Genomic DNA, 57,671 nt, shown 5'->3' on the forward strand with positions numbered 1-57,671 from the left:
GCCGCATTACCGAATTGCAAAATGGATGTCGAGGAGAAAGTTGTATTTTTTATTATAGCATCATAAAATGCAGGATATTGTTCTCTTTCCGGTCTTGCAGGTTTTGGCATGACTAAAATAGCAATGGGCCACACATTCATGTCCCAATCAACCATACTTTTCATGAATGCATTGAACTTGGTATTCTTAGTTGCTATTTGTTTTTTAAATGTTTCTGCCTGAGGCATCAACTTTTGATAGGATGCAAAAAAAGTTGGATACTGGGTAGTATCACGTGCGGCTTTTGCTACCGGGGCAGCCAATTCGTTCCACTTTGCCAACACTGTCATTTCGGGAGAACCGGAAATAACTTCGTATGCTTCTTTATCTTTAAACTTGATTGTCACATTATCGCCCGGTTTCAAATAAAATCTTGAACTGTACCAGGTATACACGGTATCGCATATATAATAAAGACCTTCTTCGCAATTGGGAATGGCGAATGCAAAATTTCCATCTTTGTTTAGGTAGGATACGGCAATTTTTTCCTTAGCACCTTCTTTTACAGCAAATAACTCCAACGGCGTCTTTATATCGCGGGCGTTCTCCCCTTGAATAATTGCTGTTGTATTTTTTTGTGCCAATGCACCGGACATTAGTCCGATAACAAAGCAGATAACAATCGTGATCTTTTTCATACTCTTTTAAAATTTGTATTTTTTGTTGAAAATTTTAAATGCGCCTGCTTCTCAATAAAAGGTGTTGCTATTGTTTCGGCTGACACTTAATTTTTTAATGGTTTATTTCTTGTCAGATATTTTTTTCAATTCCGCAAATGGCCCATGCTTCTGCCCCATCAGGTTGCGTTACAACTGGCACCGCCTTTTAAATCAGATCCATTCCAACATTCTGATAATTTATATTAGGCACTGTAGTTGTAAGCGGCTGGCACGATGGGTTTGTGGTTGCCAGATTAGAATTGTGGATCAAAAAACATGGTTGTCTATTATCCATTATTGTATCGCATTCATCACGAATACCTCTACTACTTTCGCAGGAATAGTCAAGCTGGTAGTACGGCTATATCGGGCAATATTAACGCCATAAAACACGCCGTCAGTGCCATACAAAGGACCGCCACAATCTGCAGGAGCTAAATTCCCATCATGAAGTAATACTTTTTGAAAATTATCTATCCTTTGGCTTCTACCTTCCGGGAAAAGGTCCTTAACACTATTTTGCGGCACATAATAACGTTTCAGAGGAAGCTCTTTTGTATAAATATTCCCTGTGCTTTTTTTATACTGAACGGATACTGTCTGGTTGTAATCATATTTAGATAACTCACTGGTGATGTCTTTCAGTTTCAGTATTGGTTTGTTATTGATGCTCATCAATTGGTCATGGGAAGCAATACCATCCCTTGCTCTTGTTGTGTCTCTTGTCTTTTCCTTCGCTACTTCAGCATATACCTCAGCTGCTACCATCAGATGATCATCGGTACGAGCCAATGCTTTAAACCCTAAATAATAGTCAGGCAATTTAGGGATTGACAGAAATCCATTACTAATAACACTAACGATACCATCGCTTTGTGGCTTTGGAGAAATTAAAAAGTTACCATAATCTTTGAATGTAACTGTATCTGCTCTCTTTTGAAGATTAACACCATCTGATATTTCCTGAGAAATTTCCAATAAAGCCAGATCCGTATTTTCATCGCGACGAACCACTTTGGCACGCAAGAATTGCCCTGAAGGCAATTCAACCATTGGGTATTGACCAATCATAGAGTTCTTGGTAACAAGAAAACTCTTGCCGGTTATTCTTGATACAGGAGCTATTCCCTTCAGGTTAATCAATGTCCCATTGATAACAAGCGTAGGAGAAACTGAATCCTTTACTGCAAATACCGTTTTTTGAAATGCTGCATCTTGTGTTTTAAAACCAGCAATCATATTGTTCAGTCCTGGAACTGGGTTCAATGCTGCACTTTTTTTACCTGACGCAAATGTATCTTCATCCAGAAATGCCAAATGCTTTTGAGGTACTTGCAATGTCGTCCAGTACTTCCTAAAAACATCTATGGGCGCATCAAAATTCTCGCCAATTGCGTTTGTAATTTTGCTATGAATACCAATCACACGCCCCTCCAAATCGAACGTAGGTCCACCGGAGTCTCCGGGTTCCATCTTACAGGTTGTTTGAAGGTCTTGTGTTCCTCTGTCCTTTGGATCAACCACATATCCAAACCTGATAGAAGGTTGACTATGCTCTAAAGACCCGGGATAGGCGATACTGATACAAGGAACTCCTTTTTCGAGTAAAGAAGACCACCCCATTTTCGCAACAGGCCACTTCCCTTTATCGGTAATTAAAATCATCGCTGCATCCGCAAAAGGAATAGAACCTAAGCCCTTCCCCTTAACCTGACGCCCATCCGGAAAAGTTATCAAAAAAATTTCGTCCGGATTAACAGCATGCTCAGCGCTAAGAATAATCCCTTTGGCATCCACCACTACTCCGGTAAAATTGCCTCCTATTACCTGCATATCAGCATTACAATTATTAATACGCACCGTTGCAGCATAGGCATCTTTAATAGCTTGCTTCACTTCTTTCTGCAATACATCATTGGTTTGAGCATGCAGCACTCCCAAAACAGGCACAAAAGCTAATAATAAAAATATCTTTTTCATAAAACTTAATACATCTTAATCAATACGTTTTTCTAACTTATAACGCATGCTGCTTACTTCTTCAACTCATCAAGTAATAAAGTTTTTAAGGCTTCAGCGTGTGAAGGACGAGGCGCGTCAGTTGTCACTACGTTCCCATTTTTATCAAAAACCATAAAACGCGGAATAGCCTCAACAGCGTAATCAGTTGCTATTTTGGATTTCATTCCTCCTGCTATTAGCTGAACGCCCTCCAAACCTTTCTCTTTAATCTTATCTAACCATTTTTGTTTATCGCTAAACTCGTCCATTGATACACCAATGAAGGCAATATTTTCCCCTTCAAGTTCTTTTTCAAGTCTTTTCAGAGAGGGAATTTCCATCAGACACGGACCGCACCAGCTAGCCCACATATCCAACAATACAACCTTACCTCTAAAATCTTTTAGAGATACCATTTTACCTGTTTGATCAGCACAAGTAAAGTTAAATGCCGGCTTTAAAGGTGATTTATCAGTGCTATATATTTTAATGCCTAAATTATTAGTTACTGACTGATGGTACGGCGATTGAAAATATTGTCCATATTTATCCATTAATGCAACAAACTCTGCATAAGTTTTCATACTCCGTAGCGCACGTGCATCAGACAAAATATAAGCACCTTTTACATCCTTGTCATTAAAAACTGTAATATTTTCATCCAGCGTTGCGCGACCGGATACGGCATAGTCTGCATATAATCTGATGTACCTTCCTCCCGTTATCATTTTTAGTACATGATTATTGTTGAATTTATTTTGGTCAACAATGGTCCTGTAATATGGAGGCTGTTGTTCCTTCGTAGGAAATACACCTGCTCTTGGTAAACGAAGAAAAGTCAATGCACAAAAGTCCAGATCGTAAGTAACTACATCCTTCATCAACGCATTGAATGCAGCATTAGGCGTATTAATTGTTTTCTTAAATGCAGCTATTTGACCGGCCACTTTGGTCAGTGCGGGAAAGAAAACTTCGTGACTCTCTACAGAATGGATTGCCAGATGGTGTATGGAATCTGTTATCCCCAACCATTTGGACACCGCCGCATTTTCAGCAGTTTGTTTTCCTATAAATGTCATTACTCTACCTTCTATCTCAACTGTAGCCTTGTCACCTTTTTTAATGTACACAGGATTGCAATCTCTTGTAACATCTTTCCAACCCACCGCGTAAAATCCTTCCTGTGAAGGAGTAAACAAAAAGCCGAAAGAACCATCTCCTGCAAGAACGGCATTAGCTATTGCTTCCAATGCTCCATCATGTACTGTAAAAAGACTAATATCTTTATCTGCAAATCGTGTTGGTTTTACAATGCCTCTGATCTCTGCCATTTGAGCCATGCTACAAAGGCATAGCAATAGCCCTACGAAAAAACACAATAACTTGCTCATCTCTCTCTTTGTATTAATCGTTTTATAAAAACCAGTGGCAATCTTTTATTGGATTGCCACTGGTTTTTTACTAATTATTTGATACTGGCTTTTGCGCATCCGTTGATACTGGTTTTTGCGCACCCATTGATGCTGGCATTTTAAAACCTGGAGGTAATCCTGGTTTTTGCACAACTGTTGATCCTGTTTTTCCTTCAACAGTCTGGAGTAATAATGCTTTTAAAGCAGGATCACTCGGACGTGGTGCTTTAAGGTTTACAATTTTTCCATCGCGGTCAAAAACCATAAAACGTGGTATTGTCGGCATAGTATACACCTGATCAAGCGATTTTCCTCCGGCGCTACCTGCAAATAGTTGAACACCGCCCATCTTCATATTATTTACAAACGCCGCCCATTTGTCTTTATCCGTATCCTTATCTATAGAGATACTCACAAATGTGATATCCTTGTCATGTAGTTCATCTTCCAGTTTTTGCATGAACGGTATTTCTTGCTTACATGGACCACACCAGGTTGCCCATACATCTATCAAAACAACTTTGCCTTTTAAATCCTTCATTGTAACCATTTTGCCGTCTTTATCAACAAAATTGAAATCCCATGCCGTTCCACCTGGCGAGCCATGGTACATTTTTTTACCTACCGCATCAATTTTTTCCTGAAGGCTTGGCGTCTGGAAGTACTGATTATACTCTTTTACGAAATTCGTATAATCCCTATAGTCTCTGAAAGAAGATGCTCCTACTTCAATCAGATACGCACCCTTTTGCACATCTGTGGTAAAGTATTCCGATCTTTCCTTTAGAGTGCTTTTAGGCTTACCGGTAAAACTAGCATACGATCTCATGAACTTCATACCGTTGGGCATTGATAATATGTCATCATCAGGAAATTTATTTTTTTGCTCTATCGTGCTGTAATAAGGCATCCTTTCTGCCTCTGTTGGGTGCGCTTTACGTGGTGTAAGAAGAAAATTCAGGGCCAAATAGTCCATGTCGTAACGTGCTATAGAGTTCATCAAATGATTAAAAGTAGCATTCTTTGTCTTGATGGTTTTTTTAAATGCATCAACTTGAGAAAGTACTTTTTCAAACTCAGGGAAGAAATCTTTATATGTACTTAGTGGAGGGTCTATGAAGTAGATTGCTTTGTACTTTATATCCTGGGTCAAGTTTACCCAAGAGGAATATACCGTATTTTCAGGAGTTTGAGGTCCCACAAATTTCATCCATTTACCATCGGTAGCTATTGAAGCTTTATCTCCTTTCTTCAAATATAATGGCCATTGTGCTAAGCCCAACTTGTCATAGCCTACTACAAAAAAACCTTCGTTTTCCGGTTCAAACAGAAAACCGAAAGCACCGGTACTTGAGATTGAGGAAGTAGCCATTAGCTCTATCTCACCATCAACAATTTTGAATAAAGAAATCTCTTTTAGGGTTGTATTTTTTGCCACCCCTCGAATTTCGCTCATTTGTGCAAAGGCTGTCGTGGACAAGAACAGCGCTGCCATCATCAGAATTTTTTTCATTGCTAGCTGTGTTAACTTTTATTAATTTTTATTGATTAATTCTGTCTTCAATAACGGGTTAGATGGACGCATGCCACATTTGGCGTTTATCATTTTACCGTCTTTATCTATCACCACAAAACGAGGGATACCACCCACTACTATTTGTCTGTGAAAACCATTTCCGGCTGTTTCGTGTTACTATCTTTCTCTATAGTCCATGCTCACTACTCTTCCAAAGCCGGAATAAGTGGTAGCCAATGTAAGATTACCTGTAATCAACGCAGGCTCAGTAAAGCATTCAATTTTACCGTTTACTCCTTCCGGCTTAGCCGGGTCATAGCTACATACCATTAAGTATTTATCTGTATATTTAGGAGCATTGGCATATTGATGAACCATCAGATTAGTTATCACTTCCCCAGTGCTGCTTTTATCCACTACCAATTTGACAGCAGGAGTTCCTGATACACCTGCAGAACCACCACTCCAGGTAATTTGATATACTTTGCTTCCTGCAGCATAATAAAAGGCCCCATTCACTATGCTTGCAGTAAAACAAGAAGCTTTATCAATGTCTGTAGCTATTGATGTAATGTCTTTATATACCTTTTGGGTAGTAGCATAATTGAGCCCATCAATCACCGCATAATAATAAGTTGGAGATGTAGGATTTTTTAGAATAATATTTATATACTTAGCAGCCGGGGTTGCAACGGCACCATATGCCATAGAAATCATATCCATCCCTGTATTTGTATAACTAAACAGCCTATTCGCTACAGTTGTAACATCTTTCAATGGAACAAGAATAGAACTGGCAGTGTTACCAAGTTTCCCTTCTACAAATCTCCTGTTATCGGTATCGTAAAACAAAAAACCATTAGTGCCGGTACCTTCAGCAAAACCGGTTATCGGTGCTACTGCATAGCGTTTTTTGGCCCCTGCGGCTGTATCGAAATTCATTATTTCGCCAAATCTTATTTGACCGGTGTAGTCAAAATAACGAACGTCCATATTGTTGGAAATTGAGATGGCATTATTAGTCACGCTGGAAGCCTTTTTAACCGCCAGTAAATAAAGGTCAGATGGAACAGAAGATCCGAATATCTCCTTTTTTGCATTATAACTAGGATCCCATCCATAGGTTTCAGGATTCACCCTTTCTGTACTTTGATCCGTTCCTACATAAATTTCATAAGCAAATGGGATCCCATATACCGGTGTTTTCACTGTTTGCGGATATGCCTGATAACAGTAAACTAACTTAGGCTTACCTGCTAAATGAAGATCAGAATGAACAGAATCAAGCAGGTTATTTACTACGGCAAATGTTCCATCTGATTGCTTGTAAAGCATATCTAACCGGGCACTTCCATTAACGCTGGTCATCAACATCCAGCCCTCGCGGTAGGGAGTAGCCTGTATGACTAAGCCAAAGGTGACATAAGACATAATCCCTGTATGCTTATCGGTTACTTTGTAATAACAGCTGTATGTAGCAGGAGGCAAAGAGAACGCTTTATTCAAATTTTTAGTAGTATCCAATACAGTATGACCATTCGCTCCCGATGCACTAGTATAATAGGACCATTCATAGCTATAACGGCTCTCATCACCTGATGTATCTTGAGTAAAACTAACAACCGGATTAATTTTCAACACACCACCTAAATAAGCAGCAACAGTATCAATTTTAGCAATTTTTATCTGATTCACATCGTGATATGTATAATTCCCTATATCTTTTTTGCAAGAAATGATAGAGAGTAGCAAGATTGCGACTACCCCAGATATATATATTTTGTACATGTTTTCCTTTTTTTAATAATAGAGAGTGATCAGTTTACTGAATAGAGGTGCCCATTTTCATTGGCATTGCCACCGTTGCCGGTGGTATAATTTCATCATACACAGTGTCTTTAGCTAGTGCCTTTTGGTCTAAAAAACGTTTTACAGCAGTCGCATAAGCTATTGCATCTCCAAGAGTTATCCCTGTCGGATCTGTACCCCACCATACCGGACTTAGCCCCACATAGTCACATATAAAGAACATTTTTGTTGGTGTAAATGTGCCAAAGTAAGGTGAAGGCACTGTTGCTGTCCCCCCCCAGGATTGAGGTTTAGAAACTGCTGCACTGATCGTGATTTTCAGTTTAACAGTATTAGCAGTGTAGTACGGAGATCTACTAGAAGTATGGGAGTTCAATAAGGTATCGAAATTTTCATTAGGCATCAAGTCAAGATAAAGTTTATACACCTTAGTACCACTTCTGTCCATGTCCGGTGTACGATGCAATACAAGTTTGACGGTATCGTAAATAGCATTTTTCTTGATTGTAAGTATCGATGGAAGATCATAGTGGCTACCGGCAATAGCGGTTGAAGCAGCATCAGCTATCATTTTGTATTCCCTGTCATGGTCCATAGGGATTCCGGTAATTGCAATAGGAATTTTGATTATCGTGTCGTTTGATTCCGAGTAACCGAAAGTTACAAGCGCTGTGTCCGTCAGAGCCAATTTAATTCCTGCATTATAAAAATAAACATCTGCATTTTTATTATCAAATGTCATCAAGCCTTTTTCGCATGATGTCATCAATAGTATTGATGACAAGACAAGCAATTTGTATAATATTTTTTTCACGTATATTTTAATTTATTAGGCGATTAGTAATTTCACTTTGAGGAAGCGGAACAACATAATTAGCGGGGAGGATTGTAATATTCCCGGCTCCAGTACCACTAGGTATAGATGTCAGGTTATTTCTTTTGTAGTAGTAGAATAATTGTCCCTCGCCAAAAAATTCTTTTTGATATTCCTTCTGTATTTCCGTTTTTAATGTTGTGGCTGTCAATGTACCGGAGTAAGGTAGATTTCTTTGTACACGAACAGAATCCAGATAACCTATCGCTTGTGTTAAGTTGGGTTCACACTCAGCTGCGATATAAAACATCTCACTCTTTTTCAGTAGAGCAATAGTATTTGGATACAGTCCGGTAAATCCCGATTTGTAATTACAAAAAGTAAGATATGGATGGGTACCGGTTTGCCAAGACTGAGAGTTCACCCCCCTGAAGTCATTGGTACCAATGGTAGAATTCTCATATACGGCCTTCAAACTGATATCGCTTGGAGCCAGAATATTGTTGTCATCAAGATCCGTTATAAAGACCGCTTGAAAACTTTTTGTCAAATTGACTGCACTTACACCCATAATCATTTCAGCAGAGAAATTATTTTTGCTACTGACATACCATGGGAACTTAGCACTATTACCTATAATAACCTTAGCTGCAGCTAAGGCCGCAGGTTTATTGCCTCTATACATGTTTACTCTGGCTTGTAAAGCTTTTACGGCAAAGTAGTTAAACCTATAGTTGCGATTCTGCATAAAATCGCTGGTATTGGTATTATACATCACGCCTTGGGTGATGACAGGGTCTTGAGACAACAATCCTTCAGCATTATTCAAGTCAGTTAGAATACTGTCCATCACCTGATTGGCCGGAAGTAAAGGGTTTATCTGCACATTGGGCTGCGTATAATAAGGGATAGACAGGGCTACGGAGTCATCATAATTATACCTTGGTCCAAAGAGACGCAGCATGTCGAAATGCAGCATTGCACGCATTGCTATAGCTTCACCTCTGCAAATAGAATCCATTTGAGGCGTCAGGACTCCCGGATAGGCCTCAAGATTAGTAAGAAAAGTATTAGCACCAAAAATGGTTCTATAGGCTGCAGCCCAAATAGCACCCATGGTTCCGCTCACCGCTGCATCAGCATAGGTATAATTAGCAAACGGGTAAGAAGTGTGCATACTATTACCATAGATATTATAGCGCTGTGCCAAAATATCCGGAACTTTCAGTGTAAGCGTTTCTCCATACAATGCTCCATCCTTGTCGCCTAGAACCATGTACAATCCATTCAATGCCGTATAGGCCTTTTTGGGTGTGCTATATATCTGCGTTTCCAGTAATTTATCTTCCGGCTGTACATCTAAGAACTTATTACAGGAAGATATAGAAGTGAGAATCGACAAACCCAAAAATATTTTATTATAATGTTTTTTCATTGTTATTATAATTTAGAATGATGCCCTTAGGCTAAAGGAGATGGCACGGGCAAATGGATAATCTGTTCCTCTTTCGAATTTGATGGTTGATATGCGAAAAATATCATTGCCATAAGCTGAAAATACCAAGCTACTCATACCTAATTTTTTCATCCATGGCTTTTGTCGGAATGTATAGTTCACATTAATAGATTCACAGGTTAATGTATTTTCTTCCTGAATAAAACGAGAAGACATCTGAGTGACATCTGTCAGAGAAATCGCTTTAAATTGAACAACATCTCCCGGCTTTTGCCAACGATCATATAAGGAACGCTTGTCCTGATTCGACGCAGTTGCCTGATAAGAAATATTTTCAACTTTATTAAACAATGCACTATTAAATACGTCTGCCTTTATGCGATAGCGCATGATTATAGACAATGAAAGATTTTTATATACAGCAGTATTGCTAATTACACCTTCTGCAAAAGGATTTGTATTTCCCATTACACCAAGGTATCCCTGGTTGTATTCAAACGTATGCGTTCCATCAGCTTTTTCAAACACTTCGTGTCCTGTTGCCGGATCAATACCTAACGATTTAACTGTCCATATAGCATCCGGACTATATCCATCCTTAAAGCGCGTCAAAGTATTAGCATATTTACTATTTAAGCCATCTAACGAGTGGTTGAAGCCGAAATATTTATTGCGAACATTACTACCCATTATTGAGAGCGTCCATGATTTGCGATTTTTTCGATCACTTATGATCTCATAAGCCACCCTCCATTCAAAGCCAATACCATTCATTCCTCCCAAATTTTGTTGATAATTGCTAACACCTGTGGAAGGAGGGCGACTAGTAGAAACTAATAGATTATTTGTCTTCTTGGTATAGGCCTGTAAATATCCTGACAATCGGTTATTAAATAATACGAAATCAAGACCGCTACTCCATTGAGCTGTTGATTGAGGTTGCAAACCGGGGTTGGCAAGTTGATTAATGGTTGATCCGAGCCCAAACTGATTACTGTAACCATAATATTTATATACCGACGTGGAAAGTGCTGATCCAAAATTCTGATTACCGGTTATTCCGAGATTGGAAAAAAGTTTTAACCTATTGAGCCATTTGACATTTGACAAGAATTTCTCTCTATTGACATTCCAACCGATACCTACAGCCCAAAATCCTGAAAATCGATTTTTCTTACCAAAAACAGTTGAGCCATCTGTTCGATAAGTAGCATCAATAAAGTAACGTCCATCATATACATAGTTCAATGACGAAAGCGCATTAACAGTTCTGTATGTAGCAGTAGAACCGGAAGGTTGAGATAGATCATAACTGCTTGCAAATGTCAAAACGGGATTTGATCCTGAGGGGAAGCCGATGGCTGTAAAAGAATTACTTGTACTGTAATTAGAGCTGACTTCACCTCTGATATTAGCTGTCAGCGAATGTTTGCGTGCAAATATTTTCCCATACGACAACATACCATTGACTGTATAAGAGGAGCTTTTTGATCGCGATGAGGTGTATGATCCCTTCTGAGTGACCGGAGTATTAATGTACTTTGTATTATCAGGAGATATAAAAATATCTCCATCCGAAGTACCGGTCGCATATTGAAGTCCTCCATTAAACCGAAGACCTGACGTAATATCGTAAATGACACTTAAGTTATTTGCAATTGATGCATTTGTTGATGCATTTTTATATGGGAGTACAGCATTATACAGAGGATTAGTAACATTGATGAAAGTAGGAATCCCAAAATCATCATACATCACGGTGTTATCCAACCATTGATTTGTATAATTTTTCTTATAATATGGATTTGCTGATGCATAATCAGAAAAAGATCCATAAGGACTTTGATTACCACTTGTGCTGTTGTAAGTGAAGTTATTGCTAATATTCAATTTACCTTTTCTATATCCAAGTGCCAATTTACCACCATACGTATTACGATTTGAGCCTTTCATTACACCAGGCTGTGATCTGTAGTTGACCCCAATACCATAAGTAACAGACTGGTCGCCTCCGGATATATTAAGAGAAGTAGCACTTGTTATCGCGGTTTTCACCGGCTCATTAAGCCAATAAGTATTGACTCCACTTGTGACATCAGTTAACCGTTTGTTATACACCTGATCTAATTGCAATTGCCCAAACGAACTATTGCTCGTATATCTGCCTGACAATTTTTCAAATTGTAATTTTTCTTCAGCATTCATCAGGTTATACACGGTCAAATCAGGGTTTTCCACTCTTATATCCTGAGAAACACTCAATCTCAATTTTCCCTCTTTAGGTCTGGTCGTTTCAACAACTACCACTCCATTTGCTGCCTTGGCTCCATACAATGCTGTCGAAGCCGCATCTTTTAATATTGTAACCGAGGCTACGCGTTCCATATCAAGATCCACAATAATGGAAAGAGGAGCTTCAAAACCGTCTAATATAAATAAAGGAAGATTGGCATTTGTAGAATATCCAGACAATTCTGCAATACTCGATTTACCACGAATTTCAATATTAGGCATTGAGTTCGGGTCAGACCCTAACTTATTATTAGCTACAATAACAAATGAGGGATCCAAAGATTTCAAACTCTCCAGAAGATTCTTATTACCTACTCGTTTCAAATCTTCACCTGTAACCGTAGTTGAAGCACCGGTAAAAGTTTCTTTTCTACGGGTAAACATACCGGTAGACACAACCGCTTCGTTCAGCGCTTGTGTTCTAGGATGAAGTTTAATGGTAACAAAGTCAACATCATTAACTTGAACTTCTTTTGCAATAAAGCCAATACAACTTACCATTAACGTAGAAGGAATTTTTAATACAGCTACCTGAAAATTTCCCTCCTTATCAGTAAATGTGCCTGCATTGCCTGATTTTACCACCACGCTTGCCCGAACTATAGGCTTATCATTTTCATCCACTACTTTACCTTTTACTGTGGTATAGGCAAAGTCATACGTGGGTTGCGATAATATTACATTATTTGGTTTTGGGGAGAGTACAATAAATTTTTCCCTGATGTTGAAGTTTAGGGGCTGGTTCTTCAAAACCTTTTCCAGCAAGGATTGCAGTTCACAATTCTTTACATCAATACTGATAGCTCCCGCTTTTGCAAGCTGGCTTTTCTCGTAGATGAAGCTGTAACCTGTTTGTTTCTCCACCTCATCAAGCACTTTAATGAGTGGAGCGTTACGCATGTTAAGCGTAACATTTTGCGAAAAAGTTTTTGCGCTTGTCTGTAAGGCAAACGCGAGCAAAAGAAAAACTGTTATTCTCATTGTTAACCAAGTTTGAGATAATAACTGGTTAGTTTTTTGCAAATAGCTGAGTAAGCCTTTGCAAAAAGCAGTTAATTGCATAGCTTTGATGTGTTTTGGGTGATGAAATAGCTAGTCTTTACGCTTAACGATTATTTATGAATTCATCCATTATATCGCCGAAAGTGCTACGAACGCTTTCGGTTTCTTTTTTGGAGGAAGTTCCAAGAGTGTTGTTTATTTCTTTAGTTTCTCCATGTAGGTTTTTGGGTTATCAGCTGTATATTGTTTAATGATTTTTATATTATGCATTGGTGGCAATAATTCTCTTCCCTTCGACTACAAACTTTACCTGTTTGGTAAGTTCAAGCAATTTCAATATCTCTGATAAACCTACATTTCTGGGAATCTTAGCTACAAAAACACCATGTATATTATCTTTATATTCAATTGTCAGATCGTACCATCTTGCAAGTTGTCGCATTATTGTTTTAATATCTGTTCCTTCAAATACAAACATGCCGTCCTTCCATGCCATAGTTTCTTCCAGGTTTGGTTGAATGGCTATTTTTAGTTTGCCCCCTGCATCTATCTGAGCTTGCTGTCCGGGACGCAACCTTAATTCCTGCTCCTGCTGCTTTACCTGTACAGCGCCTTCAAGCAATGTTGTTTTCATTTCACCCTCATCATCATACGCATTGATATTAAAATGCGTACCCAATACATTAACTATGGACTGTTTCACCTTTACACTGAAAGGCTTGCCAACGTTGGAAGCAACTTCAAAGTATACCTGGCCTGTAACTTCCACTACACGCTCTTTACCGGTAAACGCAGTTGGAAAATAAATGCTGGACATGGCATCCAGCCATACTTTGGTACCATCTGAAAGTGTGAGTTTGTATTGGCCTCCCGCAGGTGTAATTACTTTATTGTATTTAATATCTTCAGTTGCTGTTTTGGCAATATATGCCAACTCGCTGCCATGCTTCATTATTTTTACTCCGCTATCCGATGGCAATTGCGTATCCCCTTTTTCATCCAGCCCCACAGTGGCTCCATTGGCGAGTTGCAATATAGCTTTGCTACTTCCCGGTAAGATATCTTGTTTCGCACTTGTATCCTTTGCTAATACTACAGTTTCGGCTGTATTTTTATGCAATAGAAAATAGGCTCCTGTAGCAACTGCCAACAACATGGCAGCCGCAGCCATCCATTTCCTGGCGCCATACATCGTTTTTACATTAGACACTGGTAATGCTTTTTCAGCTTCCATTTCAACAGGCATTCTTTTTTGAAGGCCTTTAATAAAATCATCTGTTGACAACGGCAAATCAATTTCGCCATACGTGTTTTCGATCAACGTTCTTTTCAGCTCATCGCTAAGCAATGATTCGTATGCAGGTTGGTGAATCATCACCTGAAGTTGCTGATACTCCTGCGGTGTTATCTCTCCGCTGATATAGCGGGCAAATAATTCCAGAAAAAGTTCTTGGTGCGTCATAGATCAGGTTTAAACAGGGCCTTGTGCTAACCACAAAAGGCCGCCTATATATAAAGACGCAGCATTTATTTGAAGTGACAGGTGGTTTGGAAAAAATATTTTAAAGGATAGAATAGCCATCGGAAAAACCGGGATTTCAATGCAATCACCCTTTATTTAAACACAATAGTAAAACGAGGCCCGCTAAAAGGTGCTTGGTATTGTGTTGATGAATGTAGATGCGCAGTGAGTTTAATGCAAGCGCCATATGAAAACGTACGGTTCGCTTGGTTATTTGCATAGATTCAGCAATCTGATCGTAACTCAACCCTTCCATTTTACCCAATTTGAAAACTTGTTGCTGTTGAGGAGATAAGGCATCCACCCCTTTAAGAATGAGGCTGTGCAGTTCTTTCATTTCCATCTGTTGATCAGGCAGCCATAGTGTTTCTGAATGTTCTGTGGATGGTTCAATTGAAGCGCTATCTATTTTTTTTCTGATGGCGGAGATGAGAAGGTTGCGGGAAACAATAAAAAGATAGTCGTCGAAATGCAGAATTTCCGTGAGTTTTTCCCTGTATTGCCAAATCTTTAGAAAGACGTCCTGAGTGAGTTCTTCAGCGATAGTGTAGCATTGTACGTAAGTCATTGCATGCGAAAAAACCCTTTTCCAATGCATTGCCACCAGCGAATTAAAAGCCGGTTGGTGGCCATCCGCTATTTGCAATAGCAATAAATTTACTTCTTGCGAATGTATTTTTTTTTCGTCCTCAGCCAATTTTCTATTAGTTGTTTTGGTAAACCAGGGGCAATAAACGCCACGAAAGCATCGCAATATATGATGAAGATAAAATATCTCCAAAAGTTAAGAATGGGATGTCCGATATAGGTAAAGCATAAGCCGAAGTGATTACAAAGGATACAATGGACTATCAATGCAATTCAATTTAACAAAAACAAACATGCCAAATAGGACAATAGACAATAGCTTTGCGAAAGGGTATCGAATGAAGAAATGAAATGAAGAACACAAACAGCCAAGTGCTCTAAGTAACATACGCAAGGATTTTAGTTTATCAAACTTAACTGCGGCTAATACAAATCTCGATAAAAGCAAAAAACTGTCCGAATTGTGTCTGAACAGTTTTTAACTATTTGACTTTCAACGTTCAAAGTCGAAGCGAATGGATTCGAACCACTCTTTTAAAGAGATATGGAAGGAATTATGCTGCCCCTTTTGTTACATGCCGAATGATATCTTTTATCAACGACCTTAATCTGTGGGGAATCGAACACAGATTGAATACCATTTGAATTCAATCTATTGGCAAACTAGACAAAATTATGTTCAATGAATTGTTCACTCTGAGTAATACAAAGCATCCAATCTTTAATTTAGGATTATAGTTGTCGAAATAATCACTATGACGATTTATTCTTTTTCATTTCTTCTATCATCCTTACCTAACACTAATCTTTTTCAATGTTTTATCTTTGCATCATTAATACTCTGTATGGAAGGAGATGTGCAAAAATCAAAAGATCCGCTACATGGCCTAACGCTGGAAATGATTGTAAAACATTTAGAGGCAAGCTACGGATGGGAAGAGCTGGTAAAACATATTGCTATCAATTGTTTTACCAGTAATCCCTCGGTACAATCGAGTCTAAAGTTTCTACGCAAAACGCCTTGGGCACGTACCAAAGTAGAGAATTTTTATAAATACTCTTTGCGACATAACAAATTGAAGTAACCGTGCACATATTTCCCGCTTATTATTGCTCATCCTCACAATATTGTGGGCCGTGGATTCGCATCCCGTCCGGTCTGGGTTAATATATTAAATAACACATTGAACAACTGATAATCTATTACTTCTAATTTGCAACACTTCAGATTCGCAAACAACCAATAAAAAGCATTAAATTTGACTAATTCACTTCAGTGAACAAGAAGGTGAACAGAATAATTAAGTTTTTTGAAAGTCTTACTGGGTAAGTGTTTAAGATATAGGTTTGAACCCTGACAGGGTCACGAAATAGGGTTTCGAAACCAGCTAAAAGCCAGCAAAGTATTGATTTTGCTGGCTTTTTTGTTTTTAGGCCTATCAAAAAAACACAAAAGAAATCAAACTCTGGTGAACAAGGCGGTGAACAAACCTTTTCGCAATTTTTGTTCACTGGAAAATGAAAAAAAGCCCATTCAGCAAGCGTTACAGCGAAAAAAAAGTTTGCCAAAATCGCACCCTTTTTATTTGACTTTACCCTTCTTTTTCAGTCTGTGAGTGAACATTTTTTAACCAATCAAAAAATGAAGAAACGTGGACAGAAAACACACATTTGTACTTTTGTGCGTAGTAAGAAAGAGCCGGCTGAACCGACAACAAAAATATCCTGTTTATTTACGCATCAGTGTCGACACTAAACGTGTTGAAGTGGCAACAAAGGTTAATATAACCATGGATGAATGGGATGTACACAGCTGAGGCTTAAAGGAAATACTGATGAAATAAAGAGGTGTAACCGTCTTTTGGAAAACGCCGAATTCAGAGCTAGGGAAATCTATAATCAATTTACGCTCGCGGGGAAAGTTATATCTGCAGAAAGTATAAAAAACGAGCTGACGGGTGCCGAATACAAGAAACGATTGTTCTACTCTACCTTCAGTGATTGGGTTGATGTTATGGAAAAAAAGGCAAACAGGGGATATTTCTGGTCAGAAAGTTGATGAATTAACTCTCCGCAGGCTATTCAATAGTCAACTATTCTTATAGGTTATTTAGGGATAGAATTAAAACCTAATCTGACAGCTTGGGCACCTTAAGCTATCGCACTTATTAAATCACCGCAAAATGTTAGATTAGGTTTTGACTTCTTCAATTAATTACAGGCAGGAGGTAATCCAGCCACTCCCCATTTATGGTTCGGCTTGTCCCCCATCCACAACTCAAGCTGTCCTCCTTTGCTGAAATCATTGTGAGTGAACCAAAATGTTTTCAAGGTGCTTCTGTTTAGCTTAGCCGATTGTATATACTTATTAGCAGAGCTGTTGTTATAGCACTTGATTACAAAACTTTCACCCTCGTAATAATTTTGATTCAGATGTATAGTAATTTCATCAAACAGTGGTGACGTAATTTCATAAACGGGTTGTTGAGCTTCATTGCCCATGATATCAAACAAGCCTATTGACATTAACGCACTTATTCCACCCATTTGACCTTCGTCTTCATCATGGCCACCATAACCGGCATCGGGAGTAGTGCCACCGTATGTCTGTTGCTGTACCTGCCTCACCCAATATTGTGTAAGCCATGGTTTACCGGCATAGCTGAATAAATGCGCATTGGAACAGCCTGGCTGGTTTCCATAACTGATGTAACCTGAACTGTAATCATCTACAAAATCTTGTTCTTTGGCTTTTTCAAAAGCAAAATTTAATTTATTGCAAAAACTATCTCTGCCTCCAATTAAGTCGATCAGCTTGGTAATATCATGTGAAACGCCCCATGTTGCCTGCCAGGCATTGGACTCTACCCAGCCAGCACCCGACAAAGGATTTGTATGTGTAAATTTTCCGTTTTTATCTTTTGGGAAAATAAATCTGCCCACAGTGTCGAAACAGTTCGTCCAACCCGATGCACGTTTTCTAAATAAGTTATAATCATTCTCTCTGCCCAGTTTAGCAGCCATTTGCGCTGCTCCCCAATCCTGAAACCCGGCTTCAATTGTAACACCGGCATTGTTGGGCCACCAACCATTTTTTATATAGAATTCAGCTGCTCCTCTGTCCATTTCACCGCCGCTGATCATACCGCCGGGCATCTGGTTCTCTTTAACTATTTCAAACGCTGTATTAGCGTCCACTTTTTTCAGCAGCCCTTTCATATATGTGCTCACTATGAAACTAGCCGCGGGGTCGCCTGTCATGATAAATGTATAACCGCCACCCATAGGAGCACGAGGTAATAATTTTCCGTTCTTAGCATACTCAAGAAGGCTGGCTGAAAAATCATCCATCAACTCGGGCCATGCTAAACCCCAAAGTACATTAAGGTTCCATTGCGTTAGCCAAAATGCGTCGGACAAATACATATTGAACTTTGGCCTGCCGTTTTCATCTTTTGGAACTGATTTTATTTTGAAAACAGCATCATTAAACTTACCGTTGCGTCCTCCAAATTTGGTAATTTCTGTTCTATCAGGATAATCGCCATTAACATCATTTATTTTTTGCCTCCCCAATAGCACATGCCACAGATCGGTATAAAACTTTTGACGCTGTTGAGGCGTTCCGCCTTTTGCTTCAATTCTTCCCAGGTACTGATTCCAAATTTTTGCAGCGTTATTTCTTACTTCATCAAAGTTCCATGTAGTGCATTCATGGGCAAGGTTATTTTTTGCATTTTCGACGGAAGTATAAGAAATGGCTATTTTCATATTGAGTTGTTCCCCTGCCTGCATTACATACTCCGCTCCTAATTTCACACTATCGCCTTCAACATGACTAATGTCTTTTTTGATTGTTTTATCGCCTTGCCATACGTCCAGAGATGTAAAGGGTTTATCAAATTGAATTACGAAGAAAACACGGATATCATTAGGGCCTCCCCAGAATCTTTTCACGGTGCTAAAAGACCCTTCGATTTCAGTATTACTAACTTTATCAATCCTGGCATCCACCATAGTGCAAACATTTTTCACTGTACTCCCCATATCAATAACAACTCGGGCATCAGACTTTTTTGTGTATTGAAATCTGTAAAAACTTACTCTGTCCGTCGCCGTTTGCTCTACCCAAATTTTATTTTTTTGAAGCATCACCCGATGATAACCGGGCTGAACTATTTCATCATCGTGATTAAAAGAGGACTTCCATGAATTCCTTCCTTCAAAAGGATTTTCCTGTGTTGTTGCTGGCATAATCTCTATTCCGGACATCATCCATGTGTGAATTTGCTGAAAGCCCAGAATTTCTTTTTCATTATAATTATAGCCACCACCAACCTGGTGTTTGTCGCGTGTAAGTGGAGCAGAAGTAGCCATACCAAATGGAAGACTGCCGGTAATAAAATATTCGTAACGACCCTTATTTGTTTCTATGTAAGGATTGACCAATGAGACATAATCTTTAGCTCCTTCAACAGACGGGTACACTTCGATTTCAGAAAATCCCAGATCACTACCAGTGCCATCCGTAACTTCAAATTTTATCCACTTTGTTTTCCGAGGGGTAAATTTCACAGCGAGCCCCGTGCCGTCCGATGGCAATTGATTTACCCACTCAATGCTTCCATCGCTAAATAAAAGTTTTACGCCTGAAATATTCTGCTGAAGAGAAACCCTGTCAAACAAAACGACTTTGTCTATCCATTGCGGTTCATCCCAACTCAGTTGAATCCATGGAAATTTAATATACCCCCAATTAGCTGTTTCTCCTTTACAGGCCCATTCTCCTTTTCCATCAACACCAATAATTCCATCGATAACATTCTTTTCTGAAAACTCAATGCCCGCATTGCTTGATGCTACAACCTTGGCCAAAGGAGCAATATTACCTGGACCGGCATACGACAAAGCTCCCTGACACGATAGGAAAAACAAAGCGATGTATATTAATGTAAACTTCATCATTAGATATTTTTTTAAAAAACATAGGGTTAATGACACAAAAACACTTTTCAATAATTAGCTTTTAGCTTAAAGTCCTGCCTTCCGTTTATTAGGAAATATATTGTTCGAAACAAAAATAAATCGGAATCACCTATCAACTTAAAATTCTGACGGGTCATTAAACGAGAACTATTTATTCGCCATCAAAAGTTACAGTTTTGGGAATGGCAATCTACTATTGCCATTCAGCGTGTTTAACTTCAATTTGCGAAAAAAAAAAGTCATTTTGCGCTCAGCAGATAAAACATCTATATAAAATCAGTTTTCTAATTTTGCGTACAACCAGATTATCTGTGCCATACTCGTCATCACAACCAAGGCAAGCGCGTTTGATCCTTGCCCTTCCAATTTTCAGTGGGCTACCAGGCGCTCAATAAAATACCGTAGTAGCAAAAATACATAGGTAGCTATCATGAGGTACAAGAACCATTTCAAGCATACGTTATAATAATCTTTCACGTTATGTTCGGGGAAAAACAAGTATCGTTTCTCTTGCTTAATTTCCTTAGGTTGTTCCGCAATCAATCTTTTTATTTCCTCTGCGTGTCGGTCAATTAACGCTTCAGTTGACCGGAGATTAGCCGGAGCAAGATCTGTTTGAAAATTTTCAAAATTATTCGCAAGCCTGTTATTTAAGTCATTTAACGAACCAACCATTTTTGCCAGATCGACCATCTCATGATTGGCTTCTTTTTGCTCTGCCAACACTATTGATGTCATTTTGCGTAAAAAAACAATCATTTTGCGGCTGTACCAAACGAACGGGATTTGCCAAATGATTTAATAAATAAATCTTCAATGCCAATCATCTGTTGTTACTAGTTGTGATGCATAAATTCTCTTTAGATATTAGTTTGAATCCCCCCAAGACACTTTCCGAATAAACCATAAGCGGAGCTGGCTGTTTGCGCGTATATGCGAAACGATTATAAAAAGAGCCGTTGCATATTTACTACTAATTAATTAACTTACTACGAGCAGGAAATGAGGTGCATGGTATTTAATTGGTAAAAGTAAACCCAACCAATATTGAACTACCCCTATTATTTAATACTCTTCTATTCAGTAAGCTATTTTTCATTTGCCATATTGTTATGGTTAAGCAAAGCAAAACAAGGGCTTCGCTTGTTTGATGATAAGGGCTTTGTTGCTAATCCGTCAATGCTCATCCTGCTACATGCAGGCGGTATCGTCCTCTTTTTATTTCCTTTGTTATTTGGTCATTTCAATTCATTTGTACTTTTTTCAAATAATGACCTGGCAAGTCCGGCGGCTTGGGTAACCATAATTTGTTTCCTCCTTTTATTATTTATTTCTCCAAAAATTGCGCAAAAAAAATATAGTAAGTCTGCGGGAAATGTATTGCCGGGTAAGTTGCCTGGAATGAAATTTATCATCCTCTATTTTATAGTTCGTATAGTATTTATCTGTGTTTATGAAAGTTGGTTCAGGGGTTATTTATTAAGTGATTCTACCAGTAGTGTGGGATGGGTGTTGGCGGCTTTGCTTAATGTTAGCTTGTATGCGCTTTTGCATATTGTGAATGGAAAAGATGAAGTGATTGCCTGTTTTCCGTTTGGGATATTGCTTTGTTGTTTATGTACCTGGCAAGGAGCAGTATGGCCCGCAATCGTATTGCATTTGGCATTGACAGTTCCCTATGAAATAAGCATGTTAAAAAAAATGTACCCTAATAATCAGCAGCCACATGAAAATATTAGTAACGGGAGCTTCAGGGTATCTCGGTAATAAACTGGCGAATAAACTTGCCGGCCTTGGTAACGAGGTTCATGCCCTTGTACGGTCCTCTTCTTCAATACATTTTCTACAGCACCCTCACATAAAAATATTTAAAGGCGATATTTTAGATAAAGAGGGTTTGATGACGGCCATGCATGGTTGCACACAAGTGTACCATGCTGCAGCCAAAGTGGGTGCATGGGCAAAAGATCCTGCTGTTTTTTATGATGTGAATGTGGAAGGTACCATGAATGTTTTGGATGCAGCACGGGCATTGGGTGTTGAAAAAACGATTTTTACCAGTACCTCCGGAGTGATTGGCCCAACGCTTAATAAACCTCTTGAAGAAAACGATTCCCGCCAAATTGATTTTGTGATTGATTATGATCTTTCAAAAAAACAGGCAGAAGATATTGTTGCTGCTTATGCAAAAGAAGGAATGAATGTGGTGACTGTTTCGCCTTCAAAAGTGTACGGCCCCGGTAATGTTTCTCATTCACTTACAGCCAATGCTATTATTGCTACTTTTCTACAAAAAAGAATCACGTTTATTCCATCGCCGGGTAACAACTGTGTTTGCTTTGCATTTGCAGATGATGTAGTGGCCGGTCATATACTGGCTATGGAAAAAGGTCGCAGCGGTGAGCGATATATTTTAGGTGGAATAAACATTTCCTATTACGATTTCTTTCACCGCATAAGAACATTGGCGCACTGCCGTGCAAGAATTATCAGGTTATCAAAAGGCACTATTAAAACATGGGCCGGTTTGCAGGAAATAACTCATAAAGTTTTTGGTGTACCGGTTCGGTTTCCTGTAAAATCAGTGGACCATGTTTTTAGCAACTATACATTCTCCAGCAGGAAAGCGATAGAAGAACTTGGTTATAGCATCACGCCACTGGATGAGGCATTGCTGCAAACTATTCATTTTTTAAAAAGCAACCAACATGCCTGATCATTTTTATACTTTAATTACCGGCGCCAGTGAAGGGTTTGGCAAAGCCTTGGCCATTGAATGTGCAAAGCGAAAAATGAATCTCATACTGGTAGCATTGCCCGGTATTGAATTACACGATTTGGCCACTTTGATAAAACGTGATTACACAGTAGAAGTAATCGTTATTGAGAAAGACCTCTGTGAAGAAAATAGTTGTTATGAAGTGTTTGACTATGTAATGTCATTGGGGCTATGCGTAAATATGCTGCTCAATAATGCGGGCACAGGCAGTACTGGCTCATTTGCAGCAGGTGATATTCATTTGTTTGAAAGACAGATCAAATTGAATGTACTTGCCAGCACTATTATTGCCCGCCTTTTCATTGATGAGTTAAAACAAAATAGCCCTTCTTATATTTTGAATGTTGGAAGCCTCGCTTCGTTTTTTCCTTTACCTAAAAAACAGGTATATGGTGCAACAAAATCATTTATCTATTATTTCTCAACATGTTTACGCAAAGAATTAAAGCAAGACCAGGTGTATGTGAGTCTTATGTGCCCGGGCCCGATGCTTACAAATATCACTGTCCGGTCGGTCATCGAAAATGGAAACTGGTTAATCAGGAATTGCAGTTTTTACCCGGAAGCAGTTGCTCCGATAGCTATTGATGGTTTATTAAAAAAGAAGAAAGTGATGGTTCCGGGAAAGCTCAACAATCTTTATATACTCGTGTATACCTTATTGCCTGATTTTATTAAATCGATCATTACAAACCGCTCCACAAAAAAACTAAATTCTGCCGCTTTCAAAAATATTGCTTTAGAAAGTTCATTAGCAGTGAACACGCCACAGTTTGGCCATAACAATGATAGAAACGATTCGATAAACAGCCATTTTTAAATTATGTTAACCTTCAATATTATAGGAGTAAGCTTAATGCTCATCGTTTTTGCTGTAGAAATTACGCTGGTGATCTTGCATACGCCGGAGAAGAAAATGATAAAGGATGTAAAGGCTAACTTTTTGCTGGGACTATTTTATTTGATAACGGGCCTTTCGGTGAAGGGTATGGCTTTCAGTGTTTATTCCTTTTTCTACTATTTCTCTATTTTCAAACCACACTTAACCTGGTGGTTATGGATTTTTGGTTTTTTGGGTTGTGAGTTTTGTCATTACTATTATCACTGGCTTGGGCATAAGACAAGAGTTTTTTGGGCAGCTCATGTAACACATCACTCTTCCGAATATTTTAATATTTCTACAGGCTTTCGTAATAATTTTTTACATGTATTCTACAGGTTCCTTTTCTGGTCACCTCTTTGCCTGTTTGGAATTCCTCCAGAGATGATTTTATTTTTTGAATCAATAACAGCTATTCAAAATTTCCTGGTACATACGGAAAAAATCGGCAAGCTTGGAATCCTGGACCGGATATTTAATACGCCGTCTAATCACCGGGTGCATCATGGTGTAAATCCCAAGTATATTGATAAAAATCTTGGCGGCATAACGCTGATCTATGATCATTTATTTGGCACTTATGCAAGGGAAGATGAACCGGCCATTTACGGAATCACCCATAATATTCATACCCACAATCCGTATAAAATAATTTTACACGAGTACATCCGCCTTAAAAATGAGTTAGCTACCATCAAAGGTTTTTCAGCCAAACTCAGGTATTTATTCTCGCCCCCTGATTAAGACTTTTGTCTCGCATAAAAAAAGCCCCTGTCTGGTTTGACAGCGGCTTATTTTCTAAAACTATTTCCAGATTTAATTCTTTGTATTTATCGATGTGCTTGCCATCGTCAGTCCCTCTCCTCTCGCAGTCACTTTAATTGTTCCTGTTTGTCCTTTCTTAGCTTTAACAATTACCAATGCCATGCCATTATAGACAGGTCGTTCGTGGCTTTGAAATGAAACAAAACTTGTAGCATCTCCGTTGTCGGTGGCCACAATTTCTCCCGGCCCTTCTATATCGAATGTAACCATTGGATGAGAGCGCGGCACCATCAGTCCTTCTGCATCCTGAACTTTTAACGTGATAAATGCCAGGTCAGAACCATCATTTTTAATTTGTTTGCGATCTGGTTGAAGAGCCAGCTTTGCTGCAGCTCCGGTAGTTTTCACAATATCTGTCGCCCACTGCTTTCCGCCCTTATAACAAATCACTTTGAGTTCGCCCGGTACATATTTTACATCGTCCCACATGAGACGAAAATCATTGCCTTCAGTTTTCTTCTTTCTTCCAAGGCTTTTACCATTTAAGAACAATTCTGCTTCATCACCTGAGGTGTACACGTTTACCGGCACAATGGAATCTATTCTTTCCTCCCAGTTCCAATGAGGGAAAATATGTGCAACCGGCAAAGATGGGCGCCAGTGCGACTGATAACTATAGAAACGATCTTTTGGAAAACCCGCTAAATCTATAATACCAAAATAGCTGCTTCTGGAAGGTGGCCGGCTTTTGCGGATCTTTTCCAGTTCGGCTTCAAGTTCTGCTTTCTTCGAAGAATCTGTCCGGAAATTCAAGAGATTGGTTTCATCTGAATTATAGGGCGTAGGCTCGCCAAGGTAGTCAAAACCTGTCCACACAAATTCGCCCAGTAAGTGAGGAAACTTTGCATTCGTTCTGAATTGCTGGTCGGGTGAACATCCCCAACCGGGCTTTGCCTGATCATAAGAAGATATTTGCCAGTTTTGATAATCGTTACCAAAATAGTACTCGCCACGGGAGCTGACACAAGAAGATGTTTCACTACCAATTGTTGGCTTGTTGGCATAACGAGGATCAGCATCCCAAACCGGTTGCTGATTGAAGAAATAATTCACACCCATAATGTCAAGAGCCACTGCAGCGCCGGACCTGCGACCACCGTCAGGATCGTTGTAGCCATTGGAAACAGGTCTTGTTGGATCGGTATTATGAACAATATCCACGAGGTGTTTGGTAAGTTCAACGTTCTGTTGCTCCATTACTTCGTTGCCAATGGACCAGATAAATACGGAGGGATGGTTACGATCGCGACGAACAAGAGCAGTAAGATCTTTCTCATGCCATTCGTCAAAGAGTTTATTGTAATCGTTTTTACGTTTCCCTTTTTTCCATGCATCAAATGCTTCATCCCAAACAAGAAAGCCCATTTTATCTGCCAGCTCTAACAATTCAGGAGCAGGTGGATTGTGTGATGTACGCAGTGCATTACAACCCATATCTTTTAACATAACCAACTGCCTGATCAAAGCACTCAAATTGAATGCTGCGCCGAGGGCTCCGAGATCATGATGGTTACAGGTTCCCTGCACTTCTACTCTTTTACCGTTGAGCAAGAAACCGTTGCGGGCCGTAAATTCCAGCGTTCTGATCCCAAATGGTGTTGTATAAGTATCCACAGTTTTGCCGGCAACACTTACCGTGGTGATGGCAACATATCGCTGAGGTTTTTCCAGGCTCCATCTTTTAGGGTTTGGTACAATTAACTGCGACGCTATGTCCTTTTGATTGCCTGCACTTAAAGTAATGTTTGTTGGCGAAGAAGCCACAACCATTGTCTTATAGCGATTGAAGGAATCCAGTTCATACACAACAGTGCGCACACTTGCCTGTTGTTGCTTTTGAGACTCGTTAGCAACTGTCACCGCTATGTCAACCTTTGCTTTCTGGTCGCTGACTTCCGGCGTAGTGATATAAGTGCCCCAATGTGCAACGTGTACGTAATCGGTTTTCACGAGCCATACATGACGATATATGCCTGCACCCGGGTACCAGCGTGAATCCCAGCTTTCAGTATCCAGTCTCACGGCGAGCACATTTTCTTTACCGGGCAACAAATAAGGTGTAAGATCCATACGGAACGAAGTGTATCCATATGGCCACGTGCCGATATAATGCCCGTTCAGCCAAATTTTGGCGTATGCCATTGCTCCATCAAAATCTATAAAAACTTTTTTGCCGGCGTCAGTAGCAGGCACAGTAAAATGTTTCCTGTACCATCCAATTCCTTTCCACGGAAGTTTTCCCGTTGAGCCTTCCAGTTCAATACGGAACGGCCCGGAGATGGCCCAGTCGTGCGGAAGATCTACTTTCTGCCAACCCGCGTCATTGTATGAAACGGATTCGAGTCCGGTTGGCTCATCCTTTTTGGTACCATCAGCCTGCATTCCATAACGTGAGAACTGCCAGGCGTCATCAAACAAAGTGAAATTTGCAGCACCCATTCTATCAATGGGCTTCTGTGCAATCACGGTGTTGATGCCACATAAAAAATTGATAAAAAAAGCAACGAACAACGAAATGGTAAAAAAACGGCATTTCATAACAATCGATAAATTTTCATGCAATTTAATTCTAATCTGGCGGAGATTATTGTTGATATATACCGTTGTCATATGACCTCTATCGGGTCTTCAATAGCTCCTATTCATTCGGGTAACGGTTCTGCCATTGCCTTACACTGCTTTTCTCGTTTTCACCTTATCACTATCCTGCATTATTTTGCCAGTATCCTATATTAAAATGATCCGTTCAGACCATCAATTAATCTTAATTAATTCTCTTAATACTTCCCGTTGGTGCTAATGTTTATTGTTGTTCAATCACTGACCAGACTGCATATTCAATTCCAGTTTTCCACCTTTAAGCACATCCTGTTGAGGTACCCTGAAATCATTCAAAGGTTTTCCGTTTAGCGAAGCAGAGGTGATGTATTTGTTTTCTTTGGACGCTCCGTTTGCTTCTATTACGAACTGCTTTCCACGGCCATACCTGCCATCAAGATTGATGGTGATTTTTGGATATCTCGGACTACCCAGTTCATACACTGGTTGTTGAGCGCAACCGCCGTCCATTTGAAATAATCCAATAGCGCTCATTACAAACCAGCTGCTCATTTGTCCCAAATCTTCATCGCCGGGATACCCATCGTACGGCGTTATGCCATAGTATTGTTCCTGAATGGCCCTTGCCCATTTTTGGGTCAGCTGCGGTTTGCCCGCCCAATTGAACAGATACGCAACCTCCATGCATGGCTCATTTCCATGATTGATCGGATAGTTTGCAAAATCGTCTCCCTGCGCATTAAAGTTTGCAAATGATGATTTGAACATTGCACTGTCGAGCCTCGACACAAATCGATCTTTGCCCACAGCAGCAATTAATCCCGTGGGATCCTGCGGCACAAACCAGCCATAGTTGAAAGCATTGCCTTCTATAAATCCAGGTGTATGGTAGGGATCAAACGGTGTGATCCAATCACCTTTCTCATTTTTTGGACGGATAAATCCAGTGGTGGTATCCATTAAATTCTTCCAACTCTCCGAGCGTTTTTGAAAGAATAAATAATCATCCCGTTTTCCCAGAGAAAGCGCCATTTGTGCCAAACAATAATCATCATATGCATACTCCATCGTGTTGGATACAGCGCCCATTCCACGCGGCACATAACCATAGCGTTGATACGGAACAATGTTCTCCACTCCCACTGTACCTCCACCGGCAAATTTCTGCGGTGGCGTGGTCATCATTTTTTTTAAGCCTTCATAAGCCAGTGGTAAATCAAAGTCGTGTATTCCGCTTTGCCACGCTCCCTGAATTTGCGATACCATATGCATGGCGACCATAACCCCTGTGTGTTCTATACCGGCGGGATCGGTATTGAACCATCCTGAATTTTTATATAAGGCAATAGCCGATCTTGCCCACTTTGAAGATATTTCCGGCGCTACTAAATTGAAAAGTTGCTGGTTGTTCCAGAATGTGTTCCAGTATTCACCGCTAACAATGCAATCATCTTTCCCCGAAAGTTTTTGCACCACTTCGCTTTCATCTCTGAAGCGTCCGTCAGCATCGCTCCATATGGCTTTCGCAGCAAGTGCACGATATAAATTTGTATAAAACTTTACTTTCTGAAGATAATCATCCGTTTGTATTTGAACTCTACCAAGGTATTCGTTCCACACTTTCTTCTGCATCTGAACCACTCCATCAAAGTCAAAATTAAAAGGCTTCGTAATTTCAGTTTCGAGGTTGTTTCTTGCGCCTTTTACATCTACGAGTGAAACGCCCGTGCGTACAATGATTTGCTCGTCCTTCTTTGTTTTATAATTCAGAAAAATGCCTGCATCTCCCTTACCGCCAATTTCATGAACATTCTCAAATATCTCCGGTGACGAATCAAACTCGTGGTTCATTTTCCATTCCGGAATATATCCTTTTACCGGCGCTACGTTGCTGTTAACCCAACCACCCATCGATGCGAAGGGCTTGCTCACCTGTATAACAAAATAAACGGTGTAGGATTGTTCTAATGTATATCCCGTAAACGCGTTGTAGTAAGTTGCATAGCCTTCTATCTCTGTGTTGCTAACCTTCGTGATCTTAGTATCTACAAGGTTGTGCGGATACTCGTTTGGCGTAAACATGTCAACCAAAATGCGGGCACTGTCGCTTGATGGAAATGTGTATCGCTGAATGGAGGCCCTTCTCGCAGCTGAAATTTCTGCTTTGATATGGGTATCGGTCATGTACACACTATATCTGCCAACTTTTGCATTCTCCGTTTTTTTGTCTATGCGTGAACGATAGCCTTCATCAGGATGATCTTCTCTGCCCGGGTTTACCTGCAGTTTTCCGGTGGTGGGCATCATTAGCAAGCCACACATCGTCCAGTCAGAAAAATGACTAAAGCCCATAATATTGTCAACCGTGTATTCATACCCGGCCTTCCATGTTTGATCCTGGTTGTCGGGCGCAATCTGCACCATGCTTAGCGGCAATGAGGGCCCGGGTTTAAACATCCACCTTGAATTGCCTGTTCCGATCAACAAATCAACATAATCGGCGTCCTGATGCAAAGGCTGCGATGAACGTGTAATCTGTCCCTCGTACACCACATCATTGCCTGACCTTATCACCACATGGCTGTTTATTTTTTTCCCTGAAGACGCAGTTGCCGGCATGTCTATTTCGAGAACGCTGTGACCGCTTTCGATTTTCTTAGTAACAGGTTTCAACCCTTCAATCTCAATGTTTAACTCTCCTCCGGAATTCAATTGATAAATATCCACGAGCAATGGTTGGATACGTTTATTCGAAACGCTGTACTCAAATGGAGCTGCTTGTGCAGATGCAATCAGCGAGCTGTATGAAGGAGCAACTTTGAGCGGCTTATCCGATCGCAATTGCATGTAGTCAAATACCAACCACGAGCCGGATACACTTCCTATCTGAACTATATTAATTCCTTTTTTCAACCAGCTACCCGGCACATCTACAACTACAAGTTGTGCTTTCCCAATTGCCGCAGCATCAGTCAATGAAGCACCTGTTCCCGCATCTAGCTGTTGCGTTGTGCGATGGCCATTTATGTCAATTTGAATAACAGGCGCATTCTTTTTATTAGCATCACCAATGGCAATAACAAACTTGAACTTTCCATCAGCAGGCTGTTGAGGTAATTGAAAGAATATCCTTGGAAAATGTCTTGGATAAAAGCCGGCCCAGTAGCCTCCGCCGCCCCAGCTATCCAGCGGGCCCGGCAGTACATATGGCCAATCTGTTGAATCGCTTGAAAACCCTACGTTGTAAACGGTATTTTCTCCACCAAACCTGGCCACAAAATCTTTGTATCGTTTTTGATAAAGTGCAAATTCTTTTCCCGTCTTATCTATCTTCCCAATTTGCCATACAACATTCTCCTGGGCAACGGACCGGAGACACACAAATAGAATTACTAAGAAGATGAATATTCTCATATGGTTGCGCAAAATTTATTATTGTAGCCTATATCGAAATGTGATTTAAGCAAGAATAAGTGTTTGGACTTTACTTTCCAAAAAGTGTTTTCAAAATCCTGGAAGGCATCAACTTACGAATTGCGATGTCTGGTGTTTGAGTTACGCTTATACCTATCAGTTAGTTGTGATTCACCTGAAAGATTATTAATCATAACTAACTCTCGGAACTTATTAATTTTTCAGAGAATTTCTTTTTCTGCAGTTTCCTCACGGATACTTCTTTTGAATGAGATAGCTTCGCCCGTTTCTTTTTTGTTTATTTTACTTATTATAATTCACCATTCATTTTCCACAGGGCTCGCAATGACGTGCCACTCTCGAATTCTGCTGTAACAGGTTGATGGCTTAAGTTCAAAATGGTAGCGCCGTCATTGCGAGACCCTGCGGAGAGTAGAATTGTAAAAGGAAACATTCCCAAAATGAAAGGAATGGGTCGAAGCAATCTCGCCTAAGGAAATTATTCTTAAGGAAACGACATTAATACATAAATTGTATTCTATAAGGCAGCATTATTAATGGCAACAGATTTTACTCCATGATAATTAATGAAACTGACTATGCTCTAACATAAGTTTGTATGAACAGTAATACTTCACAATATTTCGGACATAGGTAGTTGTTTCAATGCCTATTTTTTCCGAGGCCACAACTTCAACGCTACCGAGCCATACGTTCGGGTTCAATCCACGAGTGGCAGCTACTTTTCGTAACCTTTCAATTCTGGCTGGACCTGCATTGTAGGAAGCAAAAGCGAAAAGAGCTCTGTTGAACCCATCGAAATGAGCACCCTTGAAATATTTGGTGATGAGTATATTCACAAACTTCGTTCCCGCATGTATGTTAGGCTCTGTAACAGTTATATTGCCAACTTTCATTGCTGCTCCTGTCGATGGCATCACCTGCATTACACCGATGGCACCAACCGCACTCCGGTTATTTTGATCAAGTCTTGATTCCTGGAATCCAAGTGCGGCCAGCATCAACGGATCAAAGCCGTATTGTTTTCCGTATTTTTCGAACAACTGCATAATTTCCTTGTAGCGTTTTGCATTACCGGAACTGGTTGGATCCTGCAGATATTTAACCTGTCCGTAATACTTCTTGAGGCGATAAGGAATCTCTCCAAGCTTTTTTTCATAATTATAGTAGAAATCCTTCAACTCTTCCGTTAATAAGGGACTGTTCTTACGGAAGCACCAACCTATGTATCCGCCGCTACGTATTGAAACATCATTCACTCTTATATTTGGCAGTATCTGCGCCCACATCTTTGCAAGCCAATCGTCTACAATAACTACGGAAACAATACCGGCATCAAGCATTTCCATCAGGTCCTCATCTTCAAGGTATTCAGACGCGATCTCCAGCCTGACCAGAGGTTTGCCCTTTGCTGCGAGCGTTTTATTAAGTTGTTCCAAACTCTCAAAATAGCTTGAAGACTTGCGTACATAAACAGTCTTACCAGCAAGTTCTTCCACGTTAGTTATCGCCGAGTCTTTCTTGCCGGTGAGAATAAGTTCTGAAAAACTTCCAAGTTCTTTTGGCGCAAAAAAGTCCACATGTTTCAATCGACCTTCTGTGGCCGTCAGATTGCCGGCTGCAATGTCGCCAAGTCCCGCGAGAACCCCGGGAATCAACTGATCAGGTGGTGTAGGAATAAATACGACCGTAAAGGGTATTTTGACTGGTTTCTTGCGGTATTTCTTGTTGAGAAATTGCTCAAATTCCCGGAAACAGTCTGCAGAAATTCCACGTTCCGTCCCCTTATCATTAAAAAAAAGTGTTCGGCTATTTGGAACAAGCACCCGTACGATTCGACGCTTTAACATGGTATCGAAATCCCCGACATATATCTTCCGTCCTTTTTTCAGGGCGATGAAAAAACTATCTGACTGGCTGGCGGCTTGGGGCAATATCGTATCTGCTTCAATTTTTTTTGCTGTTGAATCTGCAGGTTTCCCGTTCTTATTTGTATTTGCATCCGTACAAGAATTAGCAACCAAAAGGAACAGTAGCGAAACTTCAAAAATGAAAAGCTTCCTGATGTTTGTTTTATACGGCTGCAGCAATAAATGAAATTGGGGCATAGTGTTAAATAATCTGTTCATTTAAATTAATTTCTTAAATGCATAGAATATACTAACCGCCTATAAGTGGCTGCTTTAAATAGCACCAACTTTGAGAAAAGTATTGCGTGGGTACTGATGTATGTTCGTGTCTCCGGGCTAAGTATTAAACCGTCTTATTAAAATACAAAATTTTATATTAACATGGTGCGTTATTTTGGGTTATGATTTTGCAAAAAGATACTTTTCCAGATGGCTAACAACTTTACTAAAACAGATATTCATCCGTCTGGGGTATGCATTAGCGTTAGTGATTGATTTGCCATTTGTAAATATATTTTTGCTTTATAAAAAAATATATTAAGTTCACAATCAACCTTTAAACGCTTGTTGTGTGAGCGAGGGCATTGTAGTTGCGTCAATTTAAATAGAAAATTATAAACTAATAACTTGTAAATATTACCGCAAGTTTGGATTGGAAAAGACATGCAAATGTTTGTGAGTAGCCGGTCATGCCAGGACGATACCCAACTGCTAACAATTAATAATATGAAATGACAAGAAGCTACTACTCAAATACAATTTCGGACTTCTTAAAGGATAATGAAACACGAATTCTTGGACAATTAAGTCTGCATCACAACCATGAACTTGAAAATTTACAAAAAAATGCTTGGGTTAAGCAAATAACAATTCTTAAAGACACGCTTCAAGGTATTAACAACGGACAAATATATTTTGAATTTTCAATCCCAAGAATGGGAAAACGAGTTGACAATATTTTAATAATAAACGATCTAATTTTTGTTTTAGAATTTAAAGTTGGCGACAATCAATATCAAAAACATTCAATAGAACAAGTGGTTGACTATTGCTTGGATTTGCAAAATTTTCACGAAGGAAGCCATCATAAAAAATTAATTCCAGTATTGATTTCAACTAAAGCAGAACCGATAGAAAACATATTTACGAGTGAAAAAAATTTATTCGATCCTTTAAAAGCTAATCAGCAAAATTTACGAGAAGTAATCAGCAAATCACTATTACACAGTAATGTGAAACAAATAAATCCGAGCGACTGGGAAAATTCAATTTACAAACCTACTCCTACTATTATAGAAGCCGCACAAGCACTTTATAAAGGACACAGTGTAAAAGAGATTTCAAGACACGATGCAGGAGCAATCAATCTTTCAAAAACAACAGACTGCATCAATAATATAATTGAAACCGCAAAAAGAGAAAACAAAAAATCAATTTGCTTTTTGACAGGAGTTCCGGGTGCAGGGAAAACTCTTGCTGGTCTAAATATAGCCAACGAAAGAATGAAAGCTGCTGAAGATGAACATGCAGTTTTCCTTTCTGGAAACGGTCCCTTAGTAGATGTATTGAGAGAAGCTTTAACAAGAGACGAAGTTGCGACATCGAAAGAAAATGGTGAACCTCTAACAAAAAAGGCCGCAGCAATAAAAGCTAACGCTTTCATTCAGAATATTCATCACTTTCGAGATGACAATTTAATTTCTAAGAAAGCTCCAGTTGAAAAAGTTGTTGTTTTTGACGAGGCGCAAAGGGCGTGGGGAAAAGAGCAAGTAAGCTCATTTATGAAACGAAAGAAAGGAGTTGAGAACTTCGATATGTCAGAGCCAGAATTCTTAATCAGCGTTATGGATAGACATGAAGATTGGTGCACAATTATCTGTTTAATTGGAGGTGGACAAGAAATAAATACTGGTGAGGCTGGAGTTTCTGAATGGCTTTCATCTTTGAAAAACAACTATCCTCACTGGGATATTCATTACTCTAATTTGATTTCTACAAACGATAATTATTTATCCAACATTGAATTAAGAAATTGGGTTCAATCAGTAGCTACTGAAAAACATGAATTGCATTTATCGGTTTCAGTAAGGTCTTTTCGTTCAGAGAAAATTTCTGAATTAATGCACGAGATGTTAGAGGGAAAGCATGAAAGAGCAAGTACTCTTTTAGGAGAAGTCAAAAATGATTTTCCAATTTTCACTACAAGAGATTTGACAACCGCAAAAAAATGGCTGAGAACTCAAGCAAAAGGAAGTGAAAGATTTGGAGTAGTTGCAAGTTCAGGCGGCAGAAGATTAAGACCTTTAGGAATTGATGTAAAAAATGAAATATCAGCTCCAAATTGGTTTTTAAATAATTCAGATGATATTCGTTCTTCTTATTTTTTAGAAGAAATAGCAACTGAATTTGACATACAAGGATTAGAAATTGATTGGGTTTGTTTAGCCTGGGACATCAACTATTATTTTGAAAACGGAAAATGGAATTGTCAATACTTTTCTGGAACTAAGTGGCAAAATATTCACAACGAAAACGATAAAACATATTTGCAAAATGCCTACAGAGTGCTTTTGACTAGAGCCAGACAAGGAATTATAATTTATATTCCAGAAGGTGACGCCCTTGACCATACAAGACCAAAAGAACTGTATGAAGGAACATTTAATTATTTTCAATCATGCGGAATACAGAATATATAACAACATTAGAAAAGAAGCACAAACCGGCAACACGGGTTTGGAAAAAGTGGCGGTTCAGTACTCCGCAGACACATTTGTGGTTAATCAAACATTGGATCTCCGCATCAGCATTTGTGCTGAAATTTGTCACCCTCGCCAAGCCACAAAACATTGTGAGCCATTTTAAAAGACAAGAATTCAATTAAATGGAAATTCCAAAATTTGACGAGACCTTTATTCCAATTCTTGAAATCTTAAAAACTGGAAGAGTTTATAAGACTAGAGACCTGATTGAAGAAGTAAAAACAAAGTTTTATTCGGAACTGACCGATGAACAGCTTAAACTTGAGACAAAATCTGGCGACCTGCTAATTGACAATAGGATCGCATGGGGGAAATCATATTTAAAGAAAGGAGGTTATGTTTTTTTCCCAGAACGAGGACATGTTCAAATTACTGACAAGGGGAAAGAACACTCTTCCAGTTTGTCTGTAAGAGATTTAGAAAACGAAAGTTCGTTGTTTGACTTTTATAAGCAGGAGAAACAATCCAATTCAGGCAACTATAAACATGAAGTTGAAATATCTTCTCCCCAAGATTTGATTGATGAAGGTTTTAACAGGATTGAAAATGAAGTCAAAAGTGAACTTCTTCAAAAGTTAAAGAATCTCGACCCATATTTCTTTGAAAAAGTAGTACTACGACTACTTAAAAAAATGGGATATGGAGAATTCATTGAAACTTCAAAATCAGGCGATGGAGGAATTGACGGAATTATTAATGAGGATAAACTTGGTTTAGATAAAATTTACATTCAAGCAAAGAGATTTAATGAGGGTAAAGTGAGAGAAAAGGATATAAGAAATTTTATTGGCGCAATGAGTGGTGATACAAACAAGGGTGTATTTGTCACTACTTCAGAATTTGACGCAAAAGCACTAGAGAAAGCTCGTTCTGCTCATCATAAAATAATCTGTATTGATGGACAGAAATTAGTAACCCTTATGCATGAATTTAACGTCGGAATTCAAGTAAAGACAATCTATGAAATAAAGCAAATTGACGAAGATTTTTTTGATGAACAATAGAAAAACAGCCCATACAAAAGTATTTGTAAAAGCTGGGCCGACGGAAGACAAATTGGCTACAAATCATTACTGGACTGCATCCAGCTCGACGAAATTCTGTCCAACAATTATCTTTTAATGTGTACTTTTATTTCTTTAAATACCACAGTTGCTTGTTGAAAGCTTTTGCTATAGTCAGGCGACGAATATATTCTCCTGACAAGTCTTACAACTAAATTGTGATATCCATATATTTTTTGGGAGAAATCATAGTTGCTTTTTGTTACCTGCATGTTTTGTTGCGCATTGGCAACTTCAGTATTCGCATCTATGACCACATTACCGTCTGTATGTTTTGAAAATATGCAACTTAGAATCTTAGGTGTTTTTACGATGCGGCATTATGCAAATCGTTTTTTCAACAAATTCATCATGTACACATTTACTGCCCACTGATCACTAAGCGGAGCCTTTGTTTCAGGATGAAAAATCATGTACGGATAGGGTCCAAACTCGGGTGTGATGGTGAGCAATTCATTGCTTTGTTTTTTTCTTTCGGCTATTTCATCCCACCACATTAAATGTTTTTCCAATGCCCCACTCCACTCTTTCACTCTGGGATCCGGTACCTGCGGGCCCTCGGGGTAACCAACTCTTGCATGCAAATGTTGTGTCCGTGCTATTGCAAGTTGCATGGCTGCAGCCTGATCCTCCAGGTAGGATTCTGCCACACACACCCAATGAGAAGCATCCAGTGTAATTTTGAGGGAAGGTATTTTTTCCAAATATTCTTTTGTGATGTGAGCGGCAAAGGAAAATTTATTCCTATGCGTTTCGTGTAAGACTTGTGTACCGCAGTTTTCAGCCGCTTTAATAAGCTGCGCATTTTGTTCAAAGGAAAAATAATCCTTGCCGGTTTGCGAGTTTATTTTGACAACGGGATAAGCAGTTACCTTTTCAAGCCATGAGCAATAGTTATCGTAATGGCGGGAAAAATCAGCATCCATTGTATCATAATGCTGAGCAATTATCGAGAGCCCGCTTTTAGCTGCCTCGTTCCAAATATTATCCAACTCTGCAGCACTGGCTTCACGGGCGATGCCATATTCAATTCCATCATAACCGTCCTGCTTTGCTTTGCTGCAAAACAATTCCCACTGCATATCTTCACTTCCCCACCGCGGGCAAAAAAATTGAACTTTCATTGTTGTGTTATAACTCGGTTTTTTATTCTTTAGTCTTAACTAAAATATTTATGAAGTCAAAAGGAAAAATTCAAAAATCAAAATATTGAACGTATGCTGCATACAAAGCCCCCCTAATTCTCAATTCTTAATTGTTAATTCAATGTCGTTTGGTTAAGGTGTTTGAAAAAAACAAAAGCATCTCGCTTGTTATCCCGAGGAACGAGGGATCTGGGCCTGGCACTAACGAACACTATGCGTAAACAATCACGCAGATCCCTCCTTCGTCGGGATGACAAGCAGTCTTTCTTTCCTGGACATAGCAACCAAGTAATTGAAAAGTTGCTTAACTAAATGCCATTGAATTCTTAGTGTACGAACAATGTTTCAATATTCTCCAATGACCTGCCCTTGGTTTCTTTTACCTTAAACAGCATATACACAAATGCCACTACACATAATGCTGCATAGCAAAACATTGTATTAGATGTGCCCAAATGTTTCGGGTCGGTCATTATAGGGAAAGTGAGCGTTACAACAAAATCAGCGAGCCAGAGGGCAAGTGTAGCTACCGACATTGCAAGGCTGCGTATAAGGTTTGGAAATATCTCTGCAATGTAAACCCACACAACAGCGCCTAGCGTGCAACCAAAGGAGGCTACATACAGCAACATGAAAATGAGTACAAGATAATGGTCGTAATAATGGTATTTAAAGCAAAGGCCCACTGCTACAAGTGAAATACCCATCATTATTGTTCCGATCAACAAAAGCTTTTTCCGGCCTATCCTATCCACCAGTGCAATCGCTCCAAGAGTGGATAGAATATTGATAACACCAATGCCAATGGTCTGCATAAGCGAAGAGGAACTATCAAGCCCGGTTTCTCTAAATATCTCCGGGGCATAATAAATGATCGAGTTAATGCCGGTGACCTGCTGGAATATCGCAACGGTAATACCGAGGTATAAAACAGGTCTATACGTTTTGCTGAATAATTGTTTTAACGAAACACCTTTCGCATTATGAAAGCTGTGTTTGATTATGTTGATCTCTGTTTCAACGTGCGCTTTGCCCAACACCTTTTTTAAAATTTTTTCAGCCTCAGCAATTCTTTGCTTCATGATGAGCCAACGGGGCGTTTCAGGCACCAGCAGCAACATTAAAAAAAACAGCAGTGATGGTGCGGCCTGGGAAGCAAACATCCATCGCCAGTTATTTGCACCGGTTCCATCAAAAATAAAATTGGCAAAATAAGCGATTAAGATTCCGAATACGATGGCAAGCTGATAACACGCTACAAGCCTCCCGCGCCATTTTGCAGGCGCAATTTCAGCAATGTACATCGGCGATACCATTGCGGCAGCGCCAACGCCCAATCCGCCGATCAAACGAAATATGATAAAAACTGTAAGATTGGTTGAGAGCCCTGCACCGATTCCAGACGCAGCAAACAAAATTGCGCAAATAATCAACATATAGCGACGCCCGTATTTGTCTGCCAGTTTACCGGCGAGCATCGCACCGGCTGCGCAGCCGATCAATATAGAACCAACTGCCCAACCTACCCAGTATTCGTTAAGTGAAAAATAGGAAGTAATGTAGGGAATGGCACCTGATATAATGGCCGTATCAAAGCCAAATAGCAAACCTCCCAATGCCGCTACGCCGCTAACAAGAATGATAAATTTTTTATTGATAAGCTCAGTGCCGCTTTCGTTGTCTGTAACCCCCAATAACGAGGCAGCGGCCTTTATCTCTGTTGTCGAATTTTCCATATAGCAAGTATTAAAAAGTAAACTCTAATATTTTTAACTGATGCCGGTCAATTTTCCGGACCAGTAGAGCAAGTTAACATATGCAGTCCCCTGATTTATGTCAGTTTGCGAAAAAAAACTGTCACTTTGCGCAGCGGGAAAGACTGCCAATAATGTGGCGCGATTCGATGTCGTATTTTGCATACGAAGAATTCCCAATTGTCTCACATTATTTAAACCGGTTACGATAGTCCTTTGGATTCATCCCTGTATACTGTTTGAAGTATCTTGAAATATTATCGAAGTTCCTGAAGTTCAATTCGTCAGCGATTTGCTGAATGGTAAGCTCAGAATTTTCAAGCAGGAACTTAATTCTTCGAATCCTTACTTTCTTTATTTCTTCAAGCACAGAACTTTTAATGAGCGACTGGAACCTTTTTTCGAGAATGCGGCGAGACAAGGTGGTGACGCCAACAACATCATCAACAGAAATGTCTCGCGAAGGAGCTGCGTTCGTAATGTAATGCAATGCAGCACGCACCTGCTCATCGTCGATTGCCAATGCACTTGTAGAGCCGCGTGTAATAACTCTCCCCGGCTCCGAAATAATATTGTCCGATGGTTTTTCGCCTAGTTCCATCCACCTGCTCAAAGCTGATGCTGCCTCAAAACCGGTCTGTTTAGCATTTTGGTCGATGCTTGATAGCGTAGGGCTTGCCATATCGCAAAGCATCTCGTCGTTATCAACTCCTAAAATTGAAAAATCATCAGGCACCTTTGATTCGGTTTGATTGATGGCGTTCAGCAAGTGCATATTCAACTCATCTGTAACGGCTAAAATTGCACAGGGTCTTTGCAGTGTGCCCACCCACTCCGTAAGCTTTGCCGGAAGATGTTCCCACAATAGCTTCGTATTGTCAAAAATAAAGGTATTGACATCATATCCGGCTTTGCCTAGTTCTTCACTGTATCCTTCCAGCCTTTCGACGGACCATTGAAAATCTTTAAATCCCAGGAAAGCATAATGCTTGTACCCTTTTGCAATAAAATAATCCGCAGCAGTTTTGCCCAGTCCTTTGTTATTACCCCATGAGTTTATTTTGTCTTTATACAAATTTGTGTGAGGAAATATAATAAGGGGAACATTTAAATTCAGCAGTAATTTGAATTCATCCAACTCCCTGGTCAAAACGCCATCGGGCTTCCAGTCTATTACCCGTGCTATTGCGTTCTCCTGCAAGCCACTCTGCACGTACTTTGGCGAAAAGAAAAAGAAAACAAATTTATTGTGGATCTTGTTGAAATTGGCAATGCCAGCTAGAATATCCCTGTCATACGCCCTGGCTACATCCAGCAGTACGGCCACTTTCAGCTTATTTTCAAGTCTTGGTTGATTTGTTTTCATTGCAAAAAATCTCTCTAAAGTAAAGAAGTTTAGAGAGATTTTTCAAAATAAACAATTACCGTAAATGCGGAAAGGCAAATGCGATCCGGAGGAAGGTCAAATGCGATTCAGTGGAAGGGCGAATACGATTCGCCCCTACTATTTCCAATCTGCTTTCGGAACATTCGTCAACGATGCCAGCTCTTTATCGCCATCGAACAGCAGGGGGAAAAATTTACCATCCAATATTTGATCCTGCGGCATCTTTGGGAAACTGTGCAGAGCCTCCATGCGTGCATAATCCGCCGTATTGCCAAGTGTACCATCAGCCATTGAATTGATTACAACTGCTCTTCTCGGATGATCGGAATAATTGGCATACGATCCATGCATTGTTAAAGGATGATGGAAGCTTGCATATCCCTTAGGTAGTTCATTTGCCACCTTGTTTTTGAAAACCTCGTTCTGCTCTTTGGTCAAAACCTGAGTCACAGCATCCATGTCTCCTGTGAGCCCCGTAATTGGCAGCAGGCCCCATTTGTGGCTGCCACGAATATAATACAGGCAGCCATTTTCTGTAGTTGCATCATCAAGGCCAATCCAGCAGGTTAAATGTTGCATCGGCTTTGTAAATGTCCAGTAAGAGAAATCCTGGTGCCACGCTACCACGCCTCCATGTTTTGCCGGTTTGCAAAACAATTGATCATGGAAGAGCCTGAAAGATTGCCCAAGCAATTGATAAGCAGCCATGCGATATGCAGGTGACCATATAATATCATGAAATCCCGGAGTTACGCGCCAGCCGCCAATTGCATGAAAAAGAACTTTCTGCGGATCCATGGACTCGTTACTCTCATAATGATAAAACAATTCCTTTTCTTCCGGTGATACTGCCTGAAGCTTTACAAGTTCATTATTTAGTATGTCAACCTGTTCTTCTGTAAGTATGCGAATTCCCGAAAGAAAACCATTTTCCTGGAATGATTTCACTTGCTCTTCTGTAAGCATGTATTGTTTCCACTCTTCAGGAGTTGTTGGTTGGTTAAAAAGACCAGAAACGGGATTGCTGTAGTTTGCGAGATCTAAAGCTAGAGATGTAGCTAATTCTTCCATATGGCTTATTTGAAAATTTTGAAAAAGCAATTCATTGTTCGGAAGACGACTATCTGTTCGCCATCAGATAACATGAATTTTCGTTACGGCAATTTACCTTAATGCTACTGCGTGTCTAATTTCACTTTGCGAAAAAAAACAGTCATTTTGCGACCGGTAGGATTGGAAAATAATTTGTGTATATTTTAGTGACCCGTATATAAAAGAAAATTTCAGCAATAAGCAAAAACCTTACTCCTTCCTTTGAGAGAGCTTAATTCTGAAAGACAGGAGGCGCAGGCGAGTCGAACAGCTTGCTGTTTTGTTGTATTTCACCAACTGGCTTACCCGTTTTTTTAGCGATGCTTATTTGTACAGCGCGAATGGGCCCATGATATATGTTTATCAATGTTCCTTCACAACCTCTGTCGGGCATCATCATGGAATAGGTTTTCATACAGTCCTTAAAAAGATCAATTACCTGTTCACCGATAGTTTCATACGCTGCATTGGATAAGTTTTTATTCTGTAATTCATTTTGTTTTAAGAACGCTTTCAAATACTTGAGCGATGCATCTACTCTATTGTCCAAAAACTTAAGCGTATAATCAGCATATGCATTCTCCTTACCGGTTATACAACGTTTCAATGTTGCAGCGGCATTTTGATATAGTGCATATTGTTTTTCCAAGCCACTTGCATCTTCGAACCTGATTCCATTTTTCCAATATCCAAGCCACGCAAATGCCATGTTAGATTTTCTGAAATTGTAAGCTGTTCCAATCAAATTCATGGCGACTGCAAATGAATCAGCTTGAGAAATACCGATTCGCTTCGCGTATGTTTTGTAGAATTCATTCGGCTCTAAAGGCCCTTCCATCGTTGCAAGCGCCGCATATCTCGCAGCGATCTTATTTTCGGAAGTTCGCCAGTGGTTAAATGCCACAGTATTGATCCTGGATGAAGGAAAACTGTCCTTCTGGTATTTTAATAGTTTATAAATGCCGTCGATACCGTTTTGTTGAAAAAACATCATTCCGTCAAATTCCAGCCAAGAATAAAGTTGAGTAATGTTCCAGTCTGATCTTTCTTTTAGCAAATTAGTCGTATGCTTTGCCACGTTGTCGCTGCCATGTGAAGGAAGCATGGCTATTTCATGCCCGTTTGCAAACTTCTTAGCCAGGTAATAGACAGGAACATTATACTTGCCATCGCAATAGATACCGATCTTTAGTTCTTTGGTTTTGATTTTCCTTTCTTTGATGGTATTAAACGTTTTTATGAAATGCCCCAACTGAGCGTACAGGTAACCAAGATCTGCCTGTTTGGGTTGAATGTAACGGGTAACCATTGTATCCTTCAGAATTTCAATTCCGAAGAAGGAAGCCAGGTATTGCTTTGTTTCCACATCTGTATTAGCCGGTCCCCATCCTCCCGCTTCTTCGGTCATTAATTCAAATGCATCTGCCAGGGGATATTGTTTCTGTATTTGCTGAATGAGATTGATGGTAGAATCAACATCAAGAGATGTGCTTCTTGGTTCAAATGACAATTGTACTTTAAGTCCTACACGCTTTGCCTCTTTCATCACTTCCTGTAACCATTGAACAGCCATTTTACTTTTGATGGCAAGGCTATCGTAGTAAGGTTCTATTTCAGGAATGCAAAAAACATTCTGGTTTTTGATGTGTTGATGAAAAAATGGATCATTGGGCACTGGATGTCTGTGCCCATAGAAAAAGTTACCCGCTAAAAATGTAGTATCCTTTCCATTGAACTCATACCATTGGCCGGGATAACTGTGAAAAGTGATGAAGTTAAATCTCATCCTCGCCAGATTGCGAATGTATTGTTTGGCATCATCAATGCTGTAGGATGAAATATCCATCGGAAAATTTATATGCTGCCTGATGCCTCTGTACTTTGCAATTGGAACAATTGTATCGCATCCATTTTTTAGAGTGTTCACCTTCAATTGGTCAGGAACCTGATAACCGTTCAATTCAAATGTATAACCAAGGCGCTCCAGCAGTGTATAAGCGGCACAAAACACATCGCTATTGCTGCGTCCTGCTAATTCAACATTTAATTTTGACTGTTTGCCTGCTGTTTTAATACTGAAGGCAGACTCAGCCATGCCCATTCTTTTTGACAGCACAATTATCCAATCAGCGTCTTTTGAACCGGCGGAATAGTGCCAATCATTTTTGTTATCCAAAAACAATTTCAATTCCTGTTTTGCGTATTCCAATTCTCCGGCCCAACTCTTATCAATTATTGCAAATTTTTTTCCAAAAACAATCAAAGGCAAACACATTAAAACACAAAGACAATATTTCATAATGAGGTTGTTAATTATTTGCCGCTTGCCGGCTTTATATTCAGATAATCTTTCTCTAATCCTGCATTGTTCATGATCTTTTGAGCTGCCGACGGCCAATTGCCATTAGAAACAAGTGTAGCATTTGTCATGCTCGTATTGATGCCCTTGTTTACATTATTTAATGTGGTAGTATAATTGTTATTGATATTGATATCGTGAATAGTGCTTATCCAGATATGCGCATACCTTGGTGTGTTGTTTATCACGTTATCGGTTAGATCAAACCAACTGCTTCCTTCATCGGCATACAAAGCACCAAACTGGTTGTTTACATTCTGAATATAGTTGTTAGAAATGCGCCCTTTGTTTGTGGCTGAGCCATTGGTTGGCCCCAGTGTATAGATCGCTCCGCCATCTCTTAATACAGACATGACATCGTGAATATAGTTATACTGAATATTCGTTCGTTGGGAAACGGAAGTCGCGAACCTGTCCCATCCCCATCCAATATGAATCCCTGAATAGGGTATATTGCCAATTTCGTTATGCACGATATCCATATCCACCGGCAGCGTTGCTGCTATGGCTGTTGAAGAAAAATACTCAACGCCAATCTTGTTGAAGTAACTGTTGTACACATCGTTGTTGCGAAGCCATACGAGACTGTCGGCATTCAGTATATAGTTTTCTGTTCCGGCAGTAAACATCCCTTTGTAATCACCTATCTGGATGCCATTGCCCGAGATATCTGTGAATACGCAACCTACCACGAGGTTATCCTGTGAACCACTGTACATGTTGAGTGCATTACCTCCCAGGTGTTCGAATACCACTCTTTCAAATTTGATAGCTCTTGCATATGTAAGATTGACAGCAGCATTGATGATACTCTCGCCCTGGTCATCTCTTATCACGTTGTTTTGAGCATCGGGCAATCCGCGATTTCCATTCACTCTTAAATATGTAGCATGAGAGAACGTAAGTCCTCTGAATTGAATGTTGCTGACTTTATTACCTGCATCTGCTCCCTGGATCCTTACCAATTCTTCTAGTACAGGCACCACAACAGAAGCGGCAGCAAGGTTTTCGCCGGTTCGAGGTTTGTAGTAGATGAAACCTGTTGTTCTGTCAAGATACCATTCACCTTCTTCATCCAACAGTTCATAAGCATTTTCAATAAACCATGGAAGCCCTTTGGCGTTGTGGTTTCCGCCAACAGAAGTTCCCCCTTTATTGGTTACAAATCCCCAACCGGGTTGCTTCATGCTAATGGTGGTGATGCTATCGTTACGGGTAATGGTGCCAACTCCTATCCTCGGTGCTGTCCATTCGTTTTTAAATACAAATTCAATATCACTTTGGTTTTTCCATTGCTGCATTGGAATGGAAGAGTTGGCAAAAACATCAGCCTTAGCTGTGTAGCCAAATGCTTTAACGAAAGTTAAAGGAGAGGGCGCAACAGTACTTCTGGCACGGGTTGCGCGGACGCCGTTGACAAACAATTGTCTTGTTTCGAGTCCCTTGCCAGTGTATGCTCTATAAATGTTTTTTGTTGTATCATATAGATTCCAGCCAGTAATTTCCTTGCCTCCACTGATGACAGGCTTTTCATTTTTATAAGCTGCATAAATAATATTGAAGCCACCGGTGCCCGAGTCGGTTGTATCAAAAAGCAAAGTGGACTTCAACCAATAAGTGCCGCCTCTCAGATAGACATGTATGTCGCCTTTCATATTTGCATGCATAGTGCGTACCACGTCACGGGCTTTTTCAATCGTCCGAAATGCTTTTGCCGCACTGGTTCCATCGTAAGTAATATCATTTCCTTTAACAGGATCTACATAATAATTGATCGGTTTGCCGGCCATTGCAACCAGACCAGTTAATACTACCAACAATACAATAAAACATAGCTTCCGCAAATGAGAAAAAGTGGTTTTATAGTTGGATGATTTATCAGTGCTTCGATTAATTCTTAAAATCATTATTAGTTTGTTGTAATAATTATATTTCATTTGAAACGAACTGCCCGTTAACAAATACAATTAGTTAACGGATAGTAACAGACGAAATTCAATTCATGTTATCTAATTGACCGCTTGCAAACGCTGCCCCCACTCTTTGTTCGGCGTTGGCCCCAGGTCAATCTTCATTGAGCCTCCACTCGCAAATGTGCTAAACGGCAATTCAAAACTTTTCCATGATTTTCCATTCAGTGTCGCCGATTGAATGTAGGTGTTGTCTTTCCCTGCAGGTGCTGATGTCTGAATCACAAATGTTTTTTTGCCTGGCAAATGAAAGGTGATCTTATCAAAAATGGGTGACGTAATTTCCAGCGTTGGATTTACATCGGCGAGACCTTGTACATCAAACAGCCCAACTGACATCAAAGCGCTCAAGGCACCCATTTGTCCCTGGTCTTCATCGCCTCTGTACCCTGCATAATTCGTGGTATCACCAAAAGTATTTTCTTTCACCTGGCGAACCCAATACTGTGTGAGCCATGGCGCACCCGCGTAGCTAAATAAGTGCGCAAGCTGACAGCCGGGCTCATTATCGTAATCAACACGTGCAGCATAATGCTCGCCATGTTCTGCTGCAAAGCCCGAACCAACTGCACTTTCAAAATCAGCATTCAATCTTTTTATAAATGTTTCATTACCTCCCATGGCATTTATTAATCCCCTCACATCTTGTGGCACATAATAACTGTAGATGGATGCATTCGATTCAATGAAGCCCGGTGTGGCATGATTGACGCCTCTTTTTGTTCCTATGGCTTCGAATGGAGTCAGCCATTTGCCCAAAGTATCTTTAGGCCTTGTGTATCCTGTTGATGAATCGAAAATATTTTTCCAGTATCCTGCTCTTTGCAAAAATTCAGGGCAATATTTCTTTTTATTCAAGACAGATGCCATGTTGGCTATGCACCAATCCTGGTATGCATACTCAAGAGTCATAGAAGCACCACCCCTGTTGTATCCATCGCCTCTGTCTCTAATTTCAATGGGCACATAACCATATTTGAGATACCAGTCTATGCCGCCGCCTTTGGGAGATTGACCTGCTTCATAACCACCCCTGTCTCTTGTTCCTCCGGGAAATGCATTTTTGTAAGCACCTTTAAAAGCATCTTCTGTATTAAATGTTGCACGATGTGTTTGAATCAATGCGGCCATCAAGGGTACTGTCTGATCGCCCACCATCACCCAACACTCTTGTCCTCCCCAGGATGTGCGACCCATAATACCGGTGTTGTAGTAATAGTCAAGAAAAGTGGTGGCAACATCATTTCCAGCTTCAGGATATACCATTGACCACAAAATATTTAGGTTCCAATGGCTTCCCCACAATCCATCTGCATCGAGAAAATGATAGGATGGTTTACCGTTTGCCGTGAGTGGAACTTTTCTCACCACCGGCTGAGGCCCGCTATTGTCAGTATACTCGCCATTCACATCTTCGGTTAATCTGCGGCCAATCGCTGTATGCATCAAATCTGTATAAAACTTCACCTGTTGTTTTCTCGTTCCTCCGCTTACTTCGATTCTTCCCAGGTAGTCGTTCCATGCGGCTTTTGCTCTTGCTACCGCTGCATCAAAATTCCAATCTGGCATTTCCTTTTCAAGATTCATCCTTGCATTTTCTATGCTTACAAATGATACTCCCACTTGCAGCATTATTTGTTCTCCTTCGTGAAGGTTGTAATAGCTTGCATACAAGCCAGCTTTCTTATCGTCAGTAACATCTCCGTTAACTAGTTCCTTCGTAGAATCGGAAGCAGACTTCCAGAAGTTGATCTTATCAAATGACTTGCTGAATCTTGCTACAAAATAAATGGTGCAGTTTTTCTTTCTCCTGAAAGTGGGTGCATTTACGGAGTAGCCCTCTATCTCATTGCTACTTACTTTTTTTGCATATCCTTTCACCATATTTACAGGACCAAGCGCCGCGGTCAGGTCCATAATGATGTGCGCTTCTTTTGCAGCAGGAAAAGTATAGCGATGAAAACCCACACGCTGCGAAGCAGTTAATTCTGCAGTTATGCCATAGTCCGGCAAAAATATTTTATGATATCCGGCTTTCGCTATTTCTGTTGTATGGTCGAGTTTAGCACGAGAGGCTTCCAACCCCTGCAATGCTTTACAGGAACCGGTTACAGGCATTACCGGAATGCCGGCTGTTTGGGCATTATGAATGTGACTGAAGTTGAGAATGTAAGGATCGTTGTATCGATAACCTGCGTTCCACAAATCACCATGATGTGTATCCGGACTTAAAGCTATCATGCCATAAGGTAGTGATGCTGCTGCAAAAAAATCAAACCGTGGCTTTGTTGTAGCTACGAGAGGATTCGCGAGATCGGCAGGTTGCTGGCTGTATGTTTTTGCAAACATGAAAAAAGATAACACACAAAAAACAGTTCGCATTTTCATTTGTTACTCAGTATTTATTTAACGAATGATCCAAACAAGAAACATTATTTTTTTACTGACGCTTTCGCATCCGGGTTTTCGCTGTTGACCAACTTTCTATACTTGTCAACTGAAGCGCCCATGCCTTTTTTTAAATGATATTCCGGCCCGATGTACACAAAAGCATAAGGCTTGTACAAGGTAGCACAGGAAGGATTTTCGTTCTTCAAATTCTGATACGCTTTCCAATAACGATCATAATTTTCTATTGACGTTTTTATCTTAGCCTTATTGTAAACGCCTGTTTTATCTCCCTCAAATCCTAGCGCCATAATGTTCCATCCTTCCGCGATTATCTTATGTAACAACAGTCCGTATTGGCTGGATACTTTGACATAGGCCTGGTCTGCTTTGTCGCGCATATCTATATTGCGGCTTAAGGCTTCAATCTTTTCCCACATAGCCGCGGCTTCAAATTTTTCGGCAACTGCCTTTTGCAATACGCCTTGCTTATAGTATTTGGAAAATGCACTATACAACATTCCCTCAGAGGCATATGAAGGACTTTCCGGAATGGAATCTACTCCGGCAAGAAACTCGTCTCTCATCCAGAATGACCAATCCTTTTCGAATGGCAGCGCACTACTGAAATGTCCTCTCAATACTGCTTTTGCTGAAAGCAAACAAAGTTCTCTGAACCCTTTGCGTGAAGCACCGGCAATTCCATTTTCATCCATAAAATGATTGAAAACTTCTTCCTCTGTTTGCGTCGTATTCGCGGCCCAATGAGCAATTACGTATGCATTGAGTTTGCACCAGAATTCGTTGCCGATATAAGGCCCTACCCATCCGCCACCGCGACTCCAGCTCCATACGCCTTTGAAGTTGGGACTGTTCTTTATATCGTTCAGCGACTTATAACCTTTCTGTGGTGAATTGGTTTCATATTCTTCAAATCCATTGATCACGCCGTTCATTACGTAATTGGGGTACGCCCCTTTTCCTTCGTACTCGCGTTGGCACTGCACTTCAATAATTTGAGGATGGTTGCCCAGCGTTAAGGTAGGATTAAACCCAACTGTTCTCAGGTAATCACCTTGTGTATGTTTAATAGAAAATATGAGTTGTGGATGCGGAGTTATGCTGTTGACCACTTTTAAATAATAGTCGGGAGATTCGTGCATACCTCCGAAAGACCATGTACGATAAAATATAGTTTTGTTTCTTTTTACACACACTTCGTCGCGCAACAGATTAATTAGTTTGATATGGCTTTGCTCGCCATTGGTAATGGGATTATTACCTGTATGATAAGGTATATTGTTTAAGTAGGTTTCACCTGTGCGAATAACCAATCCATCCAGGTCGGGAAAAGTTTCAAACAACTCTTCCAACATTATTTTGTGTATTTCTAATGTGCGGGGACGCTCAAAGGATATGCGACCGAGGCTGTCGCAAATTTCACTGCGATACAATTCTACGAGTTTTTTAGGCAGTACAATAACGTCGGTAAAATAGTATGCTTTGATTCCTGCAGCATGTGCTGCTTTAATATTTTTTCTTACGGTCTCTGCCGCGTTCATTACCCACTGCCATTCTTTGGAACCTTCCGGAAAGATAGCGGGATTTAATTTTTTAAAAGTAATAGCAGCGTGTGCAAATACAAAATCGTTGAAAACCTGGCCTGTGTAGCCTTGATCTTTCAATGTTTTCGAATCGTTAAAAACTGATTGGGTTAATGGTTCGCCGGGGTTATTGTGAACCATGTCCAGAATATAGCGCCCATCTTTATTTTGCGAATGAGCATGTAGTGAAAAAATACAAAGGCTGAAGAATAAAAGAAGACGGGTGTTCATATTGGCTATTATTTTCTCTCGTTGATAATTTACAAAAGGTCGAAACATTTCTACTAGGTCCGGGCTACTATTTGTGATTACTGGCGAAGTTAAGTTGAGGGAGAAATTAAACAATGGTCAAATAAACAGAAGAAAGGATATCCTGTTTTCATAGAAAACGAATATCCTTTCTTCGAATTTAAAAACTAAAAAACTGCTTTTTATGGAGTCGCCCATCCTGGATTCTGCACCAGCTTCTTGTTGCGCGAAAGGTCATCCATCGGAAGCGGAGAGAGATAATCTCTGCCTGCATTGAATGTGTATCCGGCAGGTAAAGTAGCCTGATACGGATCAACATAGCCATTAGCATCCACTTTTACGCTGGGCTTAGTAGTATATGGAGCATAGTCAGCCATAACAAGTTTAAAACCTCTCGGACGGCTGCCATTAAATAGTGCATGTGCTCTCCATCTTTTCCAGTCACCACTTCTGAAACCTTCACCGGCTAATTCAACCCTGCGTTCTTGTCTCACAATCGCCAAAGCATCTGGTATGGCATAGCCATAATTAGGCCAGTTTGCTGTTACCGTAGGTTTCACACTTGTTAAGGTAGGCATGCCCACACGTTGACGAAGTACATCAATATTGTCAGAAAGATCGGGGTAGTTTCCATTCAATTCAACATACGCTTCCGCATAGTTAAGCATTAACTCAGGCAGTCTGAAAGAAATACCTGCAATCTCAGGATCAATATAGTTGCCTGATAATGTAGAACTAGGGTTATGTGCTTTCTTTGGTGCAAATCCGGTTATGGTATTATTGCCTATAGTAGGGTTATGCATCTGAGGCACTCTGAACGTGGAGTCCTTATAACCTAAAGTATTATTATTGAGCAAATCACCCGGTATAAATACAGACTGTTTGAATCTAGGGTCAAGAAGGCCTGCCATTTGAGTTAAAGATGCAGCACCCTTTGTAGTGATTACATTTACAGTATCTGTAATATCGATGTATGTTCCATCTTTTTTCAGGTAGCTCTTTACCATATCCAAAGAGTATGAACATCCGCCATAACCATATAACCATACAATATAACCTACCTGGTTGGTTACATTCAGTGCCTGCGAATAGTTCTTGCTCAAGGTAACTTCGGGGATAGTTTTATAATCAAACTGACCAAACAAATTGTAATAAGCCGTTTGTGTTCCACCGGTAGAATATAAGTTAGCCGTGGTTATAGTGCCAAACAATGTTTTATACTGGGTGAATGCGTCTATAGCTTTTTGGAATAACTTATTGGCATTTACGCTTGAAGCCGAAGGTGTTCCGGCGTGGTATTTAGCCCAGGTTGCTTCAAACAATGCCACACGTGATTTATAGATAAGCGCTGTTTCTTTATTGAGCCTGTTTACGCCAGTTGTTGCTCTTACGTTCAGATACTTGATTGAGCTATCGAGGAGATTCATAATGGAATCTACCACCATGCTTCTCGGATCTCTGGCTTTATACAATTGTACAGAATCTGAAGGCGATAGTACATGTGAATACCAAGGCACATCACCAAACGCTGCCACCAGGCCCTCATACCTTAATGCTTTCAAAAAGCAGGCTTCTCCAAATGTCTGTTGATACTGTGCAAATGGTGCAGGGCATTTTTGATAGTTATCGAAAAACGTATTGATTTGTCGTATAGCTGTAAAGCCGGACACCCATGCTCCCCCTGTAGGAGGAGTAACGGAATTTTGGCCATTCATAAACGCGTTATAATTTGTGGCAAAAACCATATTGTCCGAGACCTGGTCATCTGTATAGTAGCCCATCCCTGATGAAGATAGTTGTCCCGGTAACCAATCATATAGGCCTACAATATAGGCATCCAGTTCCTGAGGAGTTTTCCAAAATTCAGGTGTAGATATCTGGTCCAGTGGAACATTATTCAAAAACTTCTTACAGGAACCCAGCGAACCGATTAAGAAGACAGAAGCCCCCCAGATGAGGGATCTTCTGATATATTTTTTTATCAATTTATTATTCATGATTTATTTTAATTTATTTATTAAAACCCAAGGTTTACACCAAATGAGTATGTTGCCTGCTCCGGATACATCTGACCTCCATTCACGAACTCAGGATCGATGTAATTAGGCAGCTTCGACAACACTGCGATGTTCTCTGCCGAGAAATAAAAGCGACAAGTCTGAACCTTCACATGGGTTAACCACTGATTTGGTAAGGTATAGGTTGCCATTACGTTTTTCAAGCGCACATAGGCACCACTAACCATATACCTGGTATTGGTTTGGAAGTTTTTGGCACCTTGGCCACTTGAATTGTACGGCCTTGGGAAATAAGCGTCTACATTTTGGCCTAACAGGGCAAGAAGTCTTGGGTTGCTATTGGCATCTCTATAATAGTCCAATTGTTTTCCTTGATATATACCTGTTCCAATCGAACTACCGGTGTACATATTTCCCCAATAAAAGTAACTGCTTCCCATAAACAAGTCTTGCTTGCCTACACCTTGAAGGAATACAGAAACATCTAAACGGCCAGCTTTCGGCAAACTATAACCTGTTCCGAAATTGAAACCGAATCGGTAACGAGGAGTACTGTTTCCAATCTTGCGAAGGTCGCCATGGCTTCCAACGGTTGAAGCACCCGGAGAGATTAACTTGTCTCCATCGAGGTCCTCATACTTCACGTCACCGGAAAACCATTGGGCATTTATTTTACTCTGACTAATGTTTGGTTGTTGTGCTGTGATTTTAGTAGGATCAGGAAAATCATTTTGGTTCAGCAAACGATTAGAAGTGTATCCCCAGATCTCACCAAATTGTTTGCCCACATACCATCCGCTAAGCAGGGGATCACCTGTAACATTGTACTTGGTTACATGCGACATCGCATCCGACAAGCTAAGTCCAACATTGTAGTCCCAATTTTTGTTGATATGATCGTGCCAGTTCATCTGCAATTCCCAACCTTTGGTAACAAACTCAGCATTGTTTACAGGCGGAGCAACATCACCCAATACACTTGGTACAGGGGTAGCCGGCCCGATATTGTCCCACGACAACCTGTTAAAATAATCAAACTCGGTACTTAAGCGGTTATTTAAGAAACCTAATTCCAGGCCAAAGTCAGCCGTGGTAAATTTCTCCCAGGTACGGTCCATATTCAATATGCCAGGCATATTAACATAAGGCAAACGTGCACCATTGAATATCCATGGTGACTGGGCAAATCCTTGCATAGTAGATATATGCGGATATCCTGACTGAGCCTGGTTACCTACAGTACCATAAGATGCTCTTAATTTCGCACGATTAACTATTGGTTCTATGGATTTCCAAAACTTTTCGCTACTTATATTCCAACCTGCAGATGCCGAAGGGAAGAAACCCCAGCGCTTATCGGCTGCATAACGGCCGGAACCATCGTATCGTCCGTTTACCTCAAGCAGGTATTTATTGTCGTAATTGTAGTTAAACCTTCCAAATACACCTACAACCGTTCCATCACTTATTGCATCAGTAAGTGATGGAGCTGTTCCATACGCTGTAGCGATAGAAGTCATATCGGGAACGTAAAGATTCAAGTTAGAACCGGACAAGGTTTTCGCTTTGGTCTCTTCAGCCTGGCTACCAGCCTGAATTCTGAAATTATGTTTTCCCAGGCTATGTTCATAAGCGGCATATGCCTGTAAGGTCCAGTACGTACCTAAAGCAGTTGATTTAGCGATTGAAGACACATCCGTAAATTGAACCAGGTTCAGCGCTCCGTTAGGTGCTATTTCATAAACAGGTTTCCGGAGCGTCTGGTTATCGTTCAAAGCCACACGATAAGTACCATCAGCATGTACCGTCAATCCTTTCGCAAGATTAAGATCCAGTCCTAATATATTATCCAGAAGATGTCCTGTATTATTAGAATTACCCCCTTCCATTGCCGGAAGAATCTGCGATAGAGCGCTATATTGTCCCGTAGTATTTTTTACCGGAATGGTTGGCCATCCGCCATAAGCAAATTGATAGAACCTGTTTCTATCGTTATTCACTCCTGTTGGAGCTAATGTATTGGCCAGTGAATAACGCGTACGATAGCTCAACTTTATCCAGTCATTTACCTGTGTAACTAATCCGGCATTGAGATTAACACGTTTATACTTGTCTATATCTTGTATAAAATTAAAAACCCCCGGTTGGTTCACATAAGCGAGAGAAAAAAAGTAACTAGTCTTATCACTTCCTCCTTTTACAGATATCTCATGCTGCTGGCGAAACGACTTCTTGAACAATATATCAAACCAATCATTGTTATTAGCTGTCACTGCGGCACTACTCCATGCAAGGCCATTGTTAGGATTCAATTGTGCAAGGGTATATTTTCCCGGATTATTTACATTATCCTGAATCAAATCCAAAGTGGCTGTTGAGAAAAAGTCAGCAGCTCCGCTATTTGCCTGCGCCTGATTTCTGGAGAGCGCAAAAGTATATGAGTCTACAGTGTGAGGCGTTCTCACATTTTCAACATTTGCAAAGTTCCCATTGTACGTAAAGGAAGGCTTTTCATTTTTCTTACCCATTTTAGTAGTAACCACTAACACACCGAAAGCAGCTTTGGCGCCATATATAGCAGACGATGCAGCATCCTTCAATACAGATATGCTTTCGATAGCATTTGGATTCAGCAAGTTAAGGTCACCCACACCTGCAGGAATACCATCAATGACCACCAATGGAGGAGTGGTTCCACCTAAAAGAGCTTGACCTCTGATCTGCATGGTGGGACTTGAGCCAGGGGTGTTGCCACCTGCCGGCGTGCTGAATACGATACTGGGAGCCGTACCTTGTAATAGAGCGCTCGTGCTTGTTACAGGACGGTTTTCCAATTGTTTGGCGCTGATCGTTTCAATCGCACCTGTCATGTTGATTTTCTTTTGAGTACCATAGCCCACTACAACTACGTCATCGAGGCTTTTGTCGGCAAGCGTCAATTGTGTGCTAATGCTCGACTGTGATGTACCGACTTTAATTTCTTTACTGGAGTAACCGGTGAAAGACAAAATCAGTGTTGCGTTTTTGTCAACGGCGATTGAGTAATTACCCGTTTCATCCGTAGTACTGCCGGTTTTGGTTCCTTTGACCATCACGTTTACCCCTTTTAAAGGCTGACCGTTCTGATCTTTTACCGTACCGGTAATGGTTCGGGTCTGGGCCATGGCAGCAGCGCCCAGAAGGAGTGTTAGTGAGAATGCCAATAGGCATTTTTTGGCTTGTAGCTTCATCGTTAGTTTAGTTTTAATCGAAGAATGGCAGCAAAATAGTGCAAAATGATGGGGGGACTTTAGCGGTTTGCGAAAAAAAAACGTCATTTTACGAACTCCGTTAAAAAGTCTTCTTCTACTAGGTAAATTGCTATTGGACGCGGAAAAAAGACCATTTTGGTGTTAGAAAAGCCGATGATGCGCCTAAATGCTTTGCAGCAGAATGTGCGAATTGCGAATTGCAAAAAACAACTGACCAATTAGTTATTTTGAAGGACAAATACCAAGGCCCACTTTGTAATCAAAACACCAGAAAGAACTATCCGGACACGTGCCCGAAGACGTCCATCAGTAGCGCGATTTTCAACTTCTCCTTCAAAAGATATTATCAAACTAACAAAAAGTTTTGTGAATAGAAATTAAATCGTAATATTGCAATATTATGGGAGCTACCAAATCAGATTTATTTACAAAGCAGCAGAATGATATTGCGAACATGGCAAAAGCAATTGCCCATCCGGCGAGGATCGCAATTCTTCAATATCTGGTAAAAAAGAATGCTTGTGTATGTGGAGACCTTGTTGACGAATTGGGACTTGCACAAGCAACCACATCGCAACACCTGAAGGAACTGAAAAATGCGGGAATTATTAAAGGAGCGATCGAGGGGGTAAGTGTTTGCTATTGCATTAACGCAAAGGTCTGGAAACAATATAAAGAGCTTTTTTCAGCGTTCTTTAAAGACGTAGACAACAGTAATAGTTGTTGTTAAAATTTTTTGCCTAATTATATCGCAATATTGCAATAAACCAAAATATAAACTTTATGTCAGAACATCAAAATGTCAAAGACATGGTAAAAGCAAAGTACAGTGAAATTGCTTTACAAGATAAGGCCGATAACCAGGCATCCTGTTGCGGGGCCAGTTGTTGCTCAACAGAAGTGTACAACATCATGAGTGATGATTATTTGCAGATGGAAGGTTACAACCCCGATGCGGACCTTGGCCTTGGATGCGGATTGCCTACACAATTTGCCAAGATTAAGAAAGGAGACGTTGTTATTGATCTCGGAAGCGGCGCAGGCAACGATTGCTTTATTGCCCGTCATGAAACCGGGGAAACCGGAAAAGTAATTGGAATTGACTTCACTCCTGCTATGATTGAAAGAGCCCGCACAAATGCTGAAGTTCGAGGCTTCAACAATGTGGAGTTCCGCCAGGGAGATATTGAAAAAATGCCTGTAACAGCAAATGTTGCTGATGTTATAGTTAGCAATTGTGTATTAAACCTCGTTCCAAATAAAAATGCGGTTATCGGGGAAATGTATCGTGTTTTGAAACCAGGCGGTCACTTTAGCATTTCGGATATTGTGCTTGAAGGACCCCTTCCTAAAAAAATTCAACAGGCAGCTGAAATGTATGCAGGTTGCGTTGCCGGGGCCATTCAAAAACAAGTTTACCTTGAATTGATTGAAGCAAACGGTTTCGTCAACCTAATGGTTCAGAAAGAGAAAGTAATCACCATTCCGGACGATATACTTGCGAATTATTTAACCACTGAAGAAATCGAAACCTTCAAACAAAGCAATACCGGCATTTACAGCATTACTGTATACGCAGAAAAACCACAAGGTGAAGCTTGTTGCGCACCTGGCTGTTGCTCATAAAACCAAAACAAACAACGACATGTCAACAAACAATTGTGCCCCTGCACATGAGCGCAAAAAGTTAAGCTTTTTAGACAGGTATCTCACTCTATGGATATTTTTGGCGATGGCCATTGGCGTCGCTCTTGGATATTTTATTCCGTCAGTACCTGCCAGTATCAACGAGATGTCAAGCGGCACTACCAATATTCCTCTTGCTATAGGTTTAATATTAATGATGTATCCTCCCCTGGCAAAAGTGAAATACGAAAAGATGGGTGAAGTTTTTAAGAACACAAAGGTTTTAGGAGCGTCATTATTCCTGAACTGGGTCATTGGACCTTTTCTAATGTTTTTCCTGGCAACTTTTTTCTTGCATGATTATCCCGAATACATGGTGGGATTGATTTTAATCGGCATTGCACGTTGTATTGCGATGGTCATTGTGTGGAACGAACTGGCTGAAGGAAGTCGCGAATATGCCGCAGGTCTCGTAGCACTCAACAGCATCTTCCAGGTGTTACTTTATAGCGTTTACG

37 protein-coding genes (2 of these 37 running past the window's edge) are annotated in these 57,671 nt (G+C 40.2%); 11 read left to right on the top strand and 26 right to left on the bottom strand.

The window, feature by feature from the left end:
* The 10 genes from QJ048_RS08445 to QJ048_RS08490 all read right to left on the bottom strand — a co-directional run.
* Nucleotides 1-677, bottom strand: the start of a protein-coding gene (locus QJ048_RS08445) for a TlpA family protein disulfide reductase (protein WP_282333899.1). The gene continues 730 nt to the left of window position 1, outside the view; the window shows 677 of its 1,407 coding nt (coding positions 1-677); the start codon lies at nucleotides 675-677; its stop codon lies off the left edge, out of view.
* Nucleotides 678-992: 315 nt separating this feature from the next.
* Complete coding sequence (locus QJ048_RS08450) at nucleotides 993-2,678, bottom strand: S1 family peptidase (protein WP_282333900.1); 1,686 nt, start codon at nucleotides 2,676-2,678, stop codon at nucleotides 993-995.
* 53 nt (nucleotides 2,679-2,731) lie between these two features.
* Entirely contained in the window at nucleotides 2,732-4,090 is a 1,359-nt protein-coding gene (locus tag QJ048_RS08455) for a TlpA family protein disulfide reductase (RefSeq protein ID WP_282333901.1), read from the bottom strand.
* Nucleotides 4,091-4,160: 70 nt separating this feature from the next.
* On the bottom strand, nucleotides 4,161-5,624 hold the full coding sequence (locus tag QJ048_RS08460; RefSeq protein ID WP_282333902.1) for a TlpA family protein disulfide reductase: 1,464 nt from the start codon (nucleotides 5,622-5,624) through the stop codon (nucleotides 4,161-4,163).
* 180 nt (nucleotides 5,625-5,804) lie between these two features.
* Nucleotides 5,805-7,415, bottom strand: coding sequence for a PKD-like family lipoprotein (locus tag QJ048_RS08465; protein WP_282333903.1), 1,611 nt, complete (start codon nucleotides 7,413-7,415; stop codon nucleotides 5,805-5,807).
* Nucleotides 7,416-7,449: 34 nt separating this feature from the next.
* Entirely contained in the window at nucleotides 7,450-8,220 is a 771-nt protein-coding gene (locus QJ048_RS08470; RefSeq protein WP_282333904.1) for a DUF4843 domain-containing protein, read from the bottom strand.
* A 37-nt stretch (nucleotides 8,221-8,257) separates the two neighbouring features.
* Nucleotides 8,258-9,685: a RagB/SusD family nutrient uptake outer membrane protein gene (locus QJ048_RS08475; RefSeq protein WP_282333905.1), complete on the bottom strand. Its 1,428-nt coding sequence runs from the start codon at nucleotides 9,683-9,685 to the stop codon at nucleotides 8,258-8,260.
* A 12-nt stretch (nucleotides 9,686-9,697) separates the two neighbouring features.
* Complete coding sequence (locus tag QJ048_RS08480; RefSeq protein WP_282333906.1) at nucleotides 9,698-12,979, bottom strand: SusC/RagA family TonB-linked outer membrane protein; 3,282 nt, start codon at nucleotides 12,977-12,979, stop codon at nucleotides 9,698-9,700.
* 283 nt (nucleotides 12,980-13,262) lie between these two features.
* The gene (locus QJ048_RS08485) at nucleotides 13,263-14,462 is read right to left on the bottom strand and encodes a FecR family protein (protein ID WP_282333907.1); all 1,200 of its coding nucleotides are present in this window, start codon (nucleotides 14,460-14,462) and stop codon (nucleotides 13,263-13,265) included.
* 145 nt (nucleotides 14,463-14,607) lie between these two features.
* Nucleotides 14,608-15,219 carry an RNA polymerase sigma factor gene (locus QJ048_RS08490; RefSeq protein WP_282333908.1) on the bottom strand — a complete coding sequence of 204 codons (612 nt, stop codon included), beginning with the start codon at nucleotides 15,217-15,219 and terminating at the stop codon, nucleotides 14,608-14,610.
* Nucleotides 15,220-15,955: 736 nt separating this feature from the next.
* Between QJ048_RS08490 and QJ048_RS08495 the strand changes: the two genes are divergently transcribed.
* Entirely contained in the window at nucleotides 15,956-16,195 is a 240-nt protein-coding gene (locus QJ048_RS08495; RefSeq protein WP_282333909.1) for a VF530 family protein, read from the top strand.
* Nucleotides 16,196-16,762: 567 nt separating this feature from the next.
* The gene (locus QJ048_RS08500; RefSeq protein ID WP_282333910.1) at nucleotides 16,763-16,927 is read left to right on the top strand and encodes an Arm DNA-binding domain-containing protein; all 165 of its coding nucleotides are present in this window, start codon (nucleotides 16,763-16,765) and stop codon (nucleotides 16,925-16,927) included.
* Between the two features lie 394 nt (nucleotides 16,928-17,321).
* On the opposite strand, the gene QJ048_RS08505 is transcribed toward QJ048_RS08500, so the two are convergent.
* Both QJ048_RS08505 and QJ048_RS08510 read right to left on the bottom strand, forming a co-directional pair.
* Nucleotides 17,322-20,075 (bottom strand): GH92 family glycosyl hydrolase, encoded by a 2,754-nt coding sequence (locus QJ048_RS08505; RefSeq protein ID WP_282333911.1) that lies wholly within the window; start codon nucleotides 20,073-20,075, stop codon nucleotides 17,322-17,324.
* Nucleotides 20,076-20,465: 390 nt separating this feature from the next.
* Nucleotides 20,466-20,819, bottom strand: a complete 354-nt coding sequence (locus QJ048_RS08510) for a hypothetical protein (protein ID WP_282333912.1) — start codon at nucleotides 20,817-20,819, stop codon at nucleotides 20,466-20,468.
* 420 nt (nucleotides 20,820-21,239) lie between these two features.
* Here QJ048_RS08510 and QJ048_RS08515 point away from each other — a divergent pair, with 420 nt between their 5' ends.
* Genes QJ048_RS08515 through QJ048_RS08530 form a run of 4 tightly spaced genes read left to right on the top strand, consistent with a single transcriptional unit; the run spans nucleotide 21,240 to nucleotide 24,499 of the window.
* The gene (locus tag QJ048_RS08515) at nucleotides 21,240-21,863 is read left to right on the top strand and encodes a CPBP family intramembrane glutamic endopeptidase (RefSeq protein ID WP_282333913.1); all 624 of its coding nucleotides are present in this window, start codon (nucleotides 21,240-21,242) and stop codon (nucleotides 21,861-21,863) included.
* The gene (locus tag QJ048_RS08520) at nucleotides 21,823-22,812 is read left to right on the top strand and encodes an NAD-dependent epimerase/dehydratase family protein (protein WP_282333914.1); all 990 of its coding nucleotides are present in this window, start codon (nucleotides 21,823-21,825) and stop codon (nucleotides 22,810-22,812) included. Before QJ048_RS08515 ends, QJ048_RS08520 begins: the two co-directional genes overlap by 41 nt.
* A complete protein-coding gene (locus QJ048_RS08525) occupies nucleotides 22,805-23,695 on the top strand; it encodes an SDR family NAD(P)-dependent oxidoreductase (protein ID WP_282333915.1) in 891 nt (296 codons plus the stop codon). Before QJ048_RS08520 ends, QJ048_RS08525 begins: the two co-directional genes overlap by 8 nt.
* A 3-nt stretch (nucleotides 23,696-23,698) precedes the next feature.
* Nucleotides 23,699-24,499, top strand: coding sequence for a sterol desaturase family protein (locus QJ048_RS08530; RefSeq protein WP_282333916.1), 801 nt, complete (start codon nucleotides 23,699-23,701; stop codon nucleotides 24,497-24,499).
* A 72-nt stretch (nucleotides 24,500-24,571) separates the two neighbouring features.
* Here QJ048_RS08530 and galB read toward each other — a convergent pair whose 3' ends face one another.
* From galB to QJ048_RS08545, 3 genes are all read right to left on the bottom strand, one after another.
* Entirely contained in the window at nucleotides 24,572-27,118 is a 2,547-nt protein-coding gene (gene galB / locus QJ048_RS08535) for a beta-galactosidase GalB (RefSeq protein WP_282333917.1), read from the bottom strand.
* Between the two features lie 279 nt (nucleotides 27,119-27,397).
* Entirely contained in the window at nucleotides 27,398-30,553 is a 3,156-nt protein-coding gene (locus QJ048_RS08540; RefSeq protein ID WP_282333918.1) for a GH92 family glycosyl hydrolase, read from the bottom strand.
* A 584-nt stretch (nucleotides 30,554-31,137) separates the two neighbouring features.
* The gene (locus QJ048_RS08545; RefSeq protein WP_282333919.1) at nucleotides 31,138-32,703 is read right to left on the bottom strand and encodes an MltF family protein; all 1,566 of its coding nucleotides are present in this window, start codon (nucleotides 32,701-32,703) and stop codon (nucleotides 31,138-31,140) included.
* Between the two features lie 512 nt (nucleotides 32,704-33,215).
* Between QJ048_RS08545 and QJ048_RS08550 the strand changes: the two genes are divergently transcribed.
* Nucleotides 33,216-35,183 carry a DUF2075 domain-containing protein gene (locus tag QJ048_RS08550; protein ID WP_282333920.1) on the top strand — a complete coding sequence of 656 codons (1,968 nt, stop codon included), beginning with the start codon at nucleotides 33,216-33,218 and terminating at the stop codon, nucleotides 35,181-35,183.
* Between the two features lie 185 nt (nucleotides 35,184-35,368).
* Nucleotides 35,369-36,250 (top strand): restriction endonuclease, encoded by an 882-nt coding sequence (locus QJ048_RS08555; protein WP_282333921.1) that lies wholly within the window; start codon nucleotides 35,369-35,371, stop codon nucleotides 36,248-36,250.
* Nucleotides 36,251-36,357: 107 nt separating this feature from the next.
* Here QJ048_RS08555 and QJ048_RS08560 read toward each other — a convergent pair whose 3' ends face one another.
* The 11 genes from QJ048_RS08560 to QJ048_RS08610 form a co-directional block, all read right to left on the bottom strand.
* Nucleotides 36,358-36,567 (bottom strand): hypothetical protein, encoded by a 210-nt coding sequence (locus QJ048_RS08560; RefSeq protein WP_282333922.1) that lies wholly within the window; start codon nucleotides 36,565-36,567, stop codon nucleotides 36,358-36,360.
* Nucleotides 36,568-36,630: 63 nt separating this feature from the next.
* Nucleotides 36,631-37,434, bottom strand: coding sequence for a sugar phosphate isomerase/epimerase (locus QJ048_RS08565; protein ID WP_282333923.1), 804 nt, complete (start codon nucleotides 37,432-37,434; stop codon nucleotides 36,631-36,633).
* 347 nt (nucleotides 37,435-37,781) lie between these two features.
* On the bottom strand, nucleotides 37,782-39,191 hold the full coding sequence (locus QJ048_RS08570; protein WP_282333924.1) for a sugar porter family MFS transporter: 1,410 nt from the start codon (nucleotides 39,189-39,191) through the stop codon (nucleotides 37,782-37,784).
* A gap of 208 nt (nucleotides 39,192-39,399) precedes the next feature.
* Entirely contained in the window at nucleotides 39,400-40,575 is a 1,176-nt protein-coding gene (locus QJ048_RS08575) for an AraC family transcriptional regulator (RefSeq protein WP_282333925.1), read from the bottom strand.
* Between the two features lie 138 nt (nucleotides 40,576-40,713).
* Nucleotides 40,714-41,667 (bottom strand): phytanoyl-CoA dioxygenase family protein, encoded by a 954-nt coding sequence (locus QJ048_RS08580; RefSeq protein WP_282333926.1) that lies wholly within the window; start codon nucleotides 41,665-41,667, stop codon nucleotides 40,714-40,716.
* A gap of 253 nt (nucleotides 41,668-41,920) precedes the next feature.
* Nucleotides 41,921-43,987, bottom strand: coding sequence for a hypothetical protein (locus QJ048_RS08585; RefSeq protein WP_282333927.1), 2,067 nt, complete (start codon nucleotides 43,985-43,987; stop codon nucleotides 41,921-41,923).
* A gap of 14 nt (nucleotides 43,988-44,001) precedes the next feature.
* A complete protein-coding gene (locus tag QJ048_RS08590; RefSeq protein WP_282333928.1) occupies nucleotides 44,002-45,954 on the bottom strand; it encodes a hypothetical protein in 1,953 nt (650 codons plus the stop codon).
* Between the two features lie 102 nt (nucleotides 45,955-46,056).
* Nucleotides 46,057-48,399 carry a GH92 family glycosyl hydrolase gene (locus tag QJ048_RS08595; protein WP_282333929.1) on the bottom strand — a complete coding sequence of 781 codons (2,343 nt, stop codon included), beginning with the start codon at nucleotides 48,397-48,399 and terminating at the stop codon, nucleotides 46,057-46,059.
* A 50-nt stretch (nucleotides 48,400-48,449) separates the two neighbouring features.
* Nucleotides 48,450-50,240 (bottom strand): hypothetical protein, encoded by a 1,791-nt coding sequence (locus QJ048_RS08600; protein ID WP_282333930.1) that lies wholly within the window; start codon nucleotides 50,238-50,240, stop codon nucleotides 48,450-48,452.
* 200 nt (nucleotides 50,241-50,440) lie between these two features.
* Nucleotides 50,441-52,255, bottom strand: coding sequence for a RagB/SusD family nutrient uptake outer membrane protein (locus tag QJ048_RS08605; RefSeq protein WP_282333931.1), 1,815 nt, complete (start codon nucleotides 52,253-52,255; stop codon nucleotides 50,441-50,443).
* Between the two features lie 20 nt (nucleotides 52,256-52,275).
* On the bottom strand, nucleotides 52,276-55,479 hold the full coding sequence (locus QJ048_RS08610; protein ID WP_282333932.1) for a SusC/RagA family TonB-linked outer membrane protein: 3,204 nt from the start codon (nucleotides 55,477-55,479) through the stop codon (nucleotides 52,276-52,278).
* A gap of 448 nt (nucleotides 55,480-55,927) precedes the next feature.
* Here QJ048_RS08610 and QJ048_RS08615 point away from each other — a divergent pair, with 448 nt between their 5' ends.
* The 3 genes in view from QJ048_RS08615 to arsB are tightly spaced (at most 53 nt apart) and all read left to right on the top strand, a layout consistent with a single transcriptional unit that may run on beyond the window.
* On the top strand, nucleotides 55,928-56,257 hold the full coding sequence (locus QJ048_RS08615) for an ArsR/SmtB family transcription factor (protein WP_282333933.1): 330 nt from the start codon (nucleotides 55,928-55,930) through the stop codon (nucleotides 56,255-56,257).
* A gap of 53 nt (nucleotides 56,258-56,310) precedes the next feature.
* Nucleotides 56,311-57,153, top strand: a complete 843-nt coding sequence (locus tag QJ048_RS08620; protein ID WP_282333934.1) for an arsenite methyltransferase — start codon at nucleotides 56,311-56,313, stop codon at nucleotides 57,151-57,153.
* Nucleotides 57,154-57,172: 19 nt separating this feature from the next.
* Nucleotides 57,173-57,671 carry the 5' portion of an ACR3 family arsenite efflux transporter gene (gene arsB / locus QJ048_RS08625; protein ID WP_282333935.1) on the top strand. Its footprint extends 578 nt past the window's final position, so only the first 499 of its 1,077 coding nucleotides appear in the window; it begins with the start codon at nucleotides 57,173-57,175; its stop codon lies off the right edge, out of view.

Origin of the sequence: Pinibacter soli, assembly GCF_029961145.1 — a bacterium.
Lineage (GTDB): Bacteria > Bacteroidota > Bacteroidia > Chitinophagales > Chitinophagaceae > Pinibacter > Pinibacter soli.

Coding starts and splice junctions, on each gene's coding strand:
- QJ048_RS08450 (WP_282333900.1), bottom strand. CDS start 2,678: ATGAAAAAGATATTTTTATTATTAGCTTTTGTGCCTGTTTTGGGAGTG.
- QJ048_RS08455 (WP_282333901.1), bottom strand. CDS start 4,090: ATGAGCAAGTTATTGTGTTTTTTCGTAGGGCTATTGCTATGCCTTTGT.
- QJ048_RS08460 (WP_282333902.1), bottom strand. CDS start 5,624: ATGAAAAAAATTCTGATGATGGCAGCGCTGTTCTTGTCCACGACAGCC.
- QJ048_RS08465 (WP_282333903.1), bottom strand. CDS start 7,415: ATGTACAAAATATATATATCTGGGGTAGTCGCAATCTTGCTACTCTCT.
- QJ048_RS08475 (WP_282333905.1), bottom strand. CDS start 9,685: ATGAAAAAACATTATAATAAAATATTTTTGGGTTTGTCGATTCTCACT.
- QJ048_RS08480 (WP_282333906.1), bottom strand. CDS start 12,979: ATGAGAATAACAGTTTTTCTTTTGCTCGCGTTTGCCTTACAGACAAGC.
- QJ048_RS08485 (WP_282333907.1), bottom strand. CDS start 14,462: ATGACGCACCAAGAACTTTTTCTGGAATTATTTGCCCGCTATATCAGC.
- QJ048_RS08495 (WP_282333909.1), top strand. CDS start 15,956: ATGGAAGGAGATGTGCAAAAATCAAAAGATCCGCTACATGGCCTAACG.
- QJ048_RS08505 (WP_282333911.1), bottom strand. CDS start 20,075: ATGATGAAGTTTACATTAATATACATCGCTTTGTTTTTCCTATCGTGT.
- QJ048_RS08520 (WP_282333914.1), top strand. CDS start 21,823: ATGAAAATATTAGTAACGGGAGCTTCAGGGTATCTCGGTAATAAACTG.
- QJ048_RS08525 (WP_282333915.1), top strand. CDS start 22,805: ATGCCTGATCATTTTTATACTTTAATTACCGGCGCCAGTGAAGGGTTT.
- QJ048_RS08530 (WP_282333916.1), top strand. CDS start 23,699: ATGTTAACCTTCAATATTATAGGAGTAAGCTTAATGCTCATCGTTTTT.
- galB (WP_282333917.1), bottom strand. CDS start 27,118: ATGAAATGCCGTTTTTTTACCATTTCGTTGTTCGTTGCTTTTTTTATC.
- QJ048_RS08540 (WP_282333918.1), bottom strand. CDS start 30,553: ATGAGAATATTCATCTTCTTAGTAATTCTATTTGTGTGTCTCCGGTCC.
- QJ048_RS08545 (WP_282333919.1), bottom strand. CDS start 32,703: ATGAACAGATTATTTAACACTATGCCCCAATTTCATTTATTGCTGCAG.
- QJ048_RS08550 (WP_282333920.1), top strand. CDS start 33,216: ATGACAAGAAGCTACTACTCAAATACAATTTCGGACTTCTTAAAGGAT.
- QJ048_RS08555 (WP_282333921.1), top strand. CDS start 35,369: ATGGAAATTCCAAAATTTGACGAGACCTTTATTCCAATTCTTGAAATC.
- QJ048_RS08565 (WP_282333923.1), bottom strand. CDS start 37,434: ATGAAAGTTCAATTTTTTTGCCCGCGGTGGGGAAGTGAAGATATGCAG.
- QJ048_RS08570 (WP_282333924.1), bottom strand. CDS start 39,191: ATGGAAAATTCGACAACAGAGATAAAGGCCGCTGCCTCGTTATTGGGG.
- QJ048_RS08575 (WP_282333925.1), bottom strand. CDS start 40,575: ATGAAAACAAATCAACCAAGACTTGAAAATAAGCTGAAAGTGGCCGTA.
- QJ048_RS08580 (WP_282333926.1), bottom strand. CDS start 41,667: ATGGAAGAATTAGCTACATCTCTAGCTTTAGATCTCGCAAACTACAGC.
- QJ048_RS08585 (WP_282333927.1), bottom strand. CDS start 43,987: ATGAAATATTGTCTTTGTGTTTTAATGTGTTTGCCTTTGATTGTTTTT.
- QJ048_RS08590 (WP_282333928.1), bottom strand. CDS start 45,954: ATGATTTTAAGAATTAATCGAAGCACTGATAAATCATCCAACTATAAA.
- QJ048_RS08595 (WP_282333929.1), bottom strand. CDS start 48,399: ATGCGAACTGTTTTTTGTGTGTTATCTTTTTTCATGTTTGCAAAAACA.
- QJ048_RS08600 (WP_282333930.1), bottom strand. CDS start 50,240: ATGAACACCCGTCTTCTTTTATTCTTCAGCCTTTGTATTTTTTCACTA.
- QJ048_RS08605 (WP_282333931.1), bottom strand. CDS start 52,255: ATGAATAATAAATTGATAAAAAAATATATCAGAAGATCCCTCATCTGG.
- QJ048_RS08615 (WP_282333933.1), top strand. CDS start 55,928: ATGGGAGCTACCAAATCAGATTTATTTACAAAGCAGCAGAATGATATT.
- QJ048_RS08620 (WP_282333934.1), top strand. CDS start 56,311: ATGTCAGAACATCAAAATGTCAAAGACATGGTAAAAGCAAAGTACAGT.